Source organism: Listeria marthii, from assembly GCF_014227425.1.
Lineage (GTDB): Bacteria > Bacillota > Bacilli > Lactobacillales > Listeriaceae > Listeria > Listeria marthii.
This window is the reverse complement of record NZ_JAASWB010000004.1, coordinates 288,089-345,759: the sequence shown is the minus strand read 5'-3', so window position 1 is coordinate 345,759 and position 57,671 is coordinate 288,089. Positions and strand designations below refer to the sequence as shown.

The window sequence follows — 57,671 nt, the reverse complement described above, 5'->3', positions numbered from 1 at the left end:
AAGGCAGTGTTACATTAACTCTTCCTGATGAACTCACTTTTTCAAAGAAAGCATCGGCGTCGGCTACTGCCGCTGGATCCTCGCTGTTAGAATCGAGCATAATGGAGATTTGGTTGGATGGCTTTACTTCTTTTCCGAAAGAATCTGAACAGAACAAATTCGCGCCAAGCACTGTAAATCCACCGTGAACTGTGGTGTTTTCTAGATTTTCTTTTGCCAGACCGAACATTTCGCTTTGTTCTTCGGTCACTGGTAACCTCGTGATATTCGTTGCTCCGAACACTTCTTCATAATATCCTAAAGCCTCTTTTGCATTTTCAAAAGCTAAATACGGGTACATTTTTGCCATACAAATCGCTCCTTTGTTTTTGAGACACTAGTTAGAAAATACCCAATTCATTTTAGCTTAAACTATCTCGGGGTTTTTAAAAATTCGGCGCCATGTTTTGCTCATAATCACAAGGCAAACGGTGAACGCGCCTAAATCTGCTAGCGGGAACGCGTACCAAATACCGTCTAAACCAAAGAACTGCGGCAAAATAAGTAAAAGTGGTACTAAACAGATGATTTGGCGCATCAACGAAATGATAAATGAAATTCTTGCTCGACCAAGCGCTTGATATAACCCACCGCAGACAATTTGGAAACCAATTGTTGGTGCGGCTAGTAGCATAAATCTAACGGCGTTTGTTCCTTGGGCAATTAGTTCTGGGTCGTTAGAGAAGATTCGCACGAGTAATCCCGGGAAAATTTCTACTAAGCCCCAAGCAACTAGTGACATTACAGTCGCAGCAATCATCGACACTTTGACAGCTTTCATTACGCGTTCAAATTGTCTGGAACCATAGTTAAAGCCTACGATTGGCTGCATGCCTTGTGTGACACCGTTGATCGGCATAATGACGAACGACGCAATTCGGTTCGCAATCCCATACACTGCAATCGCCATCGTTCCACCGTAAATATTAAGCATCCAGTTTACCGCAACAGTTACGATACTCCCAGCAGACATCATAATGAATGACGGGAATCCAATTGCCATAATCCGGCGAATCAGTGGGAAATCCATTCGGAATGAGAATCCTTTTAAAGATAAAGTACTTTTGCCCGATAAAAAGTAAATCAAGAGCCAAATCGCGCCAACTGCTTGTGCAATAACAGTCGCAAGTGCTGAACCGCGGACGCCCATACCAAATCCCATAATGAAAATTGGGTTTAAAATCATATTTAAAATGGCAGAAATAATCATTGTTAACATCGCTGTTTTAGCGTTACCTTCCGAGCGAACGATATTATTCATCGCCATCGCAAAGGTTTGGAACACAGCGCCTAGTAATATAAGTGATAAGAAATCACTGGCAATATCATGAATATCCGCTGGCGCCCCGAAAAGCGTAATAAGCGGATCTAAGAAAATAAAGGTAACTATCGCGATAAAAATACTTGAAATAAGCACTAACCAAATAACTTGGTGGAATACTTTATCCGCGTGTTTTTGTTCGCCGGCACCAAGCGAGCGGGAAATAATCGATGCACCACCAATCCCAAACATCGCTGCCATCGCCATCAGTATCATTTGAACCGGGAAAGCAATCGAAAGTGCCGCAACCCCTGATGGCCCAACGCCGTACGACACAAAAATCGTATCAACAATATTATACATCCCCATAACAAACATACCGATAAATGCCGGAATCGACAATCGCGCCATGAGTGATGGAATGCTATCTTCACCTAATCGTTTACTCTGTTCTTTCATTCAGCTTCTCCTCCTTCAACTGCTATAATCGCATTATCAGACAAACGTCCTATCAAATGCATTAAATCATCTTTTTCTTTTTCGCTAAACCCGGCTGTTAAAAGCGCGGACCATTCTTCCGTCACTTCTTCAATTAAATCACGCATTTTAAAACCAGTTTCTGTCACAAAAATCCGTTGAATACGTCTATCTTTCGTATCGATTTCGCGGCGAATCATCTCGAGTTCCTCCAGACGCTTAATATGCCGCGTCACACTCGCTTTATCGACCATAAACCGCTTCGCCATCGATTCTTGGGAAATACCATCTTCTTTATAAAGTGTCCATAAATAACGTAATTGACCTATATTAAGTCCAGTTTCTAGTAATTTTTTATTTTTAAAAGTACTTTCTGAACGATGAATAATTGCGATGGCTTTCGCTAAACTTTCGTGTCTCTCTGCCATTTATCCGACTCCTCATAAAAAAATCCGCCACATAATTAGTTGCGGCGTCAACCATTATATTATAGCAACAATTTAGTTGACTGCGCAACCTTTTTATTTCCCGGGCAATAATTTGACTTCCTATCTTTCTTTTGTAAAAATAAAAGGTAGAGAAGGGGTGCTATCCACGATGCATATTAAAATATTAAAAAATAGATATCCCAATATAGTTGTTTCAAAGAACCCAATAAAATCAAGCTCAGATACAATTTCTTTTTTTGAAGAACCGCATTATTTTACTATTCCTAAAGCGGATCTTTCAGAAGAAGAAGCTACGTTATTACATACGCTATTTCCAGAACCTTTGCCAACTTTTACAAAAGAAGCCAGCCAATTTTGGTTTGACTTATTATTTGGTAAGGAAGAAATGGCGATTAAAAATGAAAAAGACACTTATCGCATAACCCAGTTTCATATTAAAACGACAACGACTAAAAGTATGCTGCAAGAATGGCAAAAGGCGCTACTAAGTTTCTTTAGCCCAGATGCCGAACTTATTATGTTTTCGGCTAACTATGGCGTTATTATTGAAAAATCTACTGGCTCGCTGCTTGGAGAAGAAGAGCTGCTTGCTGTTGCTGGCACGCTTGAAAGTGATTTTTATATCCAGTCCACCTTTTTCATGGGACTTTTCCACCCGCTAAATACGCAACTACGCGGCTTATTTGCAGAGGAGCGGACGATTTTCAATTTTAGTAATCGTGAAATTGTTCAAACGGTCGCTTCTGAAAGTTTAAAAGTCATTGCACGGAGAATGAAAGAAAGTTTAATCACCAATGAGCTCAATAGCCTTTTTCATCAAGACGACACTTGGATCCCGCTGATTCATACGTTATTTAAAAACCAAGGCAACATCAGCCTCACTGCGAAAGAACTTTTTATGCACCGAAATACCATCCAATATCGTTTAGATAAGTTCCATGAGCAAACAAATCTGTCGCTCCGCAAAATGGATGGATTGCTATTAGCTTACCTTGCAACACTTCAAACAAATACTGAAAGCGAATAAAGTTTCCACTTGACTTGAAGTTCACTCCAAGGAATACAATGAATATATCAAATACGCAAAGGAGAATAGTTATGTCCAAAAACGAAACAGTTCTTTTTGCTGTAGATACTTCTGAAGAATTAACGATGAACATAAAAGAAGCTAGTGAAAAAAGTGGCGTTTCCGCTGATACGATTCGCTACTATGAACGAATTGGCTTAATTCCGCCCGTACACCGCAATGAAAATGGCGTTCGCAAATTTGGCGCAGAAGATTTGCGCTGGATTCAGTTTAGCCGCCAAATGCGCCGCGCTGGTTTATCCATTGAAGCCTTGATTGATTACTTAGCACTTTTCCGGGAAGGCGAGCATACTTTAGAAGCCCGCGCCGAATTACTTAAAGAACAGCGCATTGACCTGAAAAATCGTATTGACGTCATGCAAGATGCACTTGATCGTCTCGACTTCAAAATCGACAATTACGATACCCATCTCATTCCAGCACAAAAGAAACTAAAAGATTTTTAATATCGAAAGGAGTAATTGATAATGGCTACACTAGAAAATAGCGTTATTTTTGATAAAGGTGAGCTGATTACAAATGACTACTTTATCGGAAATGCTTATTTAAAAATGCTTGTTCCAGAAGACACTATTTATAATTGTCCGATTGGAAATGTTACTTTTGAACCGGGAGCTCGAAATAATTGGCATAAACATGACGGCGGGCAAATCCTGCTTATCACGGGAGGAACTGGCTATTACCAAGAAGAAGGAAAACCTGCCCAACTTCTAAAAGAGGGCGACGTCGTGACTATTCCAAAAGACGTAAAACATTGGCACGGCGCTACAAAAGATAGCTGGTTTGTTCATTTAGCCATTTCCACGAATGTTGAATTAGGTGGAACCACTTGGCTAGAACCAGTTTCCGACGAACACTATAACAATTTATAACGAAAAAACCCGCTCACCTTCATCCAAGGTTGCGGGTTTTTATTATTTACTCACATAAGCTAAAATATCTGCGGGTTTTTCGAAAACAAGTTCTGCCTTTTCAAAGCCATCTGTCGTTTTTGCGCCCCAAAGCGCTAAGCCAAAATGAGCTCCGGCGGCATGGGCGCATTTCATATCATAAGAAGAATCCCCTACATAAAGCACCTCATGCGGCTCTCTTCCAAGAATTTCCAACCCTTTCAAAAGTGGGGCTGGATGAGGTTTATGGTTTTCCGTATCACTCGCGCAAACAATTGCTTGAAAGTGATCCTGAATATCAAACGGATAAAAACCTTTTTCCATTTCTAACGCATTTTTAGAAGTAACGACGCCGCTTTCTGGAATCGCATGCAACACCTCATGAATCCCTTCAAAAATCTCTACTTCTTCAATAAATGTCGCCTCTCGTTCAATCCATTTATCTAATACTTTTTCTTCGTCTAAAATGTTTAACTGTTCAACCGCAGCCGCTCCGGTAATTCCAAGTACGAATCGCAATTCATCTAGCTCATAACTTAATCCTTCCTCGGCCAAAACCGCTTGAAGAGAATGTAAAACAGCTCTTTCCGTGTCTAGAATAGTTCCATCTACGTCAAAAATTATTGCTTTATACATTGCAAATTCCTCCTTCAAGATTTAGCGAAGTTGTGGTAGTGGTGAGTTGTATATCTCGCTTTTTCTGCTTTTTGAATATCCGCAGCATTTGTGCCTTTATTTTGAAGCAAATCTCGAAATTCACGCAAATTAGCATGAGAATTCCCGTTTAGTTCAAATTCGATATTATCGCAGCTAAATGTTAACAGCATTTCCTCTTTTTCCCGGACTAACGCCATCTTTTCTAGTTTAACGATTGGAAATGTTTGTCGTTTTTTCATACCTAAGCTAAAGTTTTGGTCAAAAACAAGGTAATCTCTATCGATATAGAACTCTCCGAATTGATACTCCATTCCAAGGGCTGAATTAACCTTACATACTCCATCTAATTTCATATCATCCGCCTCCTTCATCACCTTATATATTAGTTTTAAATGATGAAATGGGTTTCATGTCAAGCAATTTAATAAAAATATTTTTAAATCACACTGTTTTTCTTCTAATCAACTCATGTTCCACTTTAATTCTTTGCAATTTACCTTGTTCGAAAATAGTAAAAGCATTTTCTCCCAATTTTTTTAGGTGATGATCGAGCGTCGTGATCTCTAGCGCCTTACCAATTGGGAGATTTTCTTGTCCTAAAATAGCAACATCTTCCGGCACGCGCAAACCGAGCTTTTTGACGTGATACATAACGCCCGCCGCAACCTCATCTCCATTTGCATAAATCGCATCAGGCCAATCTTTTCCTTCCGCAAAGAAATGTTCCCCAGCTTTTAAACCATCCTCGAACGCATAACATTCACTTAAAAAACGATTGTCCCCAACCGGACCAAACACCTGCTCATAGGCATTAATTTTCCCATATGTACTCGTACTTTCACGCGATGCCCGACCTGCTGTAAACGCTACTTTTGTATAACCCTCATCTTGCAAAAATTGAAATCCCGCCCGGTACGCCTTCACGCGGTCAATATAGGAGCACGATACTTCTTTTGATTCCACGTATTCGCACGCAATAATCGGTCCATACGCCAGATACGGCAAAATCACATCCCAATTGTTGGCACGTGAAGTAATAATCAGGCCATCCACCTGTTTCGTTTTAAGGCGCATCAAGTACTTTTCTTCTTCTTTCGGATCATACCCTGTTGGAAAAAGTGTCACCGAATAGCGATTTTTAAAAGCTGCTTCCAAAATACCATTCACAATTTTGTCAAACCACGGATGATCATTATAAGGTATAATCACGCCAACCGTATTTGTTTTACCACGTGCTAAATCCATGGCGTTACGGTTAGGAGAATAGTCTAATTCATCGATAACAGCTTGCACACGAGCTCTTTTCTCCTCCGCGACATACGGATGATTATTAAGCACGCGCGACACTGTCGTCACTGAAACTCCCGCTAATTTGGCTATTTCTTTAATATTTGGCATTTTAAAAACCTCATTCCTAAGAAAAAAGTGCGGACAGATTTCTCATACCGCACTTCTATTTTTATCATTAAGCCATCTGCTCTAATTCGTGTGTTTGAATATCTTTTTCCACACGAACCGAAACCAGTCTGGCATCATTCATTTCTTCTACTGTGAATCGAAGCGTACCGTATTCGACTACGACTTCATCATCCTCTTCTGGAATTGTCCCTGTTAAGGTAAGCACAAATCCAGCAACAGTATCTACCCCACGTGATGGAAGTTCCACGTGAAACATTTTATTAAAATCATCGAGTGGCATGCGGCCTTCAACAATAAATGTATTATCATCGATTTTCTTTACTTCATCCGAAAATACATCGTTTTCATCGTCAATTTCGCCAACAATTTCTTCTAATAAATCTTCTACAGTGACAATACCTGCAACGCCACCATATTCATCCATTAAAATTGCCATTTGGTTTCTTGTTCTTTGCATATTTTTCAGTAGGTCATCAATAAACATCGTCTCTTGTGCAAAATACGCATCTTTAACGAGCGACTTCACATTGATGTTTTCAAAACCTGACTTTCTCGCTTCTGCAAAGAAATCTTTCATATGCAGAATACCCAGCACGGAGTCCTGATCGCCAGTATAGACGGGAACTCTAGAAAAATTCTCATTTAATAATGCGTCACAAAGCGCTTCCGATTCTGTTTCGGCATCGACCATAAACGCATCTGTTCGCGGCACCATGACTTCACGCGCGTATTTATTGTCCATTTCAAATACACCACGAAGCATTTGTAATTCTTCTACCTCAATTACACCGTCACGTCGACCGGTTTCAATTAGTAGCTGCATTTCTTCCCGTGTCATTTTTTCATTATCGGTATTTTTCTCCATTCTCGTTAATTTGACAAGAATGTCTGTTGAAAAAGATAAGAATTTTACGAACGGACGAAGCACAACGCCAACTGCCATAATTGGTCGTACAGAAACACGTGCAATTTTTTCTGATTTTTGGAGCGCTAAACGTTTTGGATAAAGCTCACCGAAAACTAATGTGATGTAAGATAACACAATCGTTACGACGATAATGGATAACTCTTTCGCAAAACTGCTTCCGCCAAAAACCGATTCAAGCCTAGTCGCAATACTAGTCGCGGCTGACGCACTGGAGAAAAACCCAGCAAGCGTGATACCAACTTGAATAGTAGCTAGAAATTTACTTGGATCATCGACGAGTTTAGCGAGCATAACGGCTTTTTTATCACCGGTTTCTGCTTGGCTTTTCACACGATTTTTGTTCAGTGATACAAGGGCCATCTCTGCTGAGGCAAAGAATGCGTTGAGCATGGTCAACACAACAATAAGAATTAACTGCAAGATAATCTGCTGACTCTCGGGGTCAGGGTTCATATGGAACTCTCCACTCCTTATTTTCATCGAGAAAACGACAATTCATTTCCTCTAAATATTCCGGACACTTGCCGGTTAAGAAAATTTTATCACGCCGCCCCCATTACTGCAAGGTTTCACATTTCCACAAAAACTTTCACCGCGTCACTTTCAATCATTTCAAATGGGTACGGTAGTGAAATTCGTTCTTTGTTCACAGCAAAAATCCGTGCTTTTTTATTTCGATAATCCGTTAAATTACAAAACGGGCTCACACGGAAAGAAGTCCCAACAATAACAATTAAATCCGCTTTCCTAATAGCTGCGAGTGACTGGTCTATCGCATTTTCTGGAATGGCTTCCTCGTATAGCACCACATCCGGCCGAATGACTCCACCACATTCAGCGTGAATATCTGATTTCAAATAATCTTGCGCTGTAACAGTCATTCCGCATTTTTGGCAATAGCAATGATATAAACTCCCGTGAAAATTCACCACGTTTTTTGAACCAGCTTTTTCGTGAAGTCCATCAATGTTTTGCGTGATAATTGTAACGCTCTTTGCCGCCTCAATTTCAGCCATTTTTGCATGAATCGCATTTGGCTCCGCATCCGGATAATACATATTCTCTGTAACAAATTGATAAAATTTCTCTGGTTCGCGTACAAGGCATGTATGGCTCAGCATGTATTCAGGACTACTCATCCCTGAATATAAGCCGTTTTTCGAACGATAATCTGGAATTCCTGAAGGAACTGAAACTCCTGCCCCAGTCAGAAAAACGATATGCTCTGCTTGTTTAATCGCTTCTTTTAAATGATTCATTCTTTCAATTCCTTTCATTTGTATGCTGTTTATCTTTCCAATTCCACCATTTTCGCAACTCAGCTTCTTGCTCGCCTTCCTTGGTTTCTGCCGTATAAACCGCACAACGATACGTATATAACACACAAGGATCCATTGGCTCACCGCGCTTATCGCAAGTATCTTCATATAGTTCGAGTGGATTCTTTCCTTTTAAATCCGCAATCTCTTCAATCCCGATTTCGTTTAACATTAGCACCATTTTTTTACCTATTCCTGGTAATTTTATTAGATCAGTTGGCATGATTTCCCTTCTCTCTATGCATTTTTCGGTTGAAATAAAAACTGATTAGTACATTGATAAATATAAAACCAGCAACCACAAGGAAGACATCGCCGTAACCAAAATGAGCAGCAACACTCGATCCTACAAGCGGCCCGATGACATTCCCGATATATTGAAACGATTGATTATAACCAAAAATCCGACCGGACACCTCACGCGGCGTATTTTTCGTAAGTAGCGATTGAACTGCTGGTAGTAAGGCGCCGTCTGTAAGGCCTAGTAAGAAGCGCAATATTCCAAGCTGCAAGGGATTTTGCGCGAAAGCCATTGGTATTTGGAGAAGCATTGATCCGATAAGTGCGCCTAATAAAATTCGCTCCGAGCCAATTCGGTCACCCCACCTGCCAAGTCGCGGTGCCGCAATGAGCGCTGCGACCCCGGGAACCGAAGCAATCATCCCACTAATAAAAGCAATGTTCTGCGCATTCCCCGCTAAATCCCGTACGTATAATGTCAAAATTGGGTTCACTGAGTTGGACGCTATTTGAATCATCATCGTCGTAATGAACAGCGAAATGATTAAGCCAGGATTTTTAAGCGCTAAGAAAACCTCTTTCCCTGACCGCATTTCTTTCTTCTCTACTGGTGTGAATTTCTCTTTTACAAAGAAAAGCGTTAGGAAAAAACTGCCTAAAAGAAGCGCCCCTGTAATGTAAAATACTGGTCTGACACCAAATGTATCTGACAACGCACCACCAATTAATGGGCCGATTAAAACACCCGATACAGCTGCTGTCGATAATGCCCCAAGAGCCCAACCGCTACGATGGCGCGGAACTTGAGTCGCGACAAGCGCATTCGCCGTTGAAATGTATCCAGAGAAAACACCCATCAATAAGCGCAAACCAACGAATTGGTACACATTACTCACCAAGCCCATTAAAATCATCGCAATCGCCATACCTAATGCAGCGCGTAAAAGCATAATTCTTCGCCCTTTTTGGTCTGCTAGTTTACCCCAAATTGGCGACATAATAGCAGATACTAAAAAAGTAGAGCTGAGCGCGATTCCTGACCACATACTTACTTGATCCGGATTATGTACGCCTAATTCCTCAATATATAATGGTAAAAATGGCATGATTAAATTTAATCCGGTCCCGGTCAGAAAACACCCCACCCAGACAACATACAAATTCTTCTTCCAATTTTCCATAAATCCACCTAGATTCTTCTATCGTTACTTAATTATTCCACAAAAAAAGCGAAAGTAAAACTAAACCCTTCGCTTTTTTGCTATATTCACTTAAAATGTTCCACGTGAAACATTTTACACGTCTAAATTTGCTCGTGGTACCCAGCCAGCTTCATTATCCTCCGTCACGCACCAAACCCAGCCATTAAGTTCACGATTGCTTTCTAATTTGTCGCCTGGCTTCACGTTAAGTTCGCGCGCAGAATAATCTTCTGTCACCGTTCCACTTTTCGCATCGCTTCCCAATTGAATAATTTGTTTTGGCACCCAGCCTTCTTTTCCAGATGACTTCACTTTGCAAAAAATCCAACCCGGATATTCCGTATCTTCTTCAAACACCCAAATAGACTCATTTTTATTCACAAAAAGTGGATTCGGATATTTGCTACTATGTTCCTTTTTCACGATAAATGTTCGATTCATAGTTAGAAACCTGCCTTGTTATTTTTTTGCCGCTTCCCAATCAGCAAGGAATTTATCAATCCCGCTGTCCGTTAAAGGATGTTTCAGCATTTGTTCAAACACTTTAAATGGTACTGTAGCAATATCAGCACCAGCTTTGGCACATTCGATTACATGGATTGGATGCCGCACACTCGCTGAAATAATCTCTGTTGGAATACCATGAATTTCGAAAATTTCCGAGATATCGCGAATAAGTACCAAACCATCATCGCCAATATCATCTAATCGCCCTAAAAATGGTGATACATATGTCGCTCCTGCTCGCGCGGCAAGTAATGCTTGTGTGGCAGAAAAAACAAGCGTCACATTGGTTTTTATTCCTTCTTCCGTCAATACTTTCACAGCCGCCAAACCTTCACCAGTCATCGGTATTTTCACAACCATATTCGGATGGATTTTCGCAATAACCCGACCTTCTGCAATCATTTCATCTGCTTCTAAACTAACTACTTCGCCGCTAATTGGTCCATCAACAATGGATGTAATTTCTTGAATGACCTCATTAAAATCGCGACCTTCTTTGGCAACAAGCGACGGGTTTGTCGTTACACCGGCAATGAACCCCATTCTGTTAGCCTTTTTAATCTCTTCTACGTTCGCTGTATCGATAAAAAATCTCATTAAAACATCCTCCTTTTCTATCAAGCGCTTTCAATTACAGAGCCATTATAACGCAAAAGTTTAAATAATGCTTTTGATGTGCTTTTTACACATAAAAAAAAGAATGCCACTTAGCATTCCAAAAAGTTTCACGTGAAACAAATTTATAAACGAGTTTTGTCCATCACTAGTAGAGGTTTTGGTCTATTTCTAATTATATCCTCTTTAATTAAACGCATGACTGTATGAGCCACGTATTCGCGTGATGTGTTGGTGTATCTTGCAAGCACTTCTTGCGTAATTTCTCTTGGTAGCAATATCCCGTTATCAGAAAACGTCCCTAAAGTTTGAGCGCATTTGAGAATGGCTTTGCGGATTCGTTCTTCTTTCTTTAAGAAGCTAAGTTTTGCAAATGCGTGGGCTTCCCGTAATTCTTCTGCCATCACTTTAATCATAAAAAAGTTATTCTCATCCACTTTGTCGAAAACAGAAAACAAGAAATTGCTATCTACTTCCATAACTTCTCCGTGACCTAAGCTTTGCATCGAAACGTGTGGGCTCCACTCATCATAAAACAGATGATACAGTCCAAAACTATCTCCTTTTTGTAAGAAACGAACAATGCATTCTTTACAGCTTTCTTCTTCAATTTCTGCATCTTTCTCTACAATCATCCCGTATATGCCACTTAGAACAAAATAAACTTTTGTCCCAGCTGGACTTAAACTTTCTAGAACCTCACCCTTCTTGGTGCTGATAACCGAGCAGTAGTCTTTGTAATTTGGATGTTCAAAGCACAACTCCATTAATTTGCTAACCGTTAGATTGGATTCAAGCTCTTTTAAGAATAGCATATTCTCTCCTTTGCTATATTATATTGAAAAAACTCATCGTCATTATATCATATAGACTTCATCCGAAATCCCGCTCGTAACCCTACATAAAAAGCCAAAAAGCTAATTAAAGATAACTATTTTACAACTATGAACCTAATACTTAATTTTTATCTCTTTTCAAATCGCTATTTTGACATAAATTCGAACTTTTTGTTACTTTTGATAAATATTCAAATCAAGACATTAATCCAATAATTACCACTTTAGACTGGTTTATTTTTCGGTAAATTGATTATACTTAGAAAGTAAGTAATTTATCGACGGTCTACTTAGAAAGGGTGAAATGAATGGAACAGAAAAAATATAGCTGGCGAAAATTTTCCCAGTTACTTATTAGCGCCAAACCTGCGAATTGGATTATTTTCTGCGCTTTATTCGCTAGTGTGATAACTACAGTTGCCGGTCTCGTTGTCCCGCTTTTTACAAAAAACTTAATTGACGGCTTTTCAATAGCTTCACTAGATGGAAAAATGATTGCTTTAATTGTCCTCGCGTTTGTGTTGCAGGCAATAACGAATGGTTTCTCGATTTTCTTGCTTAATTACATGGGGCAAAAAGTCGTTGCGACAATTCGCGAACGTTTATGGAGAAAAATTGTGCACTTGCCTGTTTCTTACTTTGATAATACGAAAACGGGGGAAATGGTTAGCCGCATGGTGAATGATACCGTGGTCGTTAAAGAGCTGATTGCTGATCACCTCCCACAATTTGTCACTGGAATCATTTCCGTAATTGGTGCGATTATTATCTTGTTCTTCATGGACTGGAAAATGACGCTTATTATCTTAATAGCCGTTCCAATTACCGCGCTAGTCGTTGCACCACTTGGTCAAAAAATGTTTAAAATCTCTAAAGGACTTCAAAACGAAACAGCTGACTTTACTGGTTCAATTAGTCAAACCCTTTCAGAAGCTAGACTCGTGAAGGCTTCGAATGCAGAAACACTAGAAACAGAAGCTGGTCATCAAGGTATCAATCGTTTATTCGGTTTTGGTATCCGTGAAGCGAAAGTTGTCGCTGTGCTTGGACCGCTAATTTTCTTCGTTGTCATGGGCGTCATCGTTGGTATCATCGGCTACGGCGGAATTCGTGTTTCAGCTGGCACAATGACTACTGGTACGTTAATCGCATTCCTGCTCTATCTATTCCAAATTATCGTTCCTGTGACTTCTTTTGCCACCTTCTTCGCACAACTTCAAAAAGCAAAAGGCGCGACAGAACGAATTGCGGATATTTTGAATGAATCCGAAGAAGATTTCAACGCTGGAAAAAAAGTCGATGTCAGCGGAAAAACGATTCGCGCAACGGATATTTCCTTCTCTTATAATGAAGGCGAACCGATTCTAAAAAATGTTTCTTTTGATACGAAACCAGGCGAAGTTATCGCATTCGCTGGCCCTAGTGGCGGAGGTAAATCAACCTTGTTCGCGATTCTAGAACGTTTCTATCAACCAAAAACTGGCGAAATTTTAGTTGGTGATATTCCACTTTCCGAGATTTCGATTAACTCATGGCGCACGCAAATCGGCTATGTTTCGCAGGAAAGCGCGATGCTGTCTGGAACAATTCGCGACAACCTCTGTTACGGACTAGATCGAGAAATTAGCGAAGATGAGCTATGGAATGTTGCAAAACTAGCTTATGCTGACGGTTTTATTTCCGAGCTTCCCGACAAAATGGCAACCGAAGTCGGCGAACGTGGCGTGAAGCTCTCAGGTGGCCAAAGACAGCGAATTGCGATTGCTCGAGCATTTTTACGTAATCCAAATATTCTCATGCTAGACGAGGCGACAGCTAGTTTAGATAGCCAATCCGAACAAATCGTTCAACAAGCGCTAGCAAACTTGATGGAAGGCCGAACTACTTTTGTTATCGCACACCGTCTATCCACTATCGTTAACGCCGACCAAATCCTCTTTATCGAACATGGCGAAATAACTGGACGTGGTACACATAGCGAATTAGTCGCTTCTCATCCACTTTACGCTTCTTTTGCAGAACAACAATTAAAATAAACATTTCCCGGGAAATAAAAACCGACGATGCGCAAATGCATCGTCGGTTTTTTTATAAGGATTGATGAAACTTTTTGAGTTCTGCTTTCTTTGTTTCGTCTAAATCATGCCACCTAACACCTTGTACGGCTCCTTCAAGTGCACATAATTCACTTAGACAAACGCTTGAATCATTTTCCCAAATGCGTAAAAAGGCTTCTTTGCTTCCAACATCTTTTAGCTCGTCGGGGGTGTTTATGCCCGCTTTGATTAAGTCCTGCTCCAGTACTTTGCCAATGTTTGGTAATTCGCTAAGGTTCGCCATTACAGTTCCTTCTTCCGTATTATTTTGGTAATTCTATTTTCTCAACGCCGCCCATATAACCTTGCAACACTTTCGGAATGCGTACAGAACCATCTGCATCTTGGTAGTTTTCTAAAATGGCAGCAACTGTACGACCTAAAGCTAAGCCAGATCCATTTAATGTGTGCACGTATTCTGGTTTGCTTCCTGGTTCACGACGGAAACGGATGTTAGCGCGTCTTGCTTGGAAACTTTCAAAATTACTGCAAGAAGAAATCTCACGGTAAGAATTGTAGCTCGGAATCCATACTTCTAAATCATATTTTTTAGCAGCAGTGAAGCCTAAATCAGCCGTACACATGCTTAGTACGCGGTATGGTAATTCTAGACGACGCAATACTTCTTCTGCATTACCAGTTAGTTTTTCAAGCGCCTCATAAGAATCTTCCGGTTTCACAAATTGAACTAATTCCACTTTGTTAAATTGATGTTGGCGGATTAAGCCACGCGTATCACGACCAGCAGATCCCGCTTCAGAACGGAAACATGCGCTAAATGCTGTATATTTTCTTGGTAAATCTTCTGCTTTTAAAATGTCTTCGCGGTGATAGTTGGTTACTGGCACTTCCGCTGTTGGAATAAGGAAATAATCTTCTGCTTCGATTAAGAAGGCATCCTCTTCAAATTTTGGCAATTGACCAGTTCCTGTCATGCTCGCACGGTTTACCATGTATGGCGGTAACATTTCTTCATAGCCATGTTCGTTCGAATGCAAGTCCATCATAAAGTTAATAAGCGCACGTTCTAGTCTTGCACCTAATTTTTTATAAAAGACAAAACGGCTACCTGTTACTTTCGCAGCATTTTCGAAATCAAGGATATCTAAATCTGTTCCTAAATCCCAATGCGCTTTTGGTTCAAAATCAAATTCGCGAACTTCGCCCCATTTGCGGATTTCCACGTTATCGTCTTCCGATTCGCCAACCGGAGTAGATTCGTGCGGAATGTTTGGAATCGACATTAAAATCATATCTAATTTTTCATCAATTTCGCGTAGTTCGATATCTAATGTTTTGATACGATCTCCAACGACACGCATTTCCTCAATTTTAGCGTCCGCGTCTTGTTTTTCGCGTTTTAATTTAGCGATTTCTTGGGACACTTCATTACGCTGACTTTTCAGCGCTTCTGTTTCGACAATCAGTGTACGACGGCGTTTATCTAACTCGCCAAATTTCTCGAATTCACCCAAATCTTCCCCACGATTTTGTAATTTCTGCTTTACTTCATCAAAATTATTACGTAACAATTTAACATCTAACATGCTAACTCCTCCTTATTTTTTTCCATATAAAAACTCCCGTACTTTCCCGACTTAACAGGAAAGGGACGAGAGTTAACCGCGTTGCCACCCTTATTGGGACTCAAAAAAATCCCCAGCTTCATTTAGGTTTAACGGACCATTCCGGAATGATTTACTCGCAAAAATCCACTTTCCACCACTCGCTCCAAGATGGATTCATAAGGAAACTTCACCAGTTCACACCAACCACTGGCTCTCTTTAGAAACTCTACCTCATTACTACTTCTTGTCATTGCTTTTCGTATTAATTTAAAGTTATTCTATCGCATATCCGCTTAAATTACAAGCAAATCTTTAACCAATTAAATCGAGCGTGTCCGGCCCGTCATCTTCTGAATTGAGTATTCTGATTTGCTCCGGAACAATTTTTATAACGACAAAGGACGGTGAACCTTCGCCTTGGAACCATTCTTTCGAGATATTTTCCCAGACACGTTCTTTAACCGATTCATCTTCTTCAAGCGAAGCCAAACCATTAATTTCTAAAAACGCGGAACCCGGGCCATCGTAGCCAATTAAAACGCAAACGCGCGGATTTCGACGGACTTCTTCAGTTTTCGGTAGTTCTTTTCCAGACGGCGTATAAAGTGTCAATCCATCATGAAGAAATGTCATGTAACGAGCATGCGGAAAATCCTCTTGAACAGATGTCAAAACACCCACTTGATGCTGGTCCAAAATGGCAAGAATTTTATCTTCTAGTTCATTTTTCATCTCAAACACCTTCCTTTGGTCATTTAGTGTACCTTTCCACTTGGCTTCTTGCTTCAAACATTCGGACTTGTTATCTCCGTAGCTATTTGCTATAAAAGAGTATAACCGTTTTAACTAGGGGGATTTAAAGTGATTTTATTAATCGACCATAATGATTCATTTACATATAATTTATATCAATATTTTTTAGAACTGCAGGAAGATGTGCGGGTTGTTTCGGCTACTGATTTCACACTGGAAACTTTTCAACAGCTCGCTCCAGAAATGGTTGTCCTTTCGCCCGGACCTGGTTCGCCGGAAGATTTCCCAGTAAGTTTAGCGCTACTCGATGAAATTCACGTCCCCATTCTCGGGATTTGCCTTGGCCATCAAATGATTGGCCATTTTTTTGGAGCAAAAGTGGTGCGCGCCGACGTTCCCGTTCACGGAAAAACCAGCATCATTTCGCATAACGGTGAGGGTTTGTTCGCTGGGCTTGCACCTAAATTCCAAGTCGCTCGCTATCATTCCTTAGTTATCGAACCCGACTCTGTCCCAACTGATTTACAAGTAACCGCCATGACGGAAGATGGCGTGTTGATGGCGTTTGCTCACGTAACCAAGCCCATTCACAGCGTCCAATTCCACCCAGAAGCAATCCTTTCCGAAAACGGCCACGCGATACTAGAAAACTTTATACGACAAGGGAGGCATGCCAAATGAGCTTATTACGATTTGATTTTGAAGGTGAAACAAAGATATTTGAAAAGCCGCTGCGTGAACTTGTGGCGCGCGATTTATCGGAAGTACTCCCTGTCATGAAAGCTGCCGAAGAAGCCCAACGATCCGGCAAATATGTTGCTGGTTTTGTAAGTTATGAAGCCGCTCCTGCTTTTCGAAGCAATTTAAAAACGAAAACCTCTACTGAAAATACGCCACTCGTCTGGTTTGGCGTATACGATAATTTCACCGATACGAGTGCGAAAACCCCAAATTCCGCACCACTTTCTTTTAAAATGGACACAACTTACCCGGATTACGCGGCAAAAATCGCGCAAATCAAAACTGAAATTGCTGCCGGAAACACCTACCAAATCAACTACACCGTGCGACTTCAAAGTGATGTACCAAGCGACTTCTCCGCCCAAGCAACGTACGAAACTTTGCAGCAAGTCGGAAAAGCCAATTATACAGCGCTACTTTCGAATGACGAATTCCAAATAATTTCCGCCTCACCCGAACTCTTTTTTAAATGGAAGGAAAACGTTTTGACGACGCGTCCGATGAAAGGTACTGTTCGCCGTGGAAATACGGAGCAAGCAGACTTAGCGGCCCATGATTGGTTAAAAAACGATCCGAAAAATCGTGCAGAAAATGTGATGATTGTTGATTTGCTTCGAAATGACCTTGGGATGATTGCGGTACCTGGGAGTGTGAAGGTTCCTAATTTGATGACTTTAGAGCCTTATCCAACTGTTTGGCAAATGACTTCTACTGTCACAGCAGAAACCGTTCCCGAGACGGATTTAACTTCTGTTTTCAAAGCACTCTTCCCATGCGGCTCGATAACCGGCGCACCAAAAGCACGGACGATGGAGATTATTTCAGAGCTAGAAGATTCCCCGCGCGATGTGTACTGCGGTGCGATTGGATTTCTGGAACCGAACGGAAATGCGATTTTCAGCGTGCCAATTCGTACTATTGCTATTACGGATAACAAAGCAACTTACGGCGTTGGTGGCGGCATCGTCTGGGATTCCGATGCCGAAAGCGAATTTTCCGAAATTCACGCAAAATCAGCCATTTTGGAAAAGGCGACCAAGTTTTCTTTGATTGAATGTTTGCGCTTGGAGAACGGCGAACTCGCCCGAACCGATTTTCATTTAAAACGACTTCAAACGAGCGCTGCGTTTTTTGGTTACTCTTTTAATAGGGAAGAAATTAGGGAGTTATGGAACGAAACCGCGCGAAAAAATGCAACTGGCACATACAAATTGCGTTTTTTACTACACCCAGATGGCACGCATCAGTTAGAACTCGCTGAAATCAGCGCGAAAAACACACCAATAACAGCTCAACTCGCCGAAAAACCAGTTTCAACTAATGATTTATTCCTTTATCATAAAACCACTCATCGCAAGGTTTATGAAGACTTGAAAAGTACTAAAACCGCGGAAACGCTACTTTGGAATGAACGTGAGGAACTAACTGAATTCATTAACGGGAATATAGTTCTAGGTATAAATGGCTGTTTTTTCACTCCGCCAGCAACTTCTGGGCTCCTTCCCGGCACAATGCGAGCCGAACTTTTAGCAAATAATAAGATTATTGAAAAAACGCTAGTAAAAAAAGACCTTTTTGAGGCAGACTTTGTGTGGTTAATTAATAGCGTAAGAGGTTTTGTAGAAGTGGAAATCGAACAATAAAGCAACGTGTTTTTCACAATTTAAAATGATTTATTATCGCTTGTTTCGCCATATTTTCGCCACATTTACAATTCGTGAAAATATTACTTGCAAATTTTCACAATCTATATTAGAATATACGTTCGCACATATTTATTTCCGTTTTCCAAGGGAGGAAAATCATGAAAGTATTGTTTCACCATCTCAAAAGATACAAGCTACAAGCGACACTATCTACACTGTTTGTAGTAGTCATGGTTATCTCACAACTATGGCAACCAAAGTTACTTCAGCAAGTCCTAGACGCCATCATGAAAGACGATATGGATAAAATTTCGTCCATCGGCGCACTTTTAATCGGTATCGCCGCAGTCGGCCTTATCGCCGGGATTCTAAACACGATTCTTTCTGCCAAAGTCGCTCAAGGCGTTGGTGCGGATATTCGTGAATCTAGTTTCCGTAAAATCCAAACATTTTCATTCAGCAACATCGAAAAACTTTCGACAGGTAATCTTGTTGTTCGTCAAACAAACGATATTACCCAAGTACAAAACTTAGTGATGCTTTCACTACAATCGCTAACGAGAATTCCGATTATGTTTATCGGGGCTTTTGTCCTAGCGATGTTTACCTTGCCTGAATTATGGTGGGTAATTATTGTACTCGTTGTTCTCGTTGTACTGATTGTTGTATTCACATTCGGCTCAATGGGTAAACACTTTGCAATTATCCAAACGTTAATTGACCGCGTGAATTCTATCGCAAAAGAAAACCTTGCCGGTATGCGCGTAGTTAAATCTTTCGTGCAAGAAGACAATGAAATCGCTCGTTTTACAACAGTTAGTGACAAATTAACTCGTCACACGATCATTGTTGGTACACTTTTCTCTGTTATGATTCCTGCATTTATGCTCGTTTCTAACTTAGCAATTGTTGTTTCCATTTTCTTCGTAGGCGACATGGCTGCTGAAAACCCTGAAGTTATTGGGGCTATCGCATCATTCATGAACTACTTAATGCAAATTATGATGGCAATTATTATCGGTGGTATGCTGATGATGATGGCTTCTCGTGCGCTTATTTCCTTGAAACGTATTACCGAAGTTCTAGAAACAGAACCCGATATTACATACAACGAAAACGCGCCAGAACAAGACTTAGAAGGTACAGTTGAATTCCGTAACGTTAGCTTCAAATACGACGGTGACGATACGCCTGCGCTTGAAGATATTTCATTCAAAGCAAGTGTTGGTGAAATGGTCGGTATTGTTGGTGCAACAGGTTCTGGTAAATCCACTCTTGCACAACTTATTCCTCGACTATACGACCCAACTGAAGGTGAAGTTATTATCGGCGGAACTAACCTAAAAGATATCAACAAGAAAACCCTTCGTAGCACTGTTTCCTTCGTGCTTCAACGCGCGATTCTTTTCTCCGGAACGATTGCAGACAATTTACGTCATGGTAAAAAAGACGCAACTGCTGAAGAAATGGAACACGCAAGTAAAATAGCACAAGCGAAAGAGTTCATCGACAAACAAGCAAAACTTTACGAAGCGCCTGTTTCTGAGCGTGGAAATAACTTCTCTGGTGGACAAAAACAACGTCTATCAATCACACGTGGAGTTATCGGTTCGCCGAAAGTTCTCATTCTTGATGACAGCACAAGTGCGCTTGATGCAAAATCCGAGAAATTAGTAAAAGAAGCACTAAATAAAGAACTAGACGAAACTACTACTTTCATCATTGCACAAAAAATCTCTTCTGTTATTCAAGCAGATAAAATTCTCGTGCTAGATCAAGGTAAACTAGTTGGCGTTGGTTCCCATAAAGAACTTCTGAAAGAAAATGAAATCTACCGTGAAATTTACGACACTCAAAAAGGCAAGGAGGTAACCGCATAATGAAAGAGTTCAAACAAATTAGTCGCTTTTTCTGGCACTATCTGCGGGGTTATAAGCCTCAACTTTTTGTCATTTTAATTGCTGTAGTTTTTGCGACATACCTTCAAGTAAAAGCACCACAATATATTGGTAACGCCGTTCAAGAGCTTGGAGATTACGTGGTTAATTTAATGCAAACGGGTGTTGATGACAAGAGTGACTTCATCCATATCATTTGGATGCTGATTCTCTGCTACGTACTGCTCGCTGCTGCCACTTTTATCCAAAGTATCATTATGACAGGGGTAGCTGGTAAATCGACGAACAGAATGCGTATAGGGCTTTTCCGCAAGATGGAAAAACTATCGATTCGTTTCTTCGATAGCCGCAATGATGGCGAAATGCTTAGCCGCTTCACTAGTGACTTAGATAATATTTCCAACACACTAAACCAAGCCCTGATTCAAGTACTATCAAACGTTGCGCTAATGATTGGTGTTATCATCATGATGTTCCAACAAAACGTGGAACTAGCCTTCGTTACTTTAATATCTGCTCCATTTGCGATAATTATTGCGACAGTGATCATCCGAAAAGCTCGTAAATTCGTTGATGTTCAACAAGATGAACTAGGCGTACTTAACGGCTACATTGACGAAAAAATCTCTGGTCAAAAAATCATTATCACAAACGGCCTAGAAGAAGAAACAATCGACGGCTTTGTTAAACAAAACAATATCGTTAAAAACGCAACTTATAAAGGTCAAGTTTACTCCGGTTTACTTTTCCCAATGATGCAAGGTATTTCCTTATTGAATACAGCTATCGTTATCTTCTTCGGTGGATGGTTAGCTCTAAACGGTGACCTTGAACGCACAGCCGCTCTTGGTTTAATCGTTATGTTCGTTCAATATTCGCAACAATTCTACATGCCTCTAACACAAATTTCATCCCAGTACAGCTTGCTTCAATTAGCAATCACTGGTGCTCGCCGTGTTAGCGAAGTATTTGCAGAGGAAGAAGAAGTGGAACGCGAGAACTTACAAACAATTGATGGTATTAATAAAGGTGTCAAACTCGATCATGTTGATTTCGCTTATGACCCTGCAAAACCAGTTTTAAAAGACGTTTCAATTGATGTAAGTAAAGGTAAAATGGTTGCTCTTGTCGGACCAACTGGCTCTGGTAAAACAACTGTTATGAACTTGCTTAATCGCTTCTATAATGTCGATGGTGGCGCGATTCTCTTTGATGATATCGACATCCGCGACATTCGCCTTGATTCGCTTCGTAAACAAGTCGGTATTGTGCTACAAGATTCCGTGTTATTCACAGGAACCATCCGCGATAACATTGTTTTCGGTAAACCCGAAGCAAGCGACGACGAAGTAATCAATGCCGCAAAACAAGCTAACATCCACGATTTCATTATGAACCTAGAAAAAGGTTACGATACGGAAATCAGTGACGAAAATAATATTTTCAGTGTTGGTCAAAAGCAGCTTATGAGTATTGCTAGAACTATTATTACTAACCCGTCTCTTCTAATTCTAGATGAAGCAACAAGTAATGTAGACACAGTAACCGAAAGCCGCATCCAAAAAGCAATGGACAACGTAATCTCCGGCCGAACTAGCTTCGTCATTGCCCACCGTTTAAAAACAATCCTCGATGCCGACCATATCGTCGTGCTACATCAAGGTGAAGTGATTGAACAGGGTAATCATGATGAGTTGATGAAGGCTAATGGGTTTTATTCTGAGCTTTATCATAATCAGTTTGTTATTGAGTAAATAACTATCCTTTCAATGAGTGGATCGCAAAGTGTTTTATTACTTTGTCTATCCATTAAATTAAAAACGAGTCCCTACTTAAAAACGTAGGGACTCGTTTTTAATTTCAATTGTGCTAGTATCTTTTTTTTGCTATATTAAAGAATAGTAAAGTTTTAAATAGGGAGTGGAGAAAGAGTGTTAAATAAAAAAAGAGTTATAGCTGGAGTATTACTACTATTGCTAAGTTTACTTACTATTGGCTATTACTCAGAAACCTTTAAACTAACTTTAAGCTGGTTGTTATTTACAGTAGTTTTAATGGTCCTTTATTTTAGACAAGAGAGGAACTTTCAATTTCAATGGACAACATTGATAACATCACTGGTAATTAGTTTGTTTTGGATGGCTTCATCATTCAATGGTGGACCATATGGCGGGAATTTTGTTTTTAATAGTATTATTTTAGTAGGCACTTTTCTTGTAATCACTATCTTTGTCTTACTTTTACTACTTGAAATGCGAACGGAATATAAAGTGAGACAAGAACGCAAAATAAAATGGCCATTTTTTGTCCTGTTTACAAGTATCCCCTTCGCGGTCTGGATGATTTCACTTCTAGCTTATTATCCAGCAAAAATGACTTTCGATTCCTATTATCAATGGGGAATGGCTCATGGTATTCGCCAATATAGTCAGTGGCATCCACTTCTGCACACTTTGTGGATAGAAACAACAAGCGCGATTTATAACTCGCCTTCTAGCTATATTTTTTCTCAAATAATTGTTGTTTCATTAATCGTTGGCTTTGCTATTTATACGCTTGTAAAAATGGGGGCGCATATTTGGATTGGTGTTTGTATTTCCATCGGCTATGCCATATACCCAGCAGCATTGTTTTATTCTGCAACGGCTTGGAAAGATTTTCCATTTGCAGCCTTTATATTACTTTTCACCGTTTTCATTTTAAAAATAGTACAATCTAATGGAATGTGGCTGAAAAATTGGTGGCACCTTATTGCTTTTGTTTTAGTAGCTTTTGTTTGTATAAATCTACGAAACAATGGAATGATGATTATCTGCGTGTCGCTTCTGTGCTTACTTATTTTCATGAAAAATTATCGTCTTATTATAACTGGTGTCCTTGTTGGAACTTTGGGACTGAATTTTTTATTTGGTCTGGTTATGACAAACGGGCTTCATGCACAACCTAATCCATTAAACCAAGCGCTCGCAATTCCTTCCCAACAAATTGGGGCTACTTTTTATAATAATGGAAACTTTACTCCTGAATTAAAAGAGTATTTCACTTCCATATTACCTGAAGAGAATTGGAAAAAAGATTATAATCCTTATACTGTAGATCCGATTAAGCATGATACCAAGTACAATTCATCCGTCATTGAAGATGATTTCGGGCTATATATTAAAAATTGGTTCGAACTCTTAACGGCTAATTTCGGTACTTATGTAGGAGCTTATTTAGATCAAACTGCGGTCATTTGGCAATTTTATTCTCCGGAAGATTATAAAGTATTCTTTGATACTTCAGCGAATATTCAAGATACAAGATATGATGTAAGAGCATTCGCCCGCTTCTTCCCAGACGGTTTATCGGAAGAAGAGGTAAATAAATTAGGATATGAAGTCTATCAAACAGAATACAAAAATGCAACCGGAAAAGATGCAGTTAGCTACAGCGAATATAAGAAACGGATTGATGATTCTACTAATCCACTTATTTCAATATCTAAAGCTCCAAGTCTGAAGAAAATAACAGATAGCATTTATGCAAAAACAACAAATGAGTGGCAGAATTATTTATTAAAAGGGGCCATTCCATTAGTCTTGCTTATAATAGCAATTGCTGCAGTTTGTTTCCAACATCCTAAAAAGAAACTACTTATTTTTGTACCGGTAGTAATGGCACTTATTACTATAGCAATTGCAATGCCAGCAACAGACTTTAGATATTCTTATAGCTTTATATTCACCGTACCTATTGTCTTTTTTGCAACTAAATTAAAAAATTACAAAGGAAATCAATTTTAAGGAGAGAATCATGGGAATCTTAAATGAGAAAGTAGCTGTACTCTTGCCTTGTTATAACGAGGAGCTTACAATTGGTAAGGTAATTGATGATTTTAAGCAAGAATTACCAAATGCGGATATTTATGTGTACGATAATAATTCTAAAGATAAAACATTTGAAATAGCGAAAGCGCATGGTGCTATCGTTCGAAAAGAAATGCGTCAAGGTAAAGGTAATGTAGTACGTTCTATGTTCGCGGATATTGATGCTGATTACTATTTAATGGTCGATGGTGACGATACCTATCCAGCAGAATACTGCCATGAAATATTAGAGGTGCTTCGCAATAAAGAAGCTAATATGGTTATTGGTGATCGCCTAAGTAATGGTACCTACACTGAAGAAAACAAAAGAAATTTCCATGACTTTGGCAACTCACTAGTACGTAATACAATAAATCGTATTTTCAAAAGTAACTTGAGAGATATCATGACAGGATATCGTGGCTTTGATCGTTATTTCGTTAAAAATATGCCAGTTTTAAGTCCTGGTTTTGAGATTGAAACTGAAATGAGTATTCACGCGCTAGAAAACCGCTTTTTAGTGAAAGAAATCGAAATTGATTACCGTGATCGCCCAGAAGGTAGTGAATCAAAACTAAACACATTTTCTGACGGTTTCAGAGTAATCATGACTATTGTGAGATTATTTAAAAATAGTCGTCCGTTTTTATTTTTCAATTTATTAGCTTCTTTGTTTGTCCTTGTAGGAGTACTAGTCGGTTTACCAGTAATAATTCAGTTTGCTCAAATTGGCTTAGTACTGAAATTCCCGAGTGCGCTACTTGCAACGGGGTTAATCATAATGGGTATGCTGTTCTTCGTTTGCGGATTAATCCTTGATACGATAGCTCATAGAAGCAGGCAAAGCTACTTCTTAGAACTTGTTAAATACCGTGAAAGAAATCCTTTGAACTAAAATTAGCTAAATAAAAAGTCGATTTCCTAATTCAGGAAATCGACTTTTTTTTGTTAGGCTAGTAAAAATCAACTATGATTCCCAACGAGTTTTGGACAAGATTTACTTTGCTTAATGCTTGAAAATAAAACTAAGAATCAACTGTTGAAAGATCATAAAAAAGAAAATCCACAATGTCTTTAATATTCAAAGTGGATTTTCTAATCATACATATACAATCATTCATTACTATCTACTAATCCAAAACTCTGCTTTAACTATTGTTTTATTCAATTTAGTACCTTCTAAATTCGAGTTATAGACATATTCTCCTCTAAACGTTCTTTATTGAATTTTCAACTGTAACAGAAATCCTTTATTCTCAGAAGTTGCGGACAATAAATATATCGTAATATCAGTGGCTCTTTTTTCTTGGCTATAAAAAGTTGCGGATTTGTACTCAATGAACTGCACCAATTGATGGAACAAGCTTTGTGCCGCTTGATAGCTAAAATTTTTCATGTTCACATCTAATGAAAAATAATTATTTATCGTTTTACCTTCTTTTTGAAATTTTAAATCAAAGCTAGAGATATTATCTTCTTGATATTCAAAAAAAGAATTTATTTCAGACCATAGACCAACTTCATATTCACAATTAAGTGATTTCGCTAGATTAAATATATCAGCTTTATCCATGCATAAATACCTTCTTTTTATTCATTTTCAAATCTTTTTTTAGCACTAGTCAAATATGATTGCCACGATTCTTCCATGCTCTTCCCCTCTGTTAGAGGCATATAACGAATAAACCCAGCCATGTCTTCTGGATAACCAAAATCAGCATAGATTTCTGCTGTTTTTGAGTTAAAATCATCAGAATCAGTTTTTTTAGCGTGCAGTTCTTTTAAAATAACATATCTCCATTTATCTTTTATAGTACTAGCATCTTCAAAAGTTTCTAAACTAATTAACTCATGAAAATACGGAAAAATATCCTCATATTCATCAGCGATTGCTATTTTTAGAACTATATCAAAACCAAGAATCCCTTCATCCAAAGTATGTATAGCATATTTTATAATATCTTTTCGGCTAATTAAATTATTTTCCAGCGCAAATAATAATTCTTGCCAACTCCATTTAGTTTTAGAAAAATCCATGAACTTGTAATTTCCGCTCAAGTTTAGTCGCCTCCTTTATTTCCTTTTGATTTTACAAAAAGCAACTCTTTATACATATTTAAGAGAGCTCGTTCAAGCTCTCTTAAATGAATCATCATGCACTAACTTAAGCTAGCGTTTTGTTAGCTATCGGCAACTTGATTAGTGAGTTTCTCCTTGCTAGTAAAGTGCCTTTTTTATTTAGTAATCCAATTATTGATTTTCAATACTTATGGAAAGCATTGTTCCAAAACAAAGACTGGCGATTGTACTATTCTCTCTTAAAGCTTTCAAATACATATCTTCCTTTTTCAATTCAGTAATATTATCAAAATTCCCATAAAAAATATCTTTTTCTTTATAGGTCAAGAACACACTAATTTGGTTTTTATAGGTTCTTATAAAGATTTTTAAAGTAAAATCATCTTTGCTAATTTTATATGTTATATTGCCATCACCTATATTGTCAGTCAAGCTTTCACTTTCAGATAGAAATAGTTCCATCAAGTCTAATTCATCATATTTCATTTTTATCTGTCTCCTTTAACTAGGTATCACTGTGATTACATCCTAGAACACTCAAAGCATATCCTCATGTGTTTTTTTGATATAATATCAAACTACTATTTTAAATTAGATTCTAATTTCATATAATACACCTGATTTTTTATCGCCTTATACTCATCGATAAGTTTGTCCATAACACTCAATTCATTAGGGTTATAACCTGAGAATAACAAAGCTTCTAGGACGTTACCCATTAATCGTTTCCATTTTATTTTACAAAAGTAACTCTTTATACGCACTTAAGAGAGCTTTTTTAAGCTCTCTTAAGTGCGGCTGTGGAAATATGTATAACTTTACAGAATTTCCATGATTTAAATAATAATTCTTGTTTTAGAGTCTAGAAAGCCTTTAACTTCGTTTGAAATTTCAGGAGTTATTCACATAAAGTGCTTTTTGAGTTTCGCAATTACCTATTTTTTAGATACAGCTTCAAATCTAGAAGCATTAATCCCCTATAGCAAATATCTTCTGATTACATCCTAAAGCATTTTCACACAATTCTTCCAGTCTTACAAAGAACTCCATTGCTTCGTCTTCATCCTCATAGTGAGTTAAATAGCCACTCGTTTTAAGTTTACCACAAACATCCTTTAAAACTTTTATCATCGTAGAATTCAATTCACTGTCACTATATGGGTCAATTTCATAAATACATTTGATCTCACAATCTATCATATCTCTGTTTTTGTATAAATAATCTTGTAATTCTTCCTCTAGTCCTACGAATTCATTATCAAAATCAATGCTATCCTTGGACTCTGCTCTGTAAAAATCTAAGCTCATTATTTGCCTCCTACTATCCCGCCAACACCAGTAAGAAAGCTCTTTGATTAGTAAAAAATTAAAGCTTTACTTACCTGGCAGCAATTGGGATTAAGGTTTCTTTTTCATTTGAAATCTGGTTTTATCCACAAAGATTTTAAATGCTGCTCATTATCAATAACAGCCACTACATCTTTAAGAAACTCAATGCACTTATCATCACTATTATTTGTAAAATTCCCAAAGCATAGCCACTTTTGTTCTGAATCATAGTAAGTAAGCCACATTTCTTTTTTATCTAACCTCCATGATCCTGGTTCAAAATCCTCTTCTAGACTGATTTCTCCCTTCTGTATGTTAGACGGTAAAGTTAATTTTTCTTCATGCCAACTTTCTCTTGGCGTAAACCCCCATACTTGATTAGCAGTCATTAGAATAGAGTCAAATCCTATATTTATATAACTGATAAGTAATGAAATATCCGAGTTTACTCTAGGGATAAAATCTAAACTTCCATCTTCATTATTGTACTCTATCTGTCCACTAATTATTTTATCCTCAAGTTTCACATTTAGTTTAAACATTTTCTCACCTCATTAATTTACAAAATTAAAATGAACGATTGTATTTGTTGACATATCAACAACGAGTTCCCATGTACCTTTAGAATTTCTAAATACCCCATCCACATCCCATCGAAGGCCATTTGATAACACACTGTCTTTCACAGGGGAAGCTGCATTCATTATCTCGTCTAAAAGTAAAGTTGTCCCATCCGTATCAATATAAGGCCTTGATAGCTGACCCTTATTAGCACCTTTCTTAACAATTTCCTCTATATGCTTTTGAACTGTATTACTATTTTTCAAATCAGTTGCTTTTGGAATGATAATTTCGCTAGCTTCCTTAGTTGCAGTCTTAGCCGCTCCCTTAGCTCCAAACTTAGTCGCTCCCCAAGAAATTATTTTTGAAGCAGCTTTCCCTCCGACTTTAACTACAATTTTACCTACAACTTTAACAGCTACTACTTCTGCTACGCCTGGAATAGAAGCTTCCGCTACAAAAGAGCTCCAAAAGCCCATTATTTCGGCAAGCTCTGCACTTTTTTCCTTATCAATATTTCCGTTCGCATCAAAAGCCCATACTTCATCTGGTCTTGGGTAACCTGCTTTATAGTCATAGGTTGGATCGCTATAGCCTTTCTTTTGACTTTCTAAGAATTCTTGGTTTTTACATAAGGCTTCTTGGGCTTTAGCTTTTCGATCCGCTTTTTCTTTCTTTGCTTTAGCTGCGGATTCTTTGGCCTTGGCTATTATTGCGTTGGCTTCTTTACCGACTTTCTTGACTGTACTTTTGGCTTTATTTACTACTTTGGTTCCTGCTTTTTTGACGGTTTTAATAACTTTTTTAGTAGTTTTCTTGATTTTATTTACTTTTTTCACGACAGTCTGCTTAGCTTTTTGGTAGACTTTCTTGACTGTTTTTCGAGCTTGTTTAATCGATTTCTTTGCTGCTTTTTTGAATTTCGTCACTGTTTTTTGGACTTTTTTGGTTACTTTTTTGACGGCGCGTTTGATTTTTTTGGTGGTTTTCTTGATGACTTTTTGTACTTTTTTTACAACGCGTTTTACTTTTTTGACGGTTTTCTTGACGACTTGTTTTACTTTTTTTACGCCTTTACTTACTTTTTTCACGGCTTTTTTAGCTTTTTTGGTTGCTTTTTTGAGCCATTTTGGTATGTTTCCGCTTGGATCTCCGAATGACATTGGATTGTTGACGCCGTAAATGTAGCGGTTTTGGCTACGTGGGTCGTCTAGGGCTCCTCTGTAATTATCGGCTTGTTGGAAACGGCCAGTGTTTGTATCATAATTTCGGGCGCGTAGGTTTTGCGTGTCGCTTGTGTCGTGCATTTGCGCGCGGTAACCGATTTGATTCGCCACTGGGGCTGTCGCAAGTGCGGTGCCATAGTCGGTGTAGTCGTAGTCGGTATTTGTTTCGCCGTCTGATGTTGTTGCGATGTCGCTTAGTCCGTTTTCGTGATAGCTTTCTTCGTCTGTACCGATTATTTGGTTGTCATCGCCAAAGCGGAAAGCGGTCTTGGTGGTACTTGTTTCGCCGTCATCTTCTGTCGTCTCGTTAAGCTGGGCGACTTGGGTGTATTCTTGGGTTAAATCGTTGACGTAGCGAATGGTGTTTACTGTTTGGTAGCCGACTGTTTGATTCAGTTTCGTAGTGCGCTGGCTACTTTCACTGGCTTTAAGATTCGTTTTGCCTTGGATACCCTTTTTAGTAGTTGTATCTTTGCTTGCTTCTGCGTATGCTGGGCAGCCTTTAGACGTTTCTTTGGCGCGGGTTTCTAGTTGTCCCGCTAGTGTTGTTTTACCTTTTTGACTATCTTTGTCGTATTCTGTAATCCATTCACTGAGCGATCCTTTGAAGGACTTGGTTTTGTCTGTGATAGTTTCTTTACCTATGCGATTGCCAAATGCGTCATATGTGTATGTCGTCTGGTTGCCTTCGTTGTCGGCGGATTGAATCAGTTGGTTTTCGCCATTGTACGTGTATGTTTCTACTTTACCACTTCGTAAGGCTTTTTTGGTAATGTTACCGTTTTTGTCGTACGTGTAGGTTGTGTCTTCATCACCATCTGCTTTAATCATTGCGAGTGCGTTGTCATCGTCGTAATGATAGTCTTCCGTGGTTTTCTTGCCGTTTTTATTACGTAATAGTTTGCTTCGGTTGCCGTTAGCATCATAGATATACGTAATTTTTTCGGTTGTTTCGTCTTTGGTTATTGTTGTTTCGGTCAGTTGGTCATCGGCATCATAGGTGTGGCTCTTGGTTTGTTTTTCGCCACTTTGATTGATGGTTTCTTTGGCTACATTACCGTTTTCATCGTAGCTGTAGTCAAACGATGCGATAGCTTCACCGGCTTTATTTTTGGTGATGACTTGTTCGGTTTCGCCAGTTGCTGTGTATTTATAGCTCGTCGTTGTGCCGTTGCTGTAATGAATACTCAGTGGCAGGCCGTTCGCGTCGTAAGTGTAGCTGGTTTTCTTGCCGTCTGATTCGATTACATCGGTTAGCAGGTTGGCGTCATTGTAGCGGTAAGATACGCGCGTGTTATCTGGATAAATGAGCGCTGTTTTGCGGCCGATTGTATCGTATTCGTATTTCAATGTTTCACCGTTTGCATCTTTGACTGATAGTACATCACCAAATTTGTTGTAAGTAAACTCGGATGTTCCGTCTTTTGATGTAGCGGTTTTTACATCGTCATTGCTGTCATAGGTGTATTTGTAGCTGCCACCATCAAATTGTTGCTCGACTAAATTGTTTAGTTCATCGTATTTATAAGTTGTTTTTTCACCATCTGGCTTGGTTTTAGACTTCAAGGAACCGTCTAGTTGGTATTCGTATTTTTCGGTTTTACCTTCTGGTGTTACTTCTTTAACGAGGTCACTGCGATCATTGTAGCTATATTTTGTGACAAAACCTTTGGCGTCTTTGATTGACGTGACGTTATCTACTTTGTCGTAAGTGTAAGTTGATTTTTGTCCTAATCGGTTTTGTGCTGCTGTCATGCGATCTAGTGAGTCGTATTGGAAGCGTTCTTTGTTGCCTTTTGCGTCCGTTGTTTCGCTAAGGTTCTCGTTGCCATCGTAGGCCATTTTTGTTGTGTGACCTTTGGCATCTGTAATAGAAGTTAGCAGGTTGCGCGCATCATATTGGTATTTAGTTATTGCGTTTGTTGGGTCTTTGATGCTGATAACTTGGTCGTTTTTATTGTAACGATATTCCGTGCTTGCTGCGAGTGGGTCGATTTCTTTGGTCATGTTGCCTTTTTTGTCGTAGGTGTATTTGTAGGCTTGGTTACCTGGGTCAATCATGGAGGTAACGTTGCCGACTTTGTCATACTGAATTTTAGTATCATTACCACGAACATCTCGCATTGAAGTAACACGGTCCAGTTTATCGTACGTATAGCCGACAGAAAGCTTGTTAGGATACGTAATTTGAGTCATCCGTTGGGTATCGTCGTAAGTGTAGCGCGTGATTCGACCTTGGATATCTTTTTTCGTGCTTTGTTGCCCAAATTTGTCATAAGTATAGCTGGCAATTGCTTTTTTCTGCTGATTATCACTTTCTTCGATAAGGTCGCCGTATTCGTTATACTTGTAGCTTTGTTTATAGCCAATCGGGTCCGTTTTAGATAAAAGTTGATCGTCTTTATCATAGCTATATGTTGTCGCATTACCATTTGCGTCAAGTTCTTCGGTGATATTGCCACGTAGGTCGTATTTAAATGTCGACGTGGTTCCATAAGGCTCTTTGACTGTCAAAATGTTATCTGCTTTGTCGTACGTATATTTCGTTGTGTTACCGCGCTTATCTGTTTCCTTGATAAGGCGTCCCGCTGCGTCATAGCTGTTCAGAAGTTTGAATCCAGCTGCATCAATTTCGGTTGTTAAGCGTCCTAATTGGTCGTAGCCGAATTGTGTTTTATTTCCTTCTGCATCTATTTGGCTTGTTACTAAACCTGTTGCGTCGAAAGTTTGTTTTGTTGTGCCGCCATTTTCATCGGTAACTGCTGTGACATTGCCATTAGCATCGTAGGTTACGCTTGATTTAGCGCCCACTGGATTCGTTGTCGTAATCAGCTCGTCGTTGCCGTTGTATTGGTAGCTTGTTGTTTCGCCTAGTGGGTTTGTTTCGGACAGCAAATTACCTTCTGCATCGTAATTATAAGTGTACTTGCCACTATTTGGTAAAACTTCTGATGTGATATCGCCGCGCTTATTGTATTCAATGCTTTGCGCTTTGCCTGTTGGGTTTTGTTGTTTCACTAGGCGGTTGGCTGCATCGTATTCGTAGCTTGTTTTGTTGCCTCGCATGTCTGTTTTACTGCTGACATTGCCGAATGTGTCATAGCTGTAGGCTTCACTGCGTCCTTTGCGGTCAGCAACACGCGTTACATCACCAATTGCATTGTATGTGTAGCTTTCTTTTTGACCTGTATTGTCTTGTTGTTCTAGCAGTCTGTCCATTTTGTCGTAAGTGTAAGTTGCTTTAGTGCCATCTGGATTTTTTTGCTCAGTGACACGGTCCGCCATATCGTAACTATAGGTAGTTTTACGACCTAGTGGATCGGTACTTGTTGTCAGATTTCCACGATTATCGTAGTCATATGTTGTTTCGTTGCCCAGAGCATCAATAATTTCAGAAACTTCGCCCGTTTTTGTGTAATGATAGTTTGTTTCGTTGCCATATGGGTCTATTTCTGTAATTAAATTACCATTTTTATTATAGCGATATTGCGTGATATCGTTTGTTGGTGAAATCTCTGTTTCAACTAAATTGAGCGCATTATAGGTGTATTTTGTAGTGTTACCTTCTGCGTCCGTTTGGCGAATCACGTTACCTGCGTTGTCATATGCCATCGTTATAGCATGGCCATTGCCGTCTGTGATTTTCGTGACATTGCCATCCGCATCGTATACATAGTGCGTCTTTTCGCCAAGCTCGTCGGTTTCGATTTGCACTTGATCGACTTTATCAAAACTATAACGTTTCACGCCACCAGCTGCATCTTGTTCGGAGGTTACGCTGCCATTCTCGTCGTAGGTATATGTCGAAACACGTCCGGATTCTTTTAATTTTGTCGTGTTTCCGTTCGCATCAAATTCGTATGTCTGAACGTTACCAGCTTGATCGACGAAGCGTGTAATATTGTCCATTGCATCATAGCTAAATTCTTCGGTTGTGCCATCTGGATACGTAATTTTCGTGACATTTCCATCTGCATCATAGGCATAATTTGTCTCGTTTCCGAGTGGATCTATTTCTTTTGTTTTATAGCCTGATTTTGCATCATATTGATAGCTTGTTTTTTGACCATCTTCGGTTTCTTCGGATAATTTTTGACCAAGCGCATCATAGTGATAGGTAATGTCCGCACCATCCGCAGCAGTCACTTTTATCCGTCGGTTTAGCGCATCATAACTAAATTTCTCTGTGTTTCCGAGTGGATCGGTTTCACTAATTTTATTGCCATTGCCGTCATATTTGTATTTTGTCACGCCGCCAAGCGGATTCGTTTCCTTGATTAAACGGTCAAAAGCATCGTATTCAAAAGTAGTGCTGTTGCCATTTAAATCAGTTTCGCTTATCTTATTGCCGTTTGTATCATAGGCATAAGTCATCGCTGCGCCATTCGCGTTCCACTCGCGCACTAGCTCGCCACGTGCATTACGTTCATATTTCTCTGACTTACCATTTGCATCTGTAATACTACTCAACATCGACAAACTATCATAGGCATAGGTTGTCTCGTTGCCACGACCGTCTGTTACTTTTGTCGGGTTTCCTTTGGCATCATAGGCAGTCTTTGTTACCGCGCCATTCGCATCTGTTTCTGAAACTACTTGACCGTCTTCATTATGCGTAAATTTTTGTACGCCTCCGTTTGGCGCAGTTATTTGCACAACATTGCCTTTGGAATCGTATGTGTAGCTCGTTACACCGCCACGGCTATCTGTTTTTCGGATCAATTGATTTTTCGCGTCAAATTCGTTCGCTTCCGTTGTGCCATCTGGATATACCGTTTTTGTCAGGTTTCCATTTGCATCATTTTCAAAAGTAGTCGTATTCCCCAGCTGATCTACAGAAGCGACTAATTGATGCTTGTCGTTATATTTATTTTCTGTCGTCGTATTATCAGCATACTCAATCTTTGTCGTTTGCAAGCGTTCATTAAAATAAACTACTTTCTTGTTGCCATTGAAATCGGTTGTCGTTGTTTTTCCGGACTCATATTTCAACGTAGCAGTATTGCCTTCTCCGTCTGTCTGCTCCGTTACACGACCTTCCGCGTCAAATGTATTCTTAATTAATAAATTCCCATCGTTATCTTTATATGATGTCATATGGTGTTCTGAATCATACTGGTAGGTAATTGCTTTCCCAGTTTGGTCCACCACTTTCGTCAGGTTTCCATCTTCGTCATATGAATAAGCCAATTTCCCGCCATCAGGTAATACAATCTCCTTCAAGTGTCCATCCGCATCCCATGCATACTGCAACACTTTTCCAGAGCCAGTGACCATTTTCACCAATTCACCATCAGCGTTATACGTATAATTCGTTACATTCCCAGCCTTACTTGTCACTTTTAAAAGTTGACCATTCGCAGCAAAAAGAGAGATGTTTCCTGTTTCTAAATCCACAACCTCAAATTCACGCGCGCCGTCTTTGTTCACTTTTTTCGAAAGCTCAAGTGGCTCATCTTCCTCTATCTCAAAAGTTCCGTCTGACTGCTTCTCAAAGAACACACTCCCACCATCTGAGCGCGCCAACATCACTGCACCGTCCTCTAAGAAACCTAGCTGGTCCGTCAAATTAAAGGTCCAGTTTCGTCCCATTGGGCTGTCTTTGCCTTGAGCCATCGAGTTGTATGTCCGCGTAATCGTCTGTTGCTCATCGAAATCAAACCATTTCGCATCTTCCATATTGTAAAGCAAGTTCCCACTATCAAAATTAATCGGCTCATAGCCAAATGTACAATGCTTGCCGCGCCCTATAGCTAGCGCATCTAGTCGCATCTTATCTGCCGTATCGTAATTTCCCGACTGATAGGCTTTACCCGCATTTTTTTGCGGATTCCGAATAAACACTACATTCCCTTGAACGAGCAATTCATCCTTCATATTATTATCCAGCATAAACTGCGACCGCTTATTAGCAATCCCGTAAAATTTCAGCAAGCGCGGCAACGAGTCTAGCCCTGTCACCTTGTAAATCTGGAATGTATCATATTTCTTACTTACCGATTCATTTCCATCCTTAATTTCTGCTTCCACTTGATACAAATGATTCTCTTTCAAAACACCTTTTAAAAGTAGTGTGTTCGTCTGCCAGTTACTCATCAACTCACGGTATTCCTGCGTTTCACTACTCAATTTCGGATAATTCGGGAATAAATAATCTCGACCAATCGACGGATCTGTCCCGCTAAATGTTACCTTTTTATTATCTGATGTATCGATAATTTTATAATTAATCTTAGCATCTGGGCGACCAACGCCATCCATACCAAGTGCTGTAAAATCAAGTTTTCCATCATTATTCGCGCTTACAAACGGACGCAAATAGAGCTTCGTATCCTTGAGTGGCATATCCGCATCAATCGGCGGACGCTCGCGGTGCTTAAATACCACATATGGCGACTCGCTCGTAACACCAGATTTAGGCGCAGCAAATATATCAGCTTGCGAATATGGCATTTCAAAGGAATTCACCTTTGCCGTTTTTACAATCACGCCGTTGTTTTTACCACCATTCACCCAATCCTTCGCAACGTTTGTAATATCAAAGGAAATACGACGATTCGCATCATCAATTTTCCCAATATATGTCTCTTTACCGTCTACGTTCGCAGGTGGTCCATATGGAAAACCAAGACTTTTAAATTTACCATATGTTAAATCATCAATATTCCCAACATCTTTTGTAATTCCATGCACTTCAAACAAACGCTTCACAACGTTTCCTTTACTATCTTTGGCACGGTCTCCCCAGAAGCCTTGCGTTCCTCTTCTAAAAAGTGACAACTCCGCCGATTCGATTTCACGGTTTGTGCCAATTTTCTTAATCTCACTATCAGGTACTTTCACCACACCATATGTAATAAAATGGGCTGCACCCTCCGTTCCAGAGTTATTCCCATCATCATAGCCGATATACATATATGGCTGAAAAGAATACGCCACATCATCTCTGTACTGACGCAAACTAGTGGCCTGAATTCCATTTGTAATTTTTGTACTCACAAATGAAACAGCGACTTTAGCTAAATTACCCGTCACTTTTTTCGTACTGAGCTTCGCGACTTGCAACTGATAGCCGGTTTCCGTTTTCACCGTTTTCGCGGTTAACGTATCAATTACAGACCCCGTTTCATCTTCTAAAACTGGACTTGGAATCGCACCAATTAGGTCTTCCCCACGATAAATCAATGTCGCCGCACGTTTTTCATCGTCTTTCAAGGTCACGTCATCAGGAACCGTCAAATCAAATGTAACTTGCTGCTCCGAATCGTCTCCCGCTTTCACATACTGCCCGAGCTCCATTCCAAAACTGTCCGCCTCTAGCGTAAACGGCTCTGTTTTAGCATCTTCACTCGCATACATAATTCGGTTATCCTTCGCTACAACCTGCGCCAAATCAGTATCGCCACTAGGACGAACTGCCACATTTGCGCCGTCTAAGCTAAGCGTTGGCATCGCGTCTTCTGTAACCACTTTTGGCGTCGTAATTTCTCGAGCCGTCTCATTTGCCGCCCATGTTTTTTCGCCATCTTTCACTAACGTGGCATCAAAATCCTCCCACTTGCCATCATCGTTCTTAAAATGCACCGGTTCCGTAAAATAATACGTTTCTCCTTCACCAGTTTCCTTATTTACAAAGGTCTTCGTATTCTCCGTCCGTTCTGCAACTACCTCTTCCATTCCAGCAGTTGATGCATCTTCTGCCAAAGTTTCTGTCACATTCGGCGTCTCTGCTTCAAACAAACGAACCGCATCTGCGTTTTTATCACTTAAATCCTCATCAAGTGTTGTATCTTTTGGCGGATTCTCATCCTTTAACTGCTTCTGTGTGTCCTTATTTAAGTCTGCCACAGTCACCTTATCTTGTGAGGCTAATTGTTTTCCATAATAATTTCCAAACTCACTTTCCGTGTTCACCGCACCTTGCACAAATTGCCATGGCAGCATCGGAAATAAAAGTAATGTAACCAATAAAATCTTTATGCCCTTTTTCATATGTAGTCTCTGTCTCCCTTTTCTGTCTCAGTTTATTGCTTTACACCTTTTTCTATCTCTAAAATCTTTGTCAGAACTTGCTGCGCTTTTTCATATTCCTGCGCCTCAATTGCATCATTCATCGTTTTCAGCTCTGACCCTACATCACCATAAGCAGTATAAATGGTCTGATCTTTTTTGGATAAACCATCCCATACTTTTGGCTTTTTGGCATCTGTATAAATAGTTTGAAAATCCTTCTCCATCTCCCGCAACTCCGCTAAATAAACTGGATTACAAATGTCTCCATTCAATTTCAAATCCGACCATTTCGCGTAATTCCGCTTGAAATCTTGCTCCACTTCTAATGGTTTCGTCTCTTTTTCATCATGCGCACATTTTTGAAGTGCTAATAAAAGTACTACAATTAATACTAAAAGCATTATCAAGACTATCCAAAATTTCTTGTTTTTCAATAATTTCCTCATCCTAAAACCCCCGTCTTATCACAATCTCAGCAAGTATATCATAAAAAAAGACTATTTTTATATGCTTCTAGCAACGTTCAATTTTCTGTCACATTTGGGCTTTCAATTATTAATTTTCTCTTTCAGCATATTAAACTCTATTTTCGGATAATCCCCATTTCAGAGAAGACAAAAACAAGTCCCCGCCTACGATTTCACCACACAAAAAAGGTAGCACTCCGCAGAATGCTACCTTTCCCGTCCATATCATCATAAAAAATACGGAACATCTCTATTAATAAAACTTCTTAAAAAATCATAAAATGTGTAAATTCACGTATATTTTCTTAATTAAACCAACCTTGCACGCCATTAGAAACGTAACTTCCGATACCTGTAAAGAAAGAGCCTACTGCTTGCGTGGAAAGCATGAACCAGTTTGCTTTTTCAACGTCGCTGGCAGTTAGTACGTCGATTGTTTCGGTTTGTTTTCCGTCAAGGTAGCCTAGGTCATCTCCATCTTTTAGAGATACTTCCATTTCGCCGACTGTCGTACCTTTTTCAACGGGTGCTTCGATTTTTTTCTCTTTTAGAGTTACTTTTGTGTTTAGTTTAGGTGAATTGTCGTTCTTAGGCACAACTAGCTTCACAGCGTCTTTTGTCACTAGTCCGACTGTATCTTCTTTGCCTTTATTTACTGCGAGCGTAGAAGGATCTTTCACTTTAGAACCAGCTTTTTGCACTTCTTTTACTTTAAAATTGTTAAAAGCGTAATCGAGCATTTTGTTAGTTTCGTCAAAACGGGCACTTGTATGTGCTCCAGGTGCGCCGCCGTTTGCATGAAGAACGACTGTGATAACACGCATGCCATCTTGCACAGCTGTTGCCGTTAAGCACATTCCAGCATAATCAGTTGTCCCAGTTTTCAAACCATCTACACCTTGACGGCCATAAATTAAGCCCGGTAGTAGCCAGTTCCAGTTGGACATATCAATTTGATCTGATGTGCCTTTGCGGAATTCTTTTTTCGTGATGCTCGCTGTTTTTAGTACGTCTGGATAATCATCAATTAAGTGTTTCGCCAACTTCGCCATACCGCGTGCCGTCATTTGATTTTCATCTTTTGGCCCACCTACTTGTTCCTCGCCTTTTAAATCTTCATTGTTAAGACCAGTCGAGTTAACAAATTTGTGCTCACCTAATCCAAGTTTTTCTGCTTTTTTGTTCATCGCGTCTACAAAATCTTTTTCAGATCCTGCAATTTTTTCGGAAAGCGCAATTGCTGCACCGTTTGCAGAGTAGATTGCCATTGCTTCATATAATTCTTGCACCGTATAATCTTCACCAAGTCTAAGTGGCACGTTCGATAGTGATGTGTCTTGGGAAACTTTAAACGCATATTCAGAAATGGTTACTTTGTCGTCCCATTTTAATTGACCTTTATCAATTGCTTCCAGTAGTAAATATTCATCCATCATTTTCGTCATGGATGCGATACCCATTAACTTATCAGCGTCTTTTGAATATAAAATTTTACCTGTACTCTCTTCAATCGCGATTGCTGCATTTGCATTTACGTTTGGTGTCTCCGCGGCTTGTGCTGCTTTCGGGCTTACTAAGAAGCCACTCACTGCAAGGGATGCTGCCATGATTGCAATCCCTGTCTTTTTCATTATGTTTTTCACTGCAACTTCTCCTTCATTTGAGCAAACTATTGGCTCATTTTATCTATATTTTAATAAAGAAATCTACTTTAAAAATTCCCTTTTTGAAATAGATTTCATTTTTTTAGGCCGATACTTTCATATTTTACCATGATTTAGCAGTGTCGTATATAAAACTTTTCGCCCAAAAGTCCGTTTTTCTAGCGAGAAATTGGCAAAAGAATATGCGACGGGTAATCCGGGCTATGATAAATGGTTTGATGCGCGATTTGGCTTTCGGTGGAATTAATGAAACTATCGCCAGTGTTTGGATTCGGGTCAAATCTCGGAAAATTACTGGAAGATATTTCGATGCGGATTTGGTGATCTTTTTGGAATAAGTTGCTCGTTGCCCATAGATCGATGGTGTACTCGTTGATTTTATTTTGAACTTGATCGCCGTGCTGTTTACTTGCTCGAATAATCCCGTCTGCCAGGTTAAATGCTGTGCCATCTGGGAAAACATCTACTAGTTTAGCAGTGAAATCCGTGTTAGGTGCGTCTGTTTTCGCCCATAATTTTACTTGGACTGGTCCAGTTACTTCTAAATCTGTATCTAGCGGCGCGGTCGTGTAGCAGAGAATATCATCTCGAAGTTCCAATTGCTGCTGATCGCGCGGACCATCTGCATGTAGTTCCTTATGTAGTGTCCCCCCGCCGTTTGATGGTACTGGGTTTTCTGGATCGTAGCTGAAATTCGCTTCTGAAGCTTGTTTCGGTGGGGTAAAGTCAGCAGTTACTTCGCCAGTTTTGAAATAAAGTGGGGTAAAATTGGTATTTTGAGGTGGCCAAGTTGTCGCTGTTTTCCAGTCGTTTAATCCCATAACAAAGTAGTTTATCGGGGCGGTTTCAGGGAGCGGTTCTTGTTTTAACCAGTGATTGAACCATTCTAAGTGTCTTGCGTGCATGCTTGCCTCGCCCCATTTAGTAGCCGCCATGCCGAAATCGCGGTCGCCAATCATTTGGCCAAAATTGGCGTGGGTCCATGGTCCAATAACCAGTTTATCGCCGAGCGCACGTTGGTGACCATTTTGGAAGTTAGCAATGGTTTTATCTAAGAAACAATCGTACCAGCCAGCAACGTGGAGTCCCGGTACATTGATTTTATCGTAATTGCTTTTTGCATCAATTTTTTGCCAGTGGTTGTGGGTCGGTTCGTAATTTAGTAGCTCTGAAAAATAAGGCATTTCTTTCTGACCAATTGCCGGCCAGTCTTTATAGGGCTTGAATTTATATAGTACGTCTAGGTTATCCAGATTTTTCATTAAGGTATTGGCCGCTTGTTCCCGTTCGTCACGTGTATTGTATTTACGAGCAAGCATATTAGGGAGCATGGATTCTAAGTTCCAAGTTTCCCACATACCTAATTCAAGCGTCCCGTCATGATCATTGAATACATCCGTCATACTATTTTGCGCCATAATTGGAGCAATAGCTTTCAAATGTTTATTGCCACTGATCGCCGCTAACATTTGCGTATAACCGTAGTAAGACAGCCCAAACATCCCAACGTCGCCATTAGAATAAGGTAGATTAGCCGCCCATTCGATAGTGTCATATCCATCATCCACTTCGGCTATGTATGGAACAAATTCCCCTTCAGACGTGTATCTGCCACGAACATCTTGAACTATCACAATATAACCTTGCTCCGCCAAAATATTAGGACGAATAAAATGCAGCCCGTATGACTTGCTATAAGGTAATCTTGTAAGCAAAACGGGATATTTCCCTTCATCTGCCGGACGGTAAATATCTGCGTAAAGAGTGACATCATCGCGCATTTTGGCCGGAATATCTGTTTCAATTATTAATCGATTATGTTTCACGTGAAACATCTCCTTTTTGGTATTGATTGCTATTTTATTGTTTCGTATACAATAGACTATGTCAAACAAAGAGACCCACTCATATTGAGTGGGTCTCTTTGTTTACGCTTATTTATCTAGCTTTAGTTTAGCTAATGCTTCCGCCATTGGATTGTTAAATGGTTCATCTTCTTGCTTATTTTGTTTCTTCATGAATTTAGCTACATCCGTTTTGGATACGTTTTTGTTTTTCTGTTTATCGCGACGTTGTTGGAATGCAGATAGTTTTTCACGGTGTCCACAAGCGCACACGAAAATCTGTTTATCTCCTTCGCCACGCATTTCCATACGTTTGTGGCAATTGGGACAGCGGGCATTCGTCGTTCTTGAAACGGATTCGCGGTGACCACATTCACGGTCCTGACAAACTAACATTGTGCCGCGTTTGCCTTTTACTTTTAGCATTGGCTTGCCGCAATCCGGGCATTTTTGCGATGTAATGTTGTCGTGACGGAATTTTTTATCGTTTTGCTTGATTTCTGTTACTGCTTTTTTAGCGTAATCGCGCATTTCTGCAGTGAATTTACGATAATCTAGTTCGCCTTTTGCGATTTTGGATAGCTTCTGTTCCCAGCGCGCTGTTAGTTCTGGAGATTTTAAATCTTCTGGAACTAATTCTAGTAATTGGCGCCCTTTGGAAGTGATTTGGATTTCCTTGCCTTGTTTTTCTAATGAGAAACTATTGAATAGCTTTTCGATGATGTCTGCACGTGTTGCAACGGTTCCAAGTCCGCCAGTTTCACCAAGTGTTTTGGCTAGCGCCTTGTTGGATGTTTCCATGTATTTAGATGGATTTTCCATTGCAGAAAGTAGCGTTGCCTCGTTGAATCTCGCTGGCGGTTTTGTTTTACCTGTTTCTAAGTTTACTCGCTTGACCGGAATTGTGTCGCCTTTTTGCATTTTGGTTAATTGGTCTGGTTCGCGCGCTTCTCCGTAAATGCTTTTCCAGCCAAGTGATTTAACAACTTTTCCTTTTAAAGTGAAGTCTTCTTGGCCAATTTTGGCTTTAACTGAAGTTTCTTCATAGATATATGGGTCTGAAAGGACTGCTAAGAAACGTTTGACAACTAAGTCATAAATTTTCCGTTCTTTATCGCTTAAGTCTCCGAGTGAAACGGGTTGCTCGGTTGGGATAATTGCGTGATGGTCGCTTACCTTGCTGTTATCTACAAACGATTTGTTTGCTTTGATTGGTTTCCCGCTGATTTGACGGGCAGCTTTGGCATTTTCACCCACACCACAAGCCGCCAAGCGTTCTTTTAGAGTTGGTACGATATCCGTTGAAATAAAGCGCGAATCTGTTCTCGGGTACGTTAATATTTTATGACGTTCATATAATGTTTGCATGATATTCAGCGTTTCTTTAGCTGAAAAATCATATCTATTATTAGCATCGCGTTGTAGTTCGGTTAAATCATATAGTCCTGGTGAAAAAGTCTTCTTTTCTTTCATGGAAACATCTGTAATGACCGCATTTTCACCTTGCAAAGACTTCACTAGTTTTTCGGCTAAATCTTTATCAAAAGTTTGACCATTGTTCCACGTGAAACATTCTTGTTCAGTTAGCGCAGTAATTCCGTAGTATTCACGCGGTTTAAAGTTGCGTATTTCTTCCTCACGATGTTGAATCATTGCAAGAGTCGGTGTTTGCACACGGCCACAAGAAAGTTGCGCGTTGTATTTCGTTGTTAGCGCGCGTGTAGCATTAATACCTACTACCCAGTCAGCTTCAGAACGAGCAACAGCCGAGTGATACAAGTTTTCGTAATCTTTGCCCGGTTTTAAATGTTCAAAGCCTTCACGTATTGCTTTGTCGGTTACAGAGGAAATCCATAGTCTTTTTAGTGGTTTCTTGATTTTCGCGTAATCAATAATCCAGCGAGCGACAAGTTCTCCTTCTCGGCCCGCATCAGTTGCGATAACGATGGTTGTTATATCTGTACGGTTCATTAATTTTTTAACCGTTTCATATTGTTTTCTCGTTTGCTTGATTGGTTCTAGTTTCATTTTTTCTGGAAGCATTGGTAAATCTTCCATGTTCCAGTTTTTATATTTGGAATCGTAGCGCTCTGGATCAGCTAGCGTGACAAGGTGTCCTAGCGCCCAAGTTACTACATATTTCCCGCCTTCTAAATAGCCATTCTTACCTTGCTTGGCTCCGAGTACCCGGCCAATATCTTTACCGACAGACGGTTTCTCTGCCAGCACTAATGTTTTTGTCATCTGTCAAAACCCTCTCTTCTATATTATTTCGCTGCCTCTTCTTGTAAAACTGCCAAGAATTCAGCACCATATTTATCGCGTTTCATCGCGCCAATTCCTTTGACTTCAAGCAGTGCGTCTTCCGTTTGCGGCATATACGCGCACATTTCTCGTAACGTTTCATCTGAAAAAATGATATATGGTGGTACTTTGTGTTTCGCTGCCAGTTCACGCCGGACTTCCCGTAATTTCTCGAAAAGGTCACTATTTACGTCAATTTTAACTTTTTCAGCACGTTTCGCTTGTTTGCGTTCTACTTTGAGCTCGCCCCGCAGAACCGATACCGCTCTGTCTGTCAGTTTCAGCGAAGGAAATTGGCTATCAGTTGGTTGCAAATATTTTTCTGCTGTAAGGTAATCGATTAATTGCAATACATCTTTTTGCGATGCATCTTTCATTAACCCATACGTGCTCAGCTCTTCAAAGCGCCAGTCTTTCACTTTCTGGTCAGCCGAACCCGTCAAAACCTTAGCAATCAATACTTTTCCAAAACGCTCGCCCATTCTTTTAATACAAGAAAAAACTTGTTGCGCCAGAATGGTAATGTCCGTTGCTTCTCTCGTATCTAAGCAATTACTACACTTTCCGCAGTTTTCCTCGTCATCACCAAAATATTGCACAATATACTTCTGCAAACAAATTTCCGTATAACCATAGCCCGTCATTTGGCGAAGTTTGGCGAATTCATTTTGTTTACGCTCATCATCCATTTCGGATTGTTCAATTAAAAACTGCTGGATGCGGCTATCTTGCGGTGAAAACAGCAAAATACAATCACTTGGAACCCCATCACGACCAGCGCGGCCAGCTTCTTGATAGTACGCCTCGATATTGCGTGGAATATTATAATGAATGACAAAGCGCACATTGGATTTGTTAATTCCCATCCCAAAGGCATTCGTCGCAACAATGACGCGAATATCATCATATAGAAACTTCTCCTGCCAATCTTTTCGCGCTAAATCGGTCATGCCACCATGATACATTCCAGACTCAACGCCTTTTTTAAGTAAGAAACTATGCAAACGTTCCACTTCTTTTCGTGTGGACGCATAAATAATGCCTGATTCTGTCGCATTTTTCGTTAAATAATCAATTAAATATTTGTCTTTGTCTTGCCCTTTTACTACTTGAAAAGCTAAATTATCTCTGGAAAATCCAGTTTTAACAACCGAACTCGCATTTATTTTTAGTAGTCGGCAAATATCATCCGAAACAGCTTGCGTTGCCGTCGCTGTGAGCGCGATAACGAGTGGACGCCTAGTCATTTTATCTAAACTATCGCACAGTGTCAGGTAGCTCGGCCGAAAGTCATGACCCCACTGCGAGATACAGTGCGCTTCATCAATCGCAAACAATGAAATTGGTACTTGCTCAATTAAACGTTGGAATCCCGGCGTTTCAACTCGCTCGGGCGCAATATAAAGCATCTTTAGCTCGCCAGAAAACGCGGCATCCAAACGTATATCTATTTCTCTGTTAGTCAGTGTACTATTAATAAAAGTAGCTGCAATCCCTTCGGAGACTAGCGCATCTACTTGATCCTTCATAAGTGAAATTAGCGGAGAAACAACAATGGTTAAACCGTCAAAAAGAAGTGCTGGTATCTGGTAACAAAGCGACTTACCGCCACCAGTCGGCATGATTGCTAGCGTATCTTCTCCCGCGCAAAGTTTCGAAATAACATCTACTTGCCCATTTCGAAAGTCTTGATAACCAAAATTTTGCTGTAAAATAGCTCTTGCTTGCTCTATCATTATCTTTTTTCACGCCTCCTCTATAGAAACAGTATAGCGGTTTTATGACCTTAATTGAAGTCTTTTGGGGAAATTCGTGTTTTCTCGCAGTTTTCTTATTTTTATAGTAGAAATTAAAAAGCAGAAACCTCTTTTGGAAGAGATTCCTGCTTTTTCGACCTTAAGAAATGCTATAGTTTGGTGCTTCTTTTGTAATTTGAATATCATGTGGGTGACTTTCACGAAGTCCCGCGCCAGTCATACGAACGAACGCCGCTTCTTCGCGAAGGTGTCTTAAATCAGCTGAGCCAGTGTAACCCATACCTGAACGAATACCGCCAACTAATTGGAAGATAATATCAGCAACGGAACCTTTATAAGGAACGCGCCCTTCAATACCTTCAGGAACCAATTTTTTCGCATCAGCTTGGAAATAACGATCTTTGGAACCGTGCTCCATTGCTGCCAAACTGCCCATACCACGATACGTTTTAAATTGACGACCTTGGAAAATTTCTGTTTCACCAGGGCTTTCATCTGTTCCAGCGAGCATACTTCCGAGCATAACCGCATTTCCTCCAGCAGCTAATGCTTTCACGATATCACCAGAATATTTAATGCCGCCATCCGCGATAATTGTTTTACCAAATTCGCGCGCAACAGTCGCACAATCATAAATAGCCGTGATTTGCGGAACCCCAACACCTGCAACAACACGAGTCGTACAAATCGAACCGGGACCAATCCCAACTTTTACAATGTCCACGCCAACTTCAAAAAGAGCACGTGCTCCTTCAGATGTCGCAACGTTTCCAGCAACAATTACTACATCTTTAAACGTTTGGCGAATTTCAGAAATTTTATTAATAACGCCCGCTGAATGGCCGTGCGCAGTATCAATAACAATCGCATCTACACCCGCTTCGATTAATTTCTCTACGCGTACAAATGTGTCATTCGTAATCCCAACAGCTGCAGCCGCAAGTAGTCTACCGTGCTTATCTTTAGCAGAGTTCGGGAATTCAATTACTTTTTCGATATCTTTAATAGTGATAAGACCTTTTAGGATGCCAGCTTCGTCAACAAGTGGTAATTTCTCAATACGGTGCTTTTGAAGAATCTGCTCTGCTTGTTTTAGTGTAGTCCCAACTGGTGCTGTCACTAGGTTTTCCTTTGTCATAACATCTTTAATTACTGTGGAGTAATCAGAAATAAAACGTAAATCACGGTTAGTTAAAATCCCAACTAGTTTGCGCTCCTGCTCGTTGTTCACGATTGGAACACCAGAAATACGATATTTACCCATCAAATGCTCTGCAGCAAAAACTTGGTGATCTGGAGTTAGATAAAATGGATCGATAATAACGCCGCTTTCGGAACGTTTTACTTTTTCGATTTCTTCTGCCTGTTGTTCGATACTCATATTCTTATGAACAACACCGATTCCACCTTGGCGCGCAATAGCAATCGCCATTTTAGCTTCTGTAATTGTGTCCATTCCGGCACTCCAAATTGGTACATTTAATTTGAGTGATGGAGCCATTTCTACACTTAAATCTACATCATTTGGTAATACGTCCGATTTCGCTGGAACAAGTAGTACATCATCAAATGTTAAGCCTTCTTTTGCAAATTTTGTCTCCCACATGGGTCGCAAACACTCCTTTTTTATTGGTACTCGCTTTTTTATATAGAAAAAACGCATCATCTTTTCCTTATTTTGATAAAGAAAAAATGGTGGAAAATATCCACATCATGCGACTTGTCTTTTATAATCATGCTGAAATAGCCAATGTATATTTTTAGTTATTGAATATGATGTTACAAGAAGCTAGGAGCTATGTCAAGAAGGTTTTCCGTTGTTGTTTTATTCAGAAAATATAGTAAAGAATGTTTCACGTGAAACATTTTAAAAAGCCGTCTAAGATTATTCTCTTAAACGACTTCGCTATTTATTAATTCGTTATATAATGCGGCGTTTTCTTCATCAAAACAAACAAAACGTATTTCTTCAATGCTGGAATCATACTCTTCTTCCGCCCATTTGCGCACGGTATAAAGAGCTACCTCAGCTGCTAGTTTTTTAGGAAAACCATATACACCCGTCGAAATATTAGGAAAGGCAATAGATGTTAAGTCTTTTCCGGCCGCTAAATCCAGTGCTTTCCAGTAACAAGAAGCTAGTTTATTTGCTTCCTGATGCTCTCCGTCTTTCCAAATTGGCCCTACCGCGTGAATAATATAGCTCGTTTTCAAATCACCCGCAGATGTAATAACCGCTTCACCTGCTGGACATGAGCCAATTCGATTAATGATTTCTTGGCACTCTTTTAATAAATCAGGCCCCGCCGCTTGATGGATAGCACCGTCTACTCCACCGCCGCCTAAAAGACCTGGGTTAGCTGCATTCACAATAACATCCACATCTTGTTCCGTAATATCACCTTTTACAACTGTTAGCTCCATACCATCACCTCTTTTCTTCATTTTAATTTATTTTGAGGATGATTTCCAGCAAGGCGATTATCCTCGTTTACTAACCGCATAGCTATAATTCCCTTCGTACACAGTTAATTGCTTATCCTCAAGCCAAATCACCTTAGAACATAGCTGATCAATAAAGTAACGGTCATGAGATACCGTAATAATCGTACCAGTAAATGTCCGAATAGCTTCCTCTAAAACTTCACGCGATGCAATATCTAAATGGTTAGTCGGCTCATCTAGCACCAACGTATTCACAGGCATATTGATAAATTGCGCCAGCCTAAGCCGCATTCGTTCACCTCCGCTAATGTTTGCCACTTTCCGAAAAACCATCTCTCCATAAAACATGAATCCAGCTAACATCTGCCGCGCTTCACCCTCTGTCACCGCAACCTTATCGCGAAACGCCTCAAGCACTGTCATCTCCTCGTTAAGCTCTTCCATTTGTTGCGACAGTGAGGCGATTTTCACACTTGCACCTAGCTTAACCATGCCGCTATCTGGACTCACTTTCCCCTCCATTATTTTAAGCAAAGTGGATTTCCCAGCGCCATTTTCACCAATAATCGCCACTCGTTCCCCCTGCCTAATTTGCAAAGAGACATCCCGCACAATTTCTTTTTCACCAAAAGTTTTGCTTAAATCCTCCATAACCACTACTTCTTGCCCGCTTCGACCTGCTTCATCAAATTGTAATTGCATTTGTTTTTGCGTTAAAACTGGACGCTTCACTTTCTCCATTCGTTCTAATGCGCGCTCCATATTTTTGGCTCGACGGAACATGGCATCGTTTGGCGGATTAGCTTGCATTGCCCACTGCCGCAGCCGTTTGATGGCTTGCTGCATTTTTTTAATCTTCTTTTGTTGGTCTTTATAATCTTGGAATTCGCGCAACAATCGTTCTTCTCGTTCCTTCAAATACCCAGAAAAATTCGTATGATAAACAATCAATTCACGATTCTCCAGCTCCACCATTTTCTGAACTACCTCATCTAAAAAGTACCGATCATGGGAAACAACGAGCACGGTTCCCGAATAATGTTGTAAAAATGCGGTCAGCCATTCCACCGCCATTAAATCCAAATGGTTCGTCGGCTCATCTAATAGTAATAAATCCGTTTTCTGCAATAATAAATGAGCTAGCGCTGCCTTCGTTTTCTCACCACCACTTAAATCTCCCCATCTCTGCGGTAGTAACACTCCAATCCCCAGACCATTAACTACCTTATGCAAATCAGCATCCATCTCATATCCACCAAGCTCGCCAAATAATGCCATTTTATCCCCGTAACGATTCATTAGTTTTTCGCTTGCATTCGTTGCCATTTCTGCTTCTAATGAACGCAATTCTTTTTCCAAATCCTCTAACTCACCAAAACTAGTCCGCAAATATTGTTCTACTATTATATTAGGATCCACGCTCGACAATTGCTCTAACAGCCCGATCCTCGCTCCCTTTTTACTCGTTACAATCCCACTGTCAACACCCTCAGTCCCTTTTAAAATCTTCAAAATGGTACTTTTCCCTTCCCCATTTCGACCGATTAAACCGACGCGTTCACCTTCTTCTAATTGAAGGGAGACTTTCTCTAAAATTACATCTCCAGTAAAACTTTTAACTACCTCATTCATTGCTACTATTGTCATTTTATCCTCCATTTATCCAAGGAAGCATGGTAGAAATGTTTCACGTGAAACATTTTTCCAGACAACAAAAAAGCGTCAGACAAGCGCCCGACGCCAATTATAAGTATAATACTAATTTAGTACCATACTACCGATTGCGTGACTCCATGCTTCTCTCATTTTTTCTCGTTATACAGTTTTTTGGGCAGACTTCGCCAATGTAACTGCAATACCGGAAAAAATTGCACGGACAATATACAAAAATTTAGCTATACTAGTTCGCGCATTCAAAAGAAACATGTCATCTCACCTCTTTTCATTAATACATATAGAATAAGGGATGCTACTATAAATGTCAATTGTTCTCCCAATCACATGCACGAAACACAGCGTTTCAGCTCAGAAACTTATACCATTGATGTGAAACACGAACCCAAAGCACCAAAATCTATTTACCAATTAGTCGAAACCGTTTACATTAATAAGGCAAGCAAAACTAAAACAGACTAATCGCACATAATTTTTGGAGGTGCCATAATGGAACATAATAAGTTGAAACCTTTCCCAAAAGATTTTCTATGGGGATCAGCTTCTGCAGCGTACCAAGTAGAAGGTGCCTGGGATGAGGATGGCAAAGGACCATCTGTATGGGATGAATTTGTTCGTATTCCTGGAACAACATTCAAAGAAACAAACGGAGACGTAGCGGTGGATAATTACCATCGTTATAAAGAAGATGTCGCGCTAATGGCTGAACAGGGCCTAAAAGCATATCGTTTCTCTGTCGCATGGAGTCGCGTTATCCCGCATGGTAACGGGGAAGTTAACGAAGCTGGACTTAAGTTCTATGATAATTTGATTGATGAACTTCTTTCTTATGGAATTGAGCCAGTTGTTACACTTTACCACTGGGATATTCCGCAAGGGCTTCAAGACGAATATGGTGGATGGGAATCGCGCAAAGTCGTAGAAGATTTCACTACTTACGCTGCCCTTCTATTCGAACGCTTTAACGGACGAGTTAAATACTGGGTAACACTTAATGAACAAAACGTATTTATCTCACACGGTTACAAATTAGCGTATCACCCACCTGGCGTTTCTGACGACAAGCGTATGTTTGCGGCAAATCACAATGCGAACTTGGCGAATGCTTCTGCAATTGCTAAATTCCGCGAGCTAGGAACATCTGGAAAAATTGGCCCAAGTTTTGCTTACGGACCAAGTTACTCCATCGATGCCAACCCGGCGAACGTGTTAGCTTCTGAAAACTCCGAAGAATTCAATGCCCATTTCTGGATGGATGTTTACACATGGGGTGAATATCCGACTGCTACTTGGAACTGGCTGGAAGAGCACGGTCTTGCACCGGAAGTCTTACCAGGCGATACGGAACTTCTGAAAAAAGGAAAACCTGATTTCATGGGAGTTAACTATTACCGCTCAATGACTCATGCATTTAATGGGAAAGACGGCGTTGGTTCTGGGAAAATGAATACAACTGGCGAAAAAGGCACTTCCGAGGAAACTGGTGTACCGGGGTTATACAAAAACACCAACAACCCTTACTTAGAGAAAACGAATTGGGACTGGGACATTGATCCAACTGGCTTGCGCATTGGCTTACGTAGAATTACTAACCGCTATAAATTACCAATCATGATTACAGAAAATGGTCTTGGTGAGTATGATAGCTTGACGGAAGACCACAAAATTCACGATGAGTACCGGATTGAATACATTCGCGCACATGCTCTAGCAATCCAAGAAGCAATCACTGACGGTGTAGAGATGCTTGGTTACTGCACTTGGAGCTTCACAGATTTACTAAGCTGGTTAAACGGCTACCAAAAACGTTACGGTTTCGTATATGTCGACCGCGATGAAAATGATGAAAAAGAATTAAAACGCTATAAAAAAGACAGTTTTTACTGGTATAAAAAGACAATCGAAGCAAACGGAGCTAATTTAGTAGAAGAACAGGGCAAATAAGCCTTGTTCTCTCTCTGCTTCAACCATTTTGGGAGGGAAAATCTTAATGAAAAAAATATTACTTGTATGTGCGGCCGGAATGTCGACAAGCTTACTTGTTACAAAAATGAAAGCGCACGCAACCTCTATCGGGGAAGAAATTGAAATTGAAGCATTACCAGTATCTGAAGCTAGTAACGTAGTAGATAAAATGGATATCGTTATGCTTGGACCTCAAGTCCGTTACCAAAAACCGCAAGTGGATGAACTTGTACAAGGTCGCATCCCTGTTGTAGTAATTGATATGAAAGATTATGGAATGTTAAACGGGAAAGCCGTTCTTGAAAAAGCTTTCGCGGAAATTGGTTAAGGGAGTTTCATTTAAAATAGGGAGGTTTTAAAATGAGTATGATGTCAAAATTTGAACACGGCATGGAACGTGTTTTAGTACCAGTTGCGAATAAATTGAACTCGCAGCGCCATATTGCAGCAATTCGTGATGCATTTATTTTAGTTTTCCCATTAATTATGGCGGGTTCAATTATCACTTTGATTAACTTCGCAGTATTATCACCAGATGGCTTTATTGCAAAAATTCTATTCCTAGGGAAAATCTTCCCTAATTTAGCAGATGCACAGGCTGTATTTTCGCCGGTAATGCAAGGTTCGACCAATATTATGGCGATTCTGATTGTATTCTTAGTCGCGCGGAATCTCGCCATCTTCTTTAAACAGGATGATTTACTCTGTGGACTTACCTCGATAGGTGCATTCTTTATCGTTTATACACCTTACACAGTAGTTGACAATGCATCTTACATGACAATCAAATTCTTAGGCGCACAAGGCCTTTTCGTTGCTATTATTGTAGCGATTATTACTGGGGAAGTATTTAGCCGTCTAGCTAGATCCCCTCGTTTAATGATTAAAATGCCTGACCAAGTACCACCAGCAGTTGCTCGTTCTTTTAAAGTATTAATTCCAGTTATCATCATCACTATTCTTTTCTCTGTAATTAACTACTTAATCACTTTAGTTGCTCCAGAAGGTTTAAACGACCTTGTTTACACAGTTATTCAAGCGCCACTTAAAGATATGGGAACTAACGTATTCTCTGTTATCATCATTGGACTTGTTTCTAACTTACTTTGGGTTCTTGGTATTCACGGACCTAACACAGTTGCGGCTATTCGTGACACCATTTTCACTGAACCAAACTTAGATAACTTATCTTACGTAGCACAACACGGTTCTGCTTGGGGCGCTCCTTACCCAGCAACATGGGCTGGCCTAAATGACGGATTCGCAAACTACGGCGGATCTGGTATGACTCTAGGTTTACTGATTGCTATCTTTATCGCATCCCGTCGTGCAGACTACCGCGATATCGCGAAACTTTCTCTTGCACCAGGGATTTTCAACATCAACGAACCAGTTATTTTCGGTTTACCAATCGTATTAAACCCAATTATGGTTATTCCTTTCATCATTACACCAGCAATCAATACATTAATTGGTTACTTCTTCATCTCAACAAAACTTATTCCACCTGTCGCCTATCAAGTGCCTTGGACAACTCCAGGACCACTGATTCCATTCCTTGGTACAGGAGGAAACTGGCTCGCGCTTCTGGTCGGCTTGCTCTGTCTAGCCGTCGCAACAGTCATTTATCTACCATTCGTACTTGTATCTAACAAAATTGCCGCGAGTGATGCTGCAATGGATAAAAATGCAACAGCCTCAACGGAACAATAGGATGTGACAAAATGAAAATTGCAGCTTTTGATATCGGTGGAACGGCCCTTAAAATGGGGGTCGTTTTGCCGCATGGTGAAATTATTTTAACAAAATCAGCCGAAATCAGCGGTAGCGACGGCGACCAAATTTTAGCAGAAATGAAATTGTTTCTTGCTGAAAATACGGACGTGACGGGCATTGCAGTCAGCGCACCGGGCTATGTGAACCCGAAAACCGGGCTTATCACAATGGGCGGCGCTATTCGTAGATTTGATAACTTTAATTTGAAAAAATGGCTTGAAGCGGAAACCGGACTTCCTGTTGCCATCGAAAATGACGCCAATTGCGCCCTGCTTGCCGAAAAATGGCTTGGTAAAGGACAAGATTTGGATGATTTTCTTTGTTTAACGATCGGAACTGGGATTGGTGGCGGAATCTTTTCCAATGGTGAATTAGTTCGTGGCGGTCGTTTCCGGGCTGGCGAGTTTGGTTATATGTTTAGCGAACGTCCTGGTGCTTTCCGTCCTGGCAAATATACGCTAAATGAGACCACAACCATGCTTGTTCTTCGTAGACAATACGCGGAACTTACTGGGCGCCCTTTGGAAGAGATTACTGGTGAAGAAATTTTTGCTAATTATGATGCGCAAGATGCCGTTTCGGAACGACTTATTACTGAGTTTTATACCGGGATTTGTACGGGGCTTTATAATTTAATTTACCTGTTCGATCCAACGCACATTTTTATCGGTGGTGGAATTACAAGCCGCCCTACTTTTATCGCGGAGCTAAAGCATCATATGGAGAGCTTTGGACTGCGTGACACAATTATTGAAACAGCAACACATAAAAACCAAGCTGGCCTACTCGGCGCAGTGTATCACTTTTTACAGGAGGAAAATAGACATGAATGAAATGGAAACAGTTATTTTTGGCATGATTAGCCAAGTTGGTTCTGCGAGAAGCAGTTACTTAGAAGGACTTCGTGCGGCTCGTGAAGGCAATTTCGAGGAAGCAGAAGCAAAACTAAAAGAAGGCGGCGAAACACTCGCAAACGGGCACCACGAGCATCATAAGCTAATCCAAAAAGAAGCTTCCGGTGAAAAAGTGGAAATTCAATTACTTTTAATCCATGCGGAAGACTTACTCATCACAACAGAAACATTAAGAGAAGTTGTCACTGAGTTCGTGCATGTATACAAAAAAATAAGCTAATAAAAAAGCGTGTAGGCCTCAAAACCTACACGCTTTTTATTATTCTTCTTGTTCTTGATTATAATTTTTCTTCGCCATCGCTTCCAGTAAAAATAGCACCGGAATTTGCGTCGTAATATTCGTTTTATCGACCATTTCTTGCGTCACATAATACGGAATATTAACATCAGACAAGCCCGCAAGCGTATTGTGGCTCGTGTTGGTGATACTAATAATCCGACTGCCGTACTGCTGCATATTTTGCGCCTGCTCGAGCACCTGGTCCGTTTCGCCTGACACAGAAAGTATAATCATCACTGCTTTATTTTTAAATTGCTCTCCCGGGTTAGGATAAAATGGATCTTTAATATAAAATGTCCGCTTCTTCATATTGGAGAAAAAACGACTACCATACTCTGCTAAAATCCCTGAGGTTCCGATTCCGAAAAACACGACTAAATCAGCTTCATTGATAATTTCCGCCGCCGCATCTAGCACATGATCATAATCACGATTCATTGTCCGTTCAAAGAATTCCTCTAAAACTTCTACTGTATCCGCCGTTTTTTTCTTCACTTCACGCGTCGCTTCTTGTTTTAGCTTCACTTTAAATTCCGAGAAGCCTTCACAACCCAATTTTCTAGTAAAACGAACGATGGAAGCCGGCGAAACATGTGTCACTTCTGAAAGCTCACGAACTCTCATAAACATAACTTTGTCCCGATTGTCCATTATGTAACGGTATAAATGATGCTCTGTCTCTGTAAATTGTCTAATCACTTCATACGAAAACATAAGTTTATTCACCTCATCTGTATCAGTATTTCCCGGGAAATAAAAACAGGCGACCGCTTCGCAATATGCAATTTAGGTCACCTGTCCGTGTCCATCTTCTTATAAGGATGGAATATTTTTCTTTTTCTTCACATAGAAACGTAGGGCAATAATAATTGCACCACCAACTGTGTTAACAATCGGACTTAACGCTACATTGATATTTGGAGGAATTGTCACTTGTACAATCGTCATTACAAACATCCATATCGCAATGACTCCGACCGCTACTAGTAAGTATTTTATTGTTCCACCTTTTTGACCAGCGCGCATGTTAGATGCGTATTTACGTAAGATCAGCATCGCGAAACCACCGACAACCGCAGTGATTACTAGCACGATAATTCCTAAAGTCTGTGCATTTTTTTGGAAATAAGCACTAATTCCGGAAATCAGCATCATCGCTCCAAGTACAAGGAGTCCGCCGTCAAGAACTAGCCACCATTTGTCTGTATTTTGCTCAACCGTAGCTGCTTTCACATCTAAAGAAACAACATATTCTGTTGGTGTTAAATTAAATAATTTTCTCGCTGTTATGCCTTTTTTCTGTTCGGCTAAAATCTTTTCACTCATTTCATAGACAATCACTTCTTGTTGTTCTGCGCCGTAATGAGTTTCTCGCAAATGCTTTTCGACTTCCATAACATATTGCAAGTTCCGCTTTGTTAAACTAGCTTTTAATTCAGCTAATTGCGGTTTATTCGTTTCTGTTTCTGTGGTCAATGCTAAATCCTCCCTCACTCATTCTATCCTCTATTATACCGGACTTACCTACTATAAAAAAGCTATTTTTTTAATTCGTTTTAGACATCTGGAAAAGGCCACGCATTTTATTTAAAATGTAGAGCGCTAAAATAAAACTAGCAATCGTCGCGCCTATTCCCCAAGCTAGATAACCAATGAATCCAAGCTCCGTATCCGTCACAGCCAAATTAGCCGAAGCCATCCCAACGAACAACGAAAACAATACTAAAAACGGCCATTTAACCCACGGGAAAGCAAATAAATAGCCACTCCGTTCAATATGCTGCTTTTTATATAAAATTAAAATAGCTATAACCATCAGCACACTCAATATCACACTGAAAATAACCGCTCCAAACGACGCCGACTCAAACGAAAACGGAGAAAATACATTCACATAATCCTCAAATCGCAGCAGTTTAGACATCCCTTTATCCCCAGCATGCGGCCAAATAAAGTTATACATATTATCTAAAGTAGGATTTAACACATTCGGCAGTAACATTACCCCAAACGCCACAAAAGCTGCAGCAATTGGCGAACCTATCAATAAGCCAATTAAAATCGCCACTAAAAATATAACAATGTAAGTAAATAGCCCACCAACAATATCCACCCAAAATTTCGCTGCATCAAACTGAACATATTCTGTTGGTACTTGCGACAAGAAATAAGCCAAACCAATCCCCATGGAAGCAATGTAGCTTAAAGCAATCGTCGCTATCCCCATGATCATTTTAACCCCAACAATATGGGTCCGTTTATAAGGCAACGATGCAGTAAATCGATTCGCCCTTGTATATCGTTCAAATATTACCGCTAAAACCCCTAAAATAAACACACTTACCTTAATCAACGTGAAAAACATCTCTACTTGAAAATAAAACATAAACGGCATATATTCCACAAACTCTTCTTGAACAAAATTAGTGTACATCGGCACCGACAAATAAGCGACCGTCAAACTAGCCTTCATTTCCTCATCAGAAGTCTTATATTCTGGATTTTCTTCCTGCAACTTTATAAAGTCACTCGATTCATAGTAGTCCTTTTGACTATGCCATCTGTCCGCGTCTGACATTAAGCCTAAAGTAATTCCCAGAAAAAAAAGTAACGCCACTCCCAAAAGCATCCATCTCATATTACGCCATTCCCGATACCATAACCCTCGATTAAACATTATTAGTCTCACCCCCTGCTATATCTCGTAATAATCTATTTTGTCATTCGCCAAATGCACCGTGAAAATATCCTCTATCGATATCGACATTTCTTCCAGTAAAACCGGTTCCTCTAAACGCAAATCAGCCAGAAAACCACTTGCATTTTCCGTCACTAAAAGTGTATAAATCCGCCCATTCCGATACAATAATTGCGCATTATTCTTCACAAATTCAGGT

The 57,671-nt window shown here is 40.0% G+C and carries 50 protein-coding genes and 1 other annotated feature (2 of these 51 running past the window's edge); of the genes, 16 read left to right on the top strand and 34 right to left on the bottom strand.

The window, feature by feature from the left end:
* The 3 genes in view from HCJ55_RS09370 to HCJ55_RS09360 are tightly spaced (at most 57 nt apart) and all read right to left on the bottom strand, a layout consistent with a single transcriptional unit that may run on beyond the window.
* Window positions 1–349, bottom strand: the 5' portion of a protein-coding gene (locus HCJ55_RS09370) for a VOC family protein (protein WP_185517910.1). The gene continues 95 nt to the left of window position 1, outside the view; 349 of the gene's 444 nt are visible here — the first part of the coding sequence; the start codon lies at window positions 347–349; its stop codon lies beyond the left edge, outside the window.
* A gap of 57 nt (window positions 350–406) precedes the next feature.
* Entirely contained in the window at window positions 407–1,759 is a 1,353-nt protein-coding gene (locus tag HCJ55_RS09365; protein WP_185480409.1) for an MATE family efflux transporter, read from the bottom strand.
* Entirely contained in the window at window positions 1,756–2,205 is a 450-nt protein-coding gene (locus HCJ55_RS09360; protein WP_185504305.1) for a MarR family winged helix-turn-helix transcriptional regulator, read from the bottom strand. The genes HCJ55_RS09365 and HCJ55_RS09360 overlap by 4 nt, the downstream gene beginning before the upstream one ends.
* A gap of 169 nt (window positions 2,206–2,374) precedes the next feature.
* Between HCJ55_RS09360 and HCJ55_RS09355 the strand changes: the two genes are divergently transcribed.
* The 3 genes from HCJ55_RS09355 to HCJ55_RS09345 all read left to right on the top strand — a co-directional run bounded on the left by HCJ55_RS09355 (window position 2,375) and on the right by HCJ55_RS09345 (window position 4,185).
* Window positions 2,375–3,253 (top strand): PucR family transcriptional regulator, encoded by an 879-nt coding sequence (locus HCJ55_RS09355; protein WP_185517908.1) that lies wholly within the window; start codon window positions 2,375–2,377, stop codon window positions 3,251–3,253.
* A 125-nt stretch (window positions 3,254–3,378) separates the two neighbouring features.
* Complete coding sequence (locus HCJ55_RS09350; protein ID WP_185403790.1) at window positions 3,379–3,759, top strand: MerR family transcriptional regulator; 381 nt, start codon at window positions 3,379–3,381, stop codon at window positions 3,757–3,759.
* A 21-nt stretch (window positions 3,760–3,780) separates the two neighbouring features.
* Window positions 3,781–4,185, top strand: a complete 405-nt coding sequence (locus HCJ55_RS09345; protein ID WP_008948953.1) for a cupin domain-containing protein — start codon at window positions 3,781–3,783, stop codon at window positions 4,183–4,185.
* Window positions 4,186–4,227: 42 nt separating this feature from the next.
* Here HCJ55_RS09345 and HCJ55_RS09340 read toward each other — a convergent pair whose 3' ends face one another.
* From HCJ55_RS09340 to HCJ55_RS09295, 10 genes are all read right to left on the bottom strand, one after another.
* Entirely contained in the window at window positions 4,228–4,839 is a 612-nt protein-coding gene (locus HCJ55_RS09340) for an HAD family hydrolase (protein WP_185502868.1), read from the bottom strand.
* A 14-nt stretch (window positions 4,840–4,853) separates the two neighbouring features.
* Entirely contained in the window at window positions 4,854–5,213 is a 360-nt protein-coding gene (locus HCJ55_RS09335; protein WP_185517906.1) for an RpiR family transcriptional regulator, read from the bottom strand.
* 88 nt (window positions 5,214–5,301) lie between these two features.
* Window positions 5,302–6,258: a LacI family DNA-binding transcriptional regulator gene (locus HCJ55_RS09330; RefSeq protein WP_185517904.1), complete on the bottom strand. Its 957-nt coding sequence runs from the start codon at window positions 6,256–6,258 to the stop codon at window positions 5,302–5,304.
* Between the two features lie 67 nt (window positions 6,259–6,325).
* The gene (locus HCJ55_RS09325) at window positions 6,326–7,660 is read right to left on the bottom strand and encodes a hemolysin family protein (RefSeq protein WP_185391966.1); all 1,335 of its coding nucleotides are present in this window, start codon (window positions 7,658–7,660) and stop codon (window positions 6,326–6,328) included.
* A 116-nt stretch (window positions 7,661–7,776) separates the two neighbouring features.
* Complete coding sequence (locus HCJ55_RS09320; RefSeq protein ID WP_185517902.1) at window positions 7,777–8,466, bottom strand: NAD-dependent protein deacylase; 690 nt, start codon at window positions 8,464–8,466, stop codon at window positions 7,777–7,779.
* Window positions 8,467–8,470: 4 nt separating this feature from the next.
* Window positions 8,471–8,749, bottom strand: a complete 279-nt coding sequence (locus HCJ55_RS09315) for a helix-hairpin-helix domain-containing protein (protein WP_185517900.1) — start codon at window positions 8,747–8,749, stop codon at window positions 8,471–8,473.
* The gene (gene lde, locus HCJ55_RS09310; RefSeq protein WP_185502862.1) at window positions 8,739–9,947 is read right to left on the bottom strand and encodes a multidrug efflux MFS transporter Lde; all 1,209 of its coding nucleotides are present in this window, start codon (window positions 9,945–9,947) and stop codon (window positions 8,739–8,741) included. Before lde ends, HCJ55_RS09315 begins: the two co-directional genes overlap by 11 nt.
* A 114-nt stretch (window positions 9,948–10,061) precedes the next feature.
* Complete coding sequence (locus HCJ55_RS09305) at window positions 10,062–10,409, bottom strand: SH3 domain-containing protein (RefSeq protein WP_008948959.1); 348 nt, start codon at window positions 10,407–10,409, stop codon at window positions 10,062–10,064.
* An 18-nt stretch (window positions 10,410–10,427) separates the two neighbouring features.
* Complete coding sequence (gene fsa / locus HCJ55_RS09300; RefSeq protein WP_008948960.1) at window positions 10,428–11,072, bottom strand: fructose-6-phosphate aldolase; 645 nt, start codon at window positions 11,070–11,072, stop codon at window positions 10,428–10,430.
* Window positions 11,073–11,215: 143 nt separating this feature from the next.
* Complete coding sequence (locus tag HCJ55_RS09295) at window positions 11,216–11,905, bottom strand: Crp/Fnr family transcriptional regulator (protein ID WP_008948961.1); 690 nt, start codon at window positions 11,903–11,905, stop codon at window positions 11,216–11,218.
* A gap of 329 nt (window positions 11,906–12,234) precedes the next feature.
* Between HCJ55_RS09295 and HCJ55_RS09290 the strand changes: the two genes are divergently transcribed.
* Window positions 12,235–13,962, top strand: a complete 1,728-nt coding sequence (locus HCJ55_RS09290) for an ABC transporter ATP-binding protein (RefSeq protein WP_185517898.1) — start codon at window positions 12,235–12,237, stop codon at window positions 13,960–13,962.
* Window positions 13,963–14,014: 52 nt separating this feature from the next.
* On the opposite strand, the gene HCJ55_RS09285 is transcribed toward HCJ55_RS09290, so the two are convergent.
* The 3 genes from HCJ55_RS09285 to HCJ55_RS09275 all read right to left on the bottom strand — a co-directional run bounded on the left by HCJ55_RS09285 (window position 14,015) and on the right by HCJ55_RS09275 (window position 16,322).
* Window positions 14,015–14,266, bottom strand: a complete 252-nt coding sequence (locus HCJ55_RS09285; protein WP_185403656.1) for a TfoX/Sxy family protein — start codon at window positions 14,264–14,266, stop codon at window positions 14,015–14,017.
* Window positions 14,267–14,285: 19 nt separating this feature from the next.
* Complete coding sequence (gene serS, locus HCJ55_RS09280) at window positions 14,286–15,569, bottom strand: serine--tRNA ligase (RefSeq protein WP_185517896.1); 1,284 nt, start codon at window positions 15,567–15,569, stop codon at window positions 14,286–14,288.
* A gap of 58 nt (window positions 15,570–15,627) precedes the next feature.
* Window positions 15,628–15,850, bottom strand: a binding site (T-box leader).
* Between the two features lie 52 nt (window positions 15,851–15,902).
* Window positions 15,903–16,322, bottom strand: coding sequence for a pyridoxamine 5'-phosphate oxidase family protein (locus tag HCJ55_RS09275; protein ID WP_008948965.1), 420 nt, complete (start codon window positions 16,320–16,322; stop codon window positions 15,903–15,905).
* Window positions 16,323–16,451: 129 nt separating this feature from the next.
* On the opposite strand from HCJ55_RS09275, the gene HCJ55_RS09270 reads away from it, so the two are divergent.
* The 6 genes from HCJ55_RS09270 to HCJ55_RS09245 all read left to right on the top strand — a co-directional run bounded on the left by HCJ55_RS09270 (window position 16,452) and on the right by HCJ55_RS09245 (window position 25,371).
* Window positions 16,452–17,024, top strand: a complete 573-nt coding sequence (locus HCJ55_RS09270) for an anthranilate synthase component II (RefSeq protein ID WP_185517894.1) — start codon at window positions 16,452–16,454, stop codon at window positions 17,022–17,024.
* Entirely contained in the window at window positions 17,021–18,727 is a 1,707-nt protein-coding gene (pabB, locus tag HCJ55_RS09265) for an aminodeoxychorismate synthase component I (protein WP_185517891.1), read from the top strand. The genes HCJ55_RS09270 and pabB overlap by 4 nt, the downstream gene beginning before the upstream one ends.
* 161 nt (window positions 18,728–18,888) lie before the next feature.
* A complete protein-coding gene (locus HCJ55_RS09260) occupies window positions 18,889–20,610 on the top strand; it encodes an ABC transporter ATP-binding protein (RefSeq protein WP_185517889.1) in 1,722 nt (573 codons plus the stop codon).
* Complete coding sequence (locus HCJ55_RS09255) at window positions 20,610–22,382, top strand: ABC transporter ATP-binding protein (RefSeq protein WP_185517887.1); 1,773 nt, start codon at window positions 20,610–20,612, stop codon at window positions 22,380–22,382. The genes HCJ55_RS09260 and HCJ55_RS09255 overlap by 1 nt, the downstream gene beginning before the upstream one ends.
* A 177-nt stretch (window positions 22,383–22,559) precedes the next feature.
* Entirely contained in the window at window positions 22,560–24,413 is a 1,854-nt protein-coding gene (locus HCJ55_RS09250; protein ID WP_185517885.1) for a DUF6020 family protein, read from the top strand.
* Between the two features lie 10 nt (window positions 24,414–24,423).
* Window positions 24,424–25,371, top strand: coding sequence for a glycosyltransferase (locus HCJ55_RS09245; RefSeq protein ID WP_185391833.1), 948 nt, complete (start codon window positions 24,424–24,426; stop codon window positions 25,369–25,371).
* Window positions 25,372–25,695: 324 nt separating this feature from the next.
* Here HCJ55_RS09245 and HCJ55_RS09240 read toward each other — a convergent pair whose 3' ends face one another.
* The 14 genes from HCJ55_RS09240 to abc-f all read right to left on the bottom strand — a co-directional run bounded on the left by HCJ55_RS09240 (window position 25,696) and on the right by abc-f (window position 49,812).
* Window positions 25,696–26,049, bottom strand: coding sequence for a hypothetical protein (locus tag HCJ55_RS09240; protein WP_185517883.1), 354 nt, complete (start codon window positions 26,047–26,049; stop codon window positions 25,696–25,698).
* A gap of 17 nt (window positions 26,050–26,066) precedes the next feature.
* A complete protein-coding gene (locus HCJ55_RS09235; protein WP_221644133.1) occupies window positions 26,067–26,534 on the bottom strand; it encodes a DUF2247 family protein in 468 nt (155 codons plus the stop codon).
* Between the two features lie 192 nt (window positions 26,535–26,726).
* Window positions 26,727–27,041, bottom strand: coding sequence for a hypothetical protein (locus tag HCJ55_RS09230; RefSeq protein WP_185517881.1), 315 nt, complete (start codon window positions 27,039–27,041; stop codon window positions 26,727–26,729).
* A 483-nt stretch (window positions 27,042–27,524) separates the two neighbouring features.
* Window positions 27,525–27,863 (bottom strand): hypothetical protein, encoded by a 339-nt coding sequence (locus HCJ55_RS09225; RefSeq protein ID WP_185518017.1) that lies wholly within the window; start codon window positions 27,861–27,863, stop codon window positions 27,525–27,527.
* Between the two features lie 104 nt (window positions 27,864–27,967).
* Window positions 27,968–28,426 carry a hypothetical protein gene (locus tag HCJ55_RS09220; protein WP_185517879.1) on the bottom strand — a complete coding sequence of 153 codons (459 nt, stop codon included), beginning with the start codon at window positions 28,424–28,426 and terminating at the stop codon, window positions 27,968–27,970.
* Window positions 28,427–28,438: 12 nt separating this feature from the next.
* Window positions 28,439–37,663, bottom strand: a complete 9,225-nt coding sequence (locus tag HCJ55_RS09215; RefSeq protein ID WP_185517877.1) for an RHS repeat-associated core domain-containing protein — start codon at window positions 37,661–37,663, stop codon at window positions 28,439–28,441.
* Between the two features lie 32 nt (window positions 37,664–37,695).
* Window positions 37,696–38,130, bottom strand: a complete 435-nt coding sequence (locus tag HCJ55_RS09210; protein WP_185506459.1) for a hypothetical protein — start codon at window positions 38,128–38,130, stop codon at window positions 37,696–37,698.
* Window positions 38,131–38,456: 326 nt separating this feature from the next.
* Window positions 38,457–39,794: a D-alanyl-D-alanine carboxypeptidase PBPD1 gene (gene pbpD1, locus HCJ55_RS09205; RefSeq protein WP_185502851.1), complete on the bottom strand. Its 1,338-nt coding sequence runs from the start codon at window positions 39,792–39,794 to the stop codon at window positions 38,457–38,459.
* A gap of 179 nt (window positions 39,795–39,973) precedes the next feature.
* On the bottom strand, window positions 39,974–41,641 hold the full coding sequence (locus HCJ55_RS09200) for a CocE/NonD family hydrolase (RefSeq protein WP_185517875.1): 1,668 nt from the start codon (window positions 41,639–41,641) through the stop codon (window positions 39,974–39,976).
* A 108-nt stretch (window positions 41,642–41,749) separates the two neighbouring features.
* Entirely contained in the window at window positions 41,750–43,903 is a 2,154-nt protein-coding gene (locus tag HCJ55_RS09195; RefSeq protein ID WP_185517873.1) for a DNA topoisomerase III, read from the bottom strand.
* A 23-nt stretch (window positions 43,904–43,926) separates the two neighbouring features.
* On the bottom strand, window positions 43,927–45,699 hold the full coding sequence (gene recQ / locus HCJ55_RS09190; RefSeq protein ID WP_185502848.1) for a DNA helicase RecQ: 1,773 nt from the start codon (window positions 45,697–45,699) through the stop codon (window positions 43,927–43,929).
* A 160-nt stretch (window positions 45,700–45,859) separates the two neighbouring features.
* On the bottom strand, window positions 45,860–47,326 hold the full coding sequence (gene guaB / locus HCJ55_RS09185) for an IMP dehydrogenase (protein ID WP_185480444.1): 1,467 nt from the start codon (window positions 47,324–47,326) through the stop codon (window positions 45,860–45,862).
* Between the two features lie 287 nt (window positions 47,327–47,613).
* Complete coding sequence (locus HCJ55_RS09180) at window positions 47,614–48,144, bottom strand: ADP-ribose-binding protein (RefSeq protein ID WP_185517871.1); 531 nt, start codon at window positions 48,142–48,144, stop codon at window positions 47,614–47,616.
* A 57-nt stretch (window positions 48,145–48,201) separates the two neighbouring features.
* The gene (gene abc-f / locus HCJ55_RS09175; protein ID WP_185517869.1) at window positions 48,202–49,812 is read right to left on the bottom strand and encodes a ribosomal protection-like ABC-F family protein; all 1,611 of its coding nucleotides are present in this window, start codon (window positions 49,810–49,812) and stop codon (window positions 48,202–48,204) included.
* Between the two features lie 138 nt (window positions 49,813–49,950).
* Between abc-f and HCJ55_RS09170 the strand changes: the two genes are divergently transcribed.
* From HCJ55_RS09170 to HCJ55_RS09145, 6 genes are read left to right on the top strand one after another with little or no spacing between them, the layout of a single operon-like run.
* The gene (locus tag HCJ55_RS09170) at window positions 49,951–50,301 is read left to right on the top strand and encodes a hypothetical protein (RefSeq protein WP_185517867.1); all 351 of its coding nucleotides are present in this window, start codon (window positions 49,951–49,953) and stop codon (window positions 50,299–50,301) included.
* A 27-nt stretch (window positions 50,302–50,328) separates the two neighbouring features.
* Entirely contained in the window at window positions 50,329–51,783 is a 1,455-nt protein-coding gene (locus tag HCJ55_RS09165) for a glycoside hydrolase family 1 protein (protein ID WP_185517865.1), read from the top strand.
* Window positions 51,784–51,829: 46 nt separating this feature from the next.
* The gene (locus HCJ55_RS09160; protein WP_003722122.1) at window positions 51,830–52,132 is read left to right on the top strand and encodes a PTS sugar transporter subunit IIB; all 303 of its coding nucleotides are present in this window, start codon (window positions 51,830–51,832) and stop codon (window positions 52,130–52,132) included.
* Window positions 52,133–52,164: 32 nt separating this feature from the next.
* On the top strand, window positions 52,165–53,517 hold the full coding sequence (locus HCJ55_RS09155; protein WP_003722123.1) for a PTS sugar transporter subunit IIC: 1,353 nt from the start codon (window positions 52,165–52,167) through the stop codon (window positions 53,515–53,517).
* Window positions 53,518–53,528: 11 nt separating this feature from the next.
* Window positions 53,529–54,413, top strand: a complete 885-nt coding sequence (bglK, locus tag HCJ55_RS09150) for a beta-glucoside kinase (RefSeq protein WP_185517863.1) — start codon at window positions 53,529–53,531, stop codon at window positions 54,411–54,413.
* Window positions 54,406–54,714 (top strand): PTS sugar transporter subunit IIA, encoded by a 309-nt coding sequence (locus tag HCJ55_RS09145; RefSeq protein ID WP_003728639.1) that lies wholly within the window; start codon window positions 54,406–54,408, stop codon window positions 54,712–54,714. The genes bglK and HCJ55_RS09145 overlap by 8 nt, the downstream gene beginning before the upstream one ends.
* A 39-nt stretch (window positions 54,715–54,753) precedes the next feature.
* On the opposite strand, the gene HCJ55_RS09140 is transcribed toward HCJ55_RS09145, so the two are convergent.
* The 4 genes from HCJ55_RS09140 to HCJ55_RS09125 all read right to left on the bottom strand — a co-directional run.
* Window positions 54,754–55,488: a MurR/RpiR family transcriptional regulator gene (locus HCJ55_RS09140; protein WP_003722126.1), complete on the bottom strand. Its 735-nt coding sequence runs from the start codon at window positions 55,486–55,488 to the stop codon at window positions 54,754–54,756.
* A 99-nt stretch (window positions 55,489–55,587) separates the two neighbouring features.
* On the bottom strand, window positions 55,588–56,250 hold the full coding sequence (locus HCJ55_RS09135; RefSeq protein WP_185502842.1) for a DUF1129 domain-containing protein: 663 nt from the start codon (window positions 56,248–56,250) through the stop codon (window positions 55,588–55,590).
* 70 nt (window positions 56,251–56,320) lie between these two features.
* Window positions 56,321–57,451, bottom strand: a complete 1,131-nt coding sequence (locus HCJ55_RS09130) for a permease (RefSeq protein ID WP_185502841.1) — start codon at window positions 57,449–57,451, stop codon at window positions 56,321–56,323.
* An 18-nt stretch (window positions 57,452–57,469) separates the two neighbouring features.
* Window positions 57,470–57,671 carry the 3' end of an ATP-binding cassette domain-containing protein gene (locus HCJ55_RS09125; protein ID WP_185517861.1) on the bottom strand. It continues 686 nt past the right edge of the window, so 202 of the gene's 888 nt are visible here — the last part of the coding sequence; its start codon lies off the right edge, out of view — the gene reads right to left on this strand; the stop codon is at window positions 57,470–57,472.

Coding starts and splice junctions, on each gene's coding strand:
- HCJ55_RS09160 (WP_003722122.1), top strand. CDS start 51,830: ATGAAAAAAATATTACTTGTATGTGCGGCCGGAATGTCGACAAGCTTA.
- HCJ55_RS09195 (WP_185517873.1), bottom strand. CDS start 43,903: ATGACAAAAACATTAGTGCTGGCAGAGAAACCGTCTGTCGGTAAAGAT.
- serS (WP_185517896.1), bottom strand. CDS start 15,569: ATGTTAGATGTTAAATTGTTACGTAATAATTTTGATGAAGTAAAGCAG.
- HCJ55_RS09245 (WP_185391833.1), top strand. CDS start 24,424: ATGGGAATCTTAAATGAGAAAGTAGCTGTACTCTTGCCTTGTTATAAC.
- HCJ55_RS09285 (WP_185403656.1), bottom strand. CDS start 14,266: ATGGCGAACCTTAGCGAATTACCAAACATTGGCAAAGTACTGGAGCAG.
- HCJ55_RS09315 (WP_185517900.1), bottom strand. CDS start 8,749: ATGCCAACTGATCTAATAAAATTACCAGGAATAGGTAAAAAAATGGTG.
- HCJ55_RS09130 (WP_185502841.1), bottom strand. CDS start 57,451: ATGTTTAATCGAGGGTTATGGTATCGGGAATGGCGTAATATGAGATGG.
- HCJ55_RS09210 (WP_185506459.1), bottom strand. CDS start 38,130: ATGAGGAAATTATTGAAAAACAAGAAATTTTGGATAGTCTTGATAATG.
- HCJ55_RS09255 (WP_185517887.1), top strand. CDS start 20,610: ATGAAAGAGTTCAAACAAATTAGTCGCTTTTTCTGGCACTATCTGCGG.
- HCJ55_RS09165 (WP_185517865.1), top strand. CDS start 50,329: ATGGAACATAATAAGTTGAAACCTTTCCCAAAAGATTTTCTATGGGGA.
- HCJ55_RS09325 (WP_185391966.1), bottom strand. CDS start 7,660: ATGAACCCTGACCCCGAGAGTCAGCAGATTATCTTGCAGTTAATTCTT.
- HCJ55_RS09230 (WP_185517881.1), bottom strand. CDS start 27,041: ATGAAATATGATGAATTAGACTTGATGGAACTATTTCTATCTGAAAGT.
- HCJ55_RS09345 (WP_008948953.1), top strand. CDS start 3,781: ATGGCTACACTAGAAAATAGCGTTATTTTTGATAAAGGTGAGCTGATT.
- HCJ55_RS09330 (WP_185517904.1), bottom strand. CDS start 6,258: ATGCCAAATATTAAAGAAATAGCCAAATTAGCGGGAGTTTCAGTGACG.
- HCJ55_RS09155 (WP_003722123.1), top strand. CDS start 52,165: ATGAGTATGATGTCAAAATTTGAACACGGCATGGAACGTGTTTTAGTA.
- HCJ55_RS09365 (WP_185480409.1), bottom strand. CDS start 1,759: ATGAAAGAACAGAGTAAACGATTAGGTGAAGATAGCATTCCATCACTC.
- abc-f (WP_185517869.1), bottom strand. CDS start 49,812: ATGACAATAGTAGCAATGAATGAGGTAGTTAAAAGTTTTACTGGAGAT.
- HCJ55_RS09295 (WP_008948961.1), bottom strand. CDS start 11,905: ATGCTATTCTTAAAAGAGCTTGAATCCAATCTAACGGTTAGCAAATTA.
- HCJ55_RS09340 (WP_185502868.1), bottom strand. CDS start 4,839: ATGTATAAAGCAATAATTTTTGACGTAGATGGAACTATTCTAGACACG.
- recQ (WP_185502848.1), bottom strand. CDS start 45,699: ATGATAGAGCAAGCAAGAGCTATTTTACAGCAAAATTTTGGTTATCAA.
- HCJ55_RS09145 (WP_003728639.1), top strand. CDS start 54,406: ATGAATGAAATGGAAACAGTTATTTTTGGCATGATTAGCCAAGTTGGT.
- HCJ55_RS09220 (WP_185517879.1), bottom strand. CDS start 28,426: ATGTTTAAACTAAATGTGAAACTTGAGGATAAAATAATTAGTGGACAG.
- pabB (WP_185517891.1), top strand. CDS start 17,021: ATGAGCTTATTACGATTTGATTTTGAAGGTGAAACAAAGATATTTGAA.
- HCJ55_RS09240 (WP_185517883.1), bottom strand. CDS start 26,049: ATGGATAAAGCTGATATATTTAATCTAGCGAAATCACTTAATTGTGAA.
- HCJ55_RS09305 (WP_008948959.1), bottom strand. CDS start 10,409: ATGAATCGAACATTTATCGTGAAAAAGGAACATAGTAGCAAATATCCG.
- HCJ55_RS09320 (WP_185517902.1), bottom strand. CDS start 8,466: ATGAATCATTTAAAAGAAGCGATTAAACAAGCAGAGCATATCGTTTTT.
- HCJ55_RS09360 (WP_185504305.1), bottom strand. CDS start 2,205: ATGGCAGAGAGACACGAAAGTTTAGCGAAAGCCATCGCAATTATTCAT.
- HCJ55_RS09335 (WP_185517906.1), bottom strand. CDS start 5,213: ATGAAATTAGATGGAGTATGTAAGGTTAATTCAGCCCTTGGAATGGAG.
- guaB (WP_185480444.1), bottom strand. CDS start 47,326: ATGTGGGAGACAAAATTTGCAAAAGAAGGCTTAACATTTGATGATGTA.
- bglK (WP_185517863.1), top strand. CDS start 53,529: ATGAAAATTGCAGCTTTTGATATCGGTGGAACGGCCCTTAAAATGGGG.
- HCJ55_RS09225 (WP_185518017.1), bottom strand. CDS start 27,863: ATGAGCTTAGATTTTTACAGAGCAGAGTCCAAGGATAGCATTGATTTT.
- HCJ55_RS09260 (WP_185517889.1), top strand. CDS start 18,889: ATGAAAGTATTGTTTCACCATCTCAAAAGATACAAGCTACAAGCGACA.
- lde (WP_185502862.1), bottom strand. CDS start 9,947: ATGGAAAATTGGAAGAAGAATTTGTATGTTGTCTGGGTGGGGTGTTTT.
- HCJ55_RS09215 (WP_185517877.1), bottom strand. CDS start 37,663: ATGAAAAAGGGCATAAAGATTTTATTGGTTACATTACTTTTATTTCCG.
- HCJ55_RS09140 (WP_003722126.1), bottom strand. CDS start 55,488: ATGTTTTCGTATGAAGTGATTAGACAATTTACAGAGACAGAGCATCAT.
- HCJ55_RS09180 (WP_185517871.1), bottom strand. CDS start 48,144: ATGGAGCTAACAGTTGTAAAAGGTGATATTACGGAACAAGATGTGGAT.
- HCJ55_RS09290 (WP_185517898.1), top strand. CDS start 12,235: ATGGAACAGAAAAAATATAGCTGGCGAAAATTTTCCCAGTTACTTATT.
- HCJ55_RS09275 (WP_008948965.1), bottom strand. CDS start 16,322: ATGAAAAATGAACTAGAAGATAAAATTCTTGCCATTTTGGACCAGCAT.
- fsa (WP_008948960.1), bottom strand. CDS start 11,072: ATGAGATTTTTTATCGATACAGCGAACGTAGAAGAGATTAAAAAGGCT.
- HCJ55_RS09350 (WP_185403790.1), top strand. CDS start 3,379: ATGAACATAAAAGAAGCTAGTGAAAAAAGTGGCGTTTCCGCTGATACG.
- HCJ55_RS09355 (WP_185517908.1), top strand. CDS start 2,375: ATGCATATTAAAATATTAAAAAATAGATATCCCAATATAGTTGTTTCA.